This is a genomic window from Metabacillus niabensis, assembly GCF_020524345.1.
Classification (GTDB): Bacteria; Bacillota; Bacilli; order Bacillales; family Bacillaceae; genus Metabacillus; species Metabacillus niabensis_B.
The window spans coordinates 57,672-113,402 of the sequence record NZ_JAIVLH010000020.1 but is presented as its reverse complement, the minus strand read 5'-3'; the positions used below and the strand labels follow the sequence as shown (position 1 = coordinate 113,402).

At 36.0% G+C, this 55,731-nt stretch carries 44 protein-coding genes and 1 pseudogene; 10 read left to right on the top strand and 35 right to left on the bottom strand.

The window, feature by feature from the left end; genetic code table 11:
• Positions 1 to 162 precede the first annotated feature (162 nt).
• Positions 163 to 1,971, bottom strand: a complete 1,809-nt coding sequence (gene uidA, locus LC095_RS20305) for a beta-glucuronidase (protein WP_226529897.1) — start codon at positions 1,969 to 1,971, stop codon at positions 163 to 165.
• Positions 1,972 to 2,085: 114 nt separating this feature from the next.
• On the opposite strand from uidA, the gene LC095_RS20300 reads away from it, so the two are divergent.
• Positions 2,086 to 3,228, top strand: coding sequence for a helix-turn-helix domain-containing protein (locus tag LC095_RS20300; protein WP_226529896.1), 1,143 nt, complete (start codon positions 2,086 to 2,088; stop codon positions 3,226 to 3,228).
• Positions 3,229 to 3,266: 38 nt separating this feature from the next.
• On the opposite strand, the gene LC095_RS20295 is transcribed toward LC095_RS20300, so the two are convergent.
• The 4 genes from LC095_RS20295 to LC095_RS20280 all read right to left on the bottom strand — a co-directional run bounded on the left by LC095_RS20295 (position 3,267) and on the right by LC095_RS20280 (position 6,317).
• On the bottom strand, positions 3,267 to 4,679 hold the full coding sequence (locus LC095_RS20295) for an MFS transporter (protein WP_226529895.1): 1,413 nt from the start codon (positions 4,677 to 4,679) through the stop codon (positions 3,267 to 3,269).
• Positions 4,680 to 4,946: 267 nt separating this feature from the next.
• Positions 4,947 to 5,375, bottom strand: coding sequence for an organic hydroperoxide resistance protein (locus LC095_RS20290; RefSeq protein ID WP_226529894.1), 429 nt, complete (start codon positions 5,373 to 5,375; stop codon positions 4,947 to 4,949).
• A gap of 194 nt (positions 5,376 to 5,569) precedes the next feature.
• Positions 5,570 to 5,740 (bottom strand): hypothetical protein, encoded by a 171-nt coding sequence (locus tag LC095_RS20285; protein ID WP_169908070.1) that lies wholly within the window; start codon positions 5,738 to 5,740, stop codon positions 5,570 to 5,572.
• A 31-nt stretch (positions 5,741 to 5,771) separates the two neighbouring features.
• Entirely contained in the window at positions 5,772 to 6,317 is a 546-nt protein-coding gene (locus LC095_RS20280; protein ID WP_226529893.1) for a cupin domain-containing protein, read from the bottom strand.
• Between the two features lie 142 nt (positions 6,318 to 6,459).
• On the opposite strand from LC095_RS20280, the gene LC095_RS20275 reads away from it, so the two are divergent.
• Together LC095_RS20275 and LC095_RS20270 are read left to right on the top strand one after the other, a co-directional pair.
• Positions 6,460 to 7,080, top strand: a complete 621-nt coding sequence (locus LC095_RS20275) for a LysE family translocator (RefSeq protein WP_226529892.1) — start codon at positions 6,460 to 6,462, stop codon at positions 7,078 to 7,080.
• Between the two features lie 218 nt (positions 7,081 to 7,298).
• Complete coding sequence (locus tag LC095_RS20270; protein WP_226529891.1) at positions 7,299 to 8,441, top strand: NADH-dependent flavin oxidoreductase; 1,143 nt, start codon at positions 7,299 to 7,301, stop codon at positions 8,439 to 8,441.
• A 61-nt stretch (positions 8,442 to 8,502) separates the two neighbouring features.
• Here LC095_RS20270 and LC095_RS20265 read toward each other — a convergent pair whose 3' ends face one another.
• Together LC095_RS20265 and LC095_RS20260 are read right to left on the bottom strand one after the other, a co-directional pair.
• A complete protein-coding gene (locus LC095_RS20265; RefSeq protein ID WP_226529903.1) occupies positions 8,503 to 8,967 on the bottom strand; it encodes a DUF523 domain-containing protein in 465 nt (154 codons plus the stop codon).
• 53 nt (positions 8,968 to 9,020) lie between these two features.
• Positions 9,021 to 9,614 carry a GNAT family N-acetyltransferase gene (locus LC095_RS20260; RefSeq protein WP_226529890.1) on the bottom strand — a complete coding sequence of 198 codons (594 nt, stop codon included), beginning with the start codon at positions 9,612 to 9,614 and terminating at the stop codon, positions 9,021 to 9,023.
• Between the two features lie 222 nt (positions 9,615 to 9,836).
• Between LC095_RS20260 and LC095_RS20255 the strand changes: the two genes are divergently transcribed.
• The 4 genes from LC095_RS20255 (at position 9,837) to LC095_RS20240 (ending at position 14,583) form a co-directional block, all read left to right on the top strand.
• Positions 9,837 to 11,582 (top strand): LytS/YhcK type 5TM receptor domain-containing protein, encoded by a 1,746-nt coding sequence (locus LC095_RS20255; protein WP_226529889.1) that lies wholly within the window; start codon positions 9,837 to 9,839, stop codon positions 11,580 to 11,582.
• The gene (locus LC095_RS20250) at positions 11,579 to 12,310 is read left to right on the top strand and encodes a LytR/AlgR family response regulator transcription factor (RefSeq protein ID WP_226529888.1); all 732 of its coding nucleotides are present in this window, start codon (positions 11,579 to 11,581) and stop codon (positions 12,308 to 12,310) included. The genes LC095_RS20255 and LC095_RS20250 overlap by 4 nt, the downstream gene beginning before the upstream one ends.
• A gap of 136 nt (positions 12,311 to 12,446) precedes the next feature.
• The gene (locus LC095_RS20245) at positions 12,447 to 13,898 is read left to right on the top strand and encodes a carbon starvation protein A (RefSeq protein ID WP_226529887.1); all 1,452 of its coding nucleotides are present in this window, start codon (positions 12,447 to 12,449) and stop codon (positions 13,896 to 13,898) included.
• 169 nt (positions 13,899 to 14,067) lie between these two features.
• Positions 14,068 to 14,583 carry an AAA family ATPase gene (locus LC095_RS20240; protein WP_226529886.1) on the top strand — a complete coding sequence of 172 codons (516 nt, stop codon included), beginning with the start codon at positions 14,068 to 14,070 and terminating at the stop codon, positions 14,581 to 14,583.
• Positions 14,584 to 14,725: 142 nt separating this feature from the next.
• On the opposite strand, the gene LC095_RS20235 is transcribed toward LC095_RS20240, so the two are convergent.
• The 13 genes from LC095_RS20235 to LC095_RS20175 form a co-directional block, all read right to left on the bottom strand.
• On the bottom strand, positions 14,726 to 15,070 hold the full coding sequence (locus LC095_RS20235) for a hypothetical protein (protein ID WP_226529885.1): 345 nt from the start codon (positions 15,068 to 15,070) through the stop codon (positions 14,726 to 14,728).
• 104 nt (positions 15,071 to 15,174) lie between these two features.
• Complete coding sequence (pelA, locus tag LC095_RS20230; RefSeq protein ID WP_226529884.1) at positions 15,175 to 18,444, bottom strand: pectate lyase; 3,270 nt, start codon at positions 18,442 to 18,444, stop codon at positions 15,175 to 15,177.
• 346 nt (positions 18,445 to 18,790) lie between these two features.
• The gene (locus tag LC095_RS20225; protein WP_226529883.1) at positions 18,791 to 19,681 is read right to left on the bottom strand and encodes a GNAT family N-acetyltransferase; all 891 of its coding nucleotides are present in this window, start codon (positions 19,679 to 19,681) and stop codon (positions 18,791 to 18,793) included.
• A gap of 62 nt (positions 19,682 to 19,743) precedes the next feature.
• Positions 19,744 to 20,874: an N-methyl-L-tryptophan oxidase gene (gene solA, locus LC095_RS20220; protein ID WP_226529882.1), complete on the bottom strand. Its 1,131-nt coding sequence runs from the start codon at positions 20,872 to 20,874 to the stop codon at positions 19,744 to 19,746.
• Positions 20,875 to 21,089: 215 nt separating this feature from the next.
• Positions 21,090 to 22,577 carry a glycoside hydrolase family 32 protein gene (locus LC095_RS20215; RefSeq protein ID WP_226529881.1) on the bottom strand — a complete coding sequence of 496 codons (1,488 nt, stop codon included), beginning with the start codon at positions 22,575 to 22,577 and terminating at the stop codon, positions 21,090 to 21,092.
• An 88-nt stretch (positions 22,578 to 22,665) separates the two neighbouring features.
• Positions 22,666 to 24,861, bottom strand: a complete 2,196-nt coding sequence (locus LC095_RS20210) for an alpha-galactosidase (RefSeq protein ID WP_226529880.1) — start codon at positions 24,859 to 24,861, stop codon at positions 22,666 to 22,668.
• A gap of 101 nt (positions 24,862 to 24,962) precedes the next feature.
• The gene (locus LC095_RS20205; RefSeq protein WP_226529879.1) at positions 24,963 to 25,781 is read right to left on the bottom strand and encodes a carbohydrate ABC transporter permease; all 819 of its coding nucleotides are present in this window, start codon (positions 25,779 to 25,781) and stop codon (positions 24,963 to 24,965) included.
• Positions 25,781 to 26,620, bottom strand: a complete 840-nt coding sequence (locus tag LC095_RS20200; protein WP_226529902.1) for a carbohydrate ABC transporter permease — start codon at positions 26,618 to 26,620, stop codon at positions 25,781 to 25,783. The genes LC095_RS20205 and LC095_RS20200 overlap by 1 nt, the downstream gene beginning before the upstream one ends.
• 162 nt (positions 26,621 to 26,782) lie before the next feature.
• Complete coding sequence (locus LC095_RS20195) at positions 26,783 to 28,015, bottom strand: ABC transporter substrate-binding protein (RefSeq protein WP_226529878.1); 1,233 nt, start codon at positions 28,013 to 28,015, stop codon at positions 26,783 to 26,785.
• A gap of 108 nt (positions 28,016 to 28,123) precedes the next feature.
• On the bottom strand, positions 28,124 to 29,158 hold the full coding sequence (locus LC095_RS20190; protein WP_226529877.1) for a LacI family DNA-binding transcriptional regulator: 1,035 nt from the start codon (positions 29,156 to 29,158) through the stop codon (positions 28,124 to 28,126).
• A gap of 534 nt (positions 29,159 to 29,692) precedes the next feature.
• A complete protein-coding gene (locus tag LC095_RS20185; RefSeq protein ID WP_226529876.1) occupies positions 29,693 to 30,733 on the bottom strand; it encodes an NAD(P)-dependent alcohol dehydrogenase in 1,041 nt (346 codons plus the stop codon).
• Between the two features lie 227 nt (positions 30,734 to 30,960).
• A complete protein-coding gene (locus LC095_RS20180) occupies positions 30,961 to 31,302 on the bottom strand; it encodes a hypothetical protein (protein WP_226529875.1) in 342 nt (113 codons plus the stop codon).
• A 91-nt stretch (positions 31,303 to 31,393) separates the two neighbouring features.
• Positions 31,394 to 32,239 carry an MBL fold metallo-hydrolase gene (locus LC095_RS20175; protein ID WP_226529874.1) on the bottom strand — a complete coding sequence of 282 codons (846 nt, stop codon included), beginning with the start codon at positions 32,237 to 32,239 and terminating at the stop codon, positions 31,394 to 31,396.
• 569 nt (positions 32,240 to 32,808) lie between these two features.
• Here LC095_RS20175 and LC095_RS20170 point away from each other — a divergent pair.
• Positions 32,809 to 33,645 carry an AraC family transcriptional regulator gene (locus LC095_RS20170; protein ID WP_226529873.1) on the top strand — a complete coding sequence of 279 codons (837 nt, stop codon included), beginning with the start codon at positions 32,809 to 32,811 and terminating at the stop codon, positions 33,643 to 33,645.
• 470 nt (positions 33,646 to 34,115) lie between these two features.
• Here LC095_RS20170 and LC095_RS20165 read toward each other — a convergent pair whose 3' ends face one another.
• From LC095_RS20165 to LC095_RS20145, 5 genes and pseudogenes are all read right to left on the bottom strand, one after another.
• A complete protein-coding gene (locus LC095_RS20165) occupies positions 34,116 to 35,792 on the bottom strand; it encodes a glycoside hydrolase family 2 protein (RefSeq protein WP_226529872.1) in 1,677 nt (558 codons plus the stop codon).
• Positions 35,793 to 36,218: 426 nt separating this feature from the next.
• A complete protein-coding gene (locus LC095_RS20160; protein WP_226529871.1) occupies positions 36,219 to 37,067 on the bottom strand; it encodes an aldo/keto reductase in 849 nt (282 codons plus the stop codon).
• 29 nt (positions 37,068 to 37,096) lie between these two features.
• Positions 37,097 to 38,284 (bottom strand): MFS transporter, encoded by a 1,188-nt coding sequence (locus LC095_RS20155; protein WP_226529870.1) that lies wholly within the window; start codon positions 38,282 to 38,284, stop codon positions 37,097 to 37,099.
• A 390-nt stretch (positions 38,285 to 38,674) separates the two neighbouring features.
• Positions 38,675 to 39,667, bottom strand: coding sequence for a lipoate--protein ligase (locus LC095_RS20150; RefSeq protein WP_226529869.1), 993 nt, complete (start codon positions 39,665 to 39,667; stop codon positions 38,675 to 38,677).
• A gap of 357 nt (positions 39,668 to 40,024) precedes the next feature.
• Positions 40,025 to 40,655 (bottom strand): annotated as a pseudogene (locus LC095_RS20145) (NAD(P)-dependent oxidoreductase).
• Positions 40,656 to 40,742: 87 nt separating this feature from the next.
• On the opposite strand from LC095_RS20145, the gene LC095_RS20140 reads away from it, so the two are divergent.
• Positions 40,743 to 41,177, top strand: coding sequence for an Rrf2 family transcriptional regulator (locus LC095_RS20140; protein WP_226529868.1), 435 nt, complete (start codon positions 40,743 to 40,745; stop codon positions 41,175 to 41,177).
• Between the two features lie 363 nt (positions 41,178 to 41,540).
• On the opposite strand, the gene LC095_RS20135 is transcribed toward LC095_RS20140, so the two are convergent.
• From LC095_RS20135 to LC095_RS20120, 4 genes are all read right to left on the bottom strand, one after another.
• The gene (locus LC095_RS20135; protein WP_319005828.1) at positions 41,541 to 42,101 is read right to left on the bottom strand and encodes a response regulator transcription factor; all 561 of its coding nucleotides are present in this window, start codon (positions 42,099 to 42,101) and stop codon (positions 41,541 to 41,543) included.
• A gap of 28 nt (positions 42,102 to 42,129) precedes the next feature.
• A complete protein-coding gene (locus LC095_RS20130; RefSeq protein WP_226529867.1) occupies positions 42,130 to 43,719 on the bottom strand; it encodes an ATP-binding protein in 1,590 nt (529 codons plus the stop codon).
• A gap of 97 nt (positions 43,720 to 43,816) precedes the next feature.
• Complete coding sequence (locus LC095_RS20125; protein ID WP_226529866.1) at positions 43,817 to 45,781, bottom strand: FtsX-like permease family protein; 1,965 nt, start codon at positions 45,779 to 45,781, stop codon at positions 43,817 to 43,819.
• Between the two features lie 12 nt (positions 45,782 to 45,793).
• Entirely contained in the window at positions 45,794 to 46,546 is a 753-nt protein-coding gene (locus tag LC095_RS20120) for an ABC transporter ATP-binding protein (RefSeq protein ID WP_226529865.1), read from the bottom strand.
• Between the two features lie 732 nt (positions 46,547 to 47,278).
• On the opposite strand from LC095_RS20120, the gene LC095_RS20115 reads away from it, so the two are divergent.
• Complete coding sequence (locus LC095_RS20115) at positions 47,279 to 48,358, top strand: GGDEF domain-containing protein (RefSeq protein ID WP_226529864.1); 1,080 nt, start codon at positions 47,279 to 47,281, stop codon at positions 48,356 to 48,358.
• Between the two features lie 696 nt (positions 48,359 to 49,054).
• On the opposite strand, the gene LC095_RS20110 is transcribed toward LC095_RS20115, so the two are convergent.
• The 6 genes from LC095_RS20110 to LC095_RS27300 all read right to left on the bottom strand — a co-directional run bounded on the left by LC095_RS20110 (position 49,055) and on the right by LC095_RS27300 (position 55,413).
• Positions 49,055 to 50,374 (bottom strand): 2-hydroxycarboxylate transporter family protein, encoded by a 1,320-nt coding sequence (locus LC095_RS20110; protein ID WP_226529863.1) that lies wholly within the window; start codon positions 50,372 to 50,374, stop codon positions 49,055 to 49,057.
• Positions 50,375 to 50,936: 562 nt separating this feature from the next.
• The gene (locus LC095_RS20105; RefSeq protein ID WP_226529862.1) at positions 50,937 to 51,653 is read right to left on the bottom strand and encodes a response regulator; all 717 of its coding nucleotides are present in this window, start codon (positions 51,651 to 51,653) and stop codon (positions 50,937 to 50,939) included.
• A gap of 10 nt (positions 51,654 to 51,663) precedes the next feature.
• Positions 51,664 to 53,250 (bottom strand): DcuS/MalK family sensor histidine kinase, encoded by a 1,587-nt coding sequence (gene dcuS / locus LC095_RS20100; RefSeq protein WP_226529861.1) that lies wholly within the window; start codon positions 53,248 to 53,250, stop codon positions 51,664 to 51,666.
• Between the two features lie 91 nt (positions 53,251 to 53,341).
• The gene (locus tag LC095_RS20095; RefSeq protein ID WP_226529860.1) at positions 53,342 to 53,551 is read right to left on the bottom strand and encodes a hypothetical protein; all 210 of its coding nucleotides are present in this window, start codon (positions 53,549 to 53,551) and stop codon (positions 53,342 to 53,344) included.
• 161 nt (positions 53,552 to 53,712) lie between these two features.
• Entirely contained in the window at positions 53,713 to 54,936 is a 1,224-nt protein-coding gene (locus tag LC095_RS20090; protein ID WP_226529859.1) for an NADP-dependent malic enzyme, read from the bottom strand.
• Between the two features lie 369 nt (positions 54,937 to 55,305).
• On the bottom strand, positions 55,306 to 55,413 hold the full coding sequence (locus LC095_RS27300) for a hypothetical protein (protein ID WP_413467524.1): 108 nt from the start codon (positions 55,411 to 55,413) through the stop codon (positions 55,306 to 55,308).
• Between the last annotated feature and the right edge of the window lie 318 nt (positions 55,414 to 55,731).

Here is a 55,731-nt window from a genome sequence, read left to right as displayed (position 1 = left end):
CTAGGTGTGTGAGAAGCTTTTTCTTTGGTTATCTTAGGAAATTTATTAATCTTTATAAGAACATTTTAAGAAAATAAAAAAGCTTGTAGAGAAAAACACCCACTTTCTCTACAAGCTGACCACACATCTTTTTAAGATGTGTGGCCACTTCAATTTATTAAATTAGATTTGCTGTTCTTTAATTTTTTTATATCCAAATTCGGGTATACTTTTCCACCGCTTACGTAAATCATGTGCGACAGCCTTCGGTTTACGGTCACGGGTGAAGATGCCTTTTTTGTTCCCCTGTACACGCATAATTCCTTGGCTTGTTGCAAAGTCAGCAAAGTTCCACACTTGTTCACCGATGAATTCATCATACTCATCAAAAATTTCATGGTTTACACGATAGTACTCCACCTGGAACTCTTCTGTGAACATAACAGGATCTACGTCATGCATGCCGGCTACTGTGTCTGCCCCATATTCAGTGAACATGATCGGTTTGCCTGGACACCGTTTTTTCCAGCCGTCAAATTCCTTACGGATATTCTGACGAACCATCCCCCAATCCCCGCTATCAACATACCAGCCATAATAACGGTTCAGTGCGAGTACATCAATAAGTTCAGCGATTTTGTCTGTTTCCGGATTAGACCATTGATGTGTAACAATTGTTACCGGACGCTTTTGCGGATCAAGCTCTTTTGTCAGCTTCACTAATGGTTCAAAGTATTCGCGTGCACCTTCTTCTTCTGAAGCCGGTTCGTTCGCTACAGACCACATAACAACACATGGGTGATTTTTATCTCGTTCTACAAGCTCTCGAATCACTTGTTCATGTGCTTCTCTCGTGCCAATATGTTCCCATGTATTACGCTTTTCTCTTTCACCGAACAATGTAGCTGCGAAGTTTAAATGGACTCCGACCGCAGGGGTTTCATCAATGACGACAATTCCTTCTCTGTCTGCAAGGCGCATTATTTCTTCTGAATACGGATAATGAGCAGTACGGAACGAATTGGCGCCAATCCATTTTATTAAGTTAAAATCGAGCACATTTGCTGCTTCATTTAAGCCTCGTCCATGAATAGGTGTGTCTTCATGCTTACCAAATCCTTTAAAGTAAAATGGCTTTTCGTTTATTAAAAATTGACCGTCCCTTACTGCAACGGTTCGAACTCCAAATGACTGGTCATATATATCTACGGCTTCACCATCTTGTAAAAGTTCCACACGCAATGTATATAAGTAAGCATTTAACGGTTCCCAGTGTCTAACATCCGGAATTGTAACAGAGCCTTCCAAATCAGCTGCTTCAGCCACAATCTGACCGTCTTCGTCCAGGACCTTTACTCTTATTTCAGCTTCACCCTCTGCCTCAACTTTATACTGAATTGTACCATCAAGTTCAGTTATAACTGTAATATCTTTTACATAGATTTTGGATGTTGTATAAATTTTTACCGGGCGATGAATACCGGCGTAGTTGAAGAAATCAAAGTTTGGATTGTTTTTCGCCCTTTTTCCGATGCCGTCAACTTCTACTTCTGAGTAAAAACCAACTGGCAGGGTTGATTCATCGACAATATTATTCACTGCAACTGTCAGACGGTTTTGTCCTTTTTGCAAAAAACGGTTAATTTCTGCCTCAAACGGTGTAAAACCACCTTTATGCTCTACAGCAAGTTCTCCATTTACATAAACTTTTGCTTTATGTGTTGCAGATCCAAAGCGGAGTACAATGCGCTCAGAAGTTAAAATAGCCGGAACAGTAACCTCTCTCTCATACCAGACCCAGCCGACATGGTTTCGGATATCTGCTGTAAGTCCTGTATCATTGAAAGATGATGGAACTGACATGCTCATTGCATTTGTCAATGGTTTAGAATACCAATTTTCGTCAAAGCCATTTCCTTTATCAAGCTTAAAATTCCAGATTCCATTTAAGTCAATCACTGTACGTGTATCTGTTAAAATCGGATATAACATTTAAGTGCACCTCTCTTTTGTAAGTGTTTACAGATACTATTATAAGTCGTATAATGAAGTGAAAAAATAACTATTTTTGCACTTATTGAACTTTTTTAACCAGGAGATGATAAAATGGGAGATTCTTTTCAATTATCTTCGTCCATTATGTCCTTTTTTCAACTAACGCATATGAATGTATACGCTTTTGAAACTTCAGGTTCAATGATAACCCTTCATGCTCCCCATTCCATTCCTGATCATCTGAATAAAGCAGCATTCAATGCTCTTATTGGCGTTGTCCATCAGCAGCCTACTATTTGCCATTTCTGGCATCACGATCAGATGGTATATATGGGAGGTGCATACGATTCGGACACAGCAGTTATTGCCGGACCTTTCTTAACACAGCTTCCACATGAACAAACAGGCTCACTGAATGAACATACATTACGAAACCTGCCAATTTTAAACCAAGCTGCCCAACACAGTGCAGCAAGTCTGCTCATGCATCTAAAACAAATGGAAGCCGTTTCGATTTCGTCGATTGAAGCAACAGAGTCCCCTTCTTCCCATTCAAAAGCTCGTGATGAAGAAGCTGACCATTCGATTATTAATCTGCGATATAAGATTAACAATGATATGATCCATGCAATTGAAACAGGAGATGCTGATTCAATTGCAATGCTGAATAAAAAAACCGGAAATTTATTTGACTTTTCATCCCGTTTTCCCAATAAACCGCTGAGGGCCATTAAAAACAGCTTAATTATTTTAAATACAACCTTCAGGCTGGCAGCGGAACGTGGCGGAGTTCCACCTATACTGTTGCATTATCTATCTGAAAAATTTGCCATCTCTATTGAGAGAATAAACAGCGTTCATTCTCTGAACAAGCTACAGGAAACAATGGGGATTGAATATTGTCACCTTGTACGTCAAAATCAATTAAACGGCTACTCCATGCTGATTAAAGAAGCTGTTCGCTATTTTCATAGCCATTTTACGGAACCATTTGATGCCGTGGAACTTGCTGACGAACTGGGCGTTCATCCTTCACATCTTGCACGACAATTTAAAAAAGAAACCGGGTCTACAATGAGTCAATATGTCAATCAGCTCCGCATTCAAAAAGCAAAGCGGCTTTTGAAGAAAGACAATGCTCCTATTGAACACATCACCGGTAAATGCGGATTTGAAGACGCTGCCTATTTTATTCGTGTGTTTAAAAAATTCACCGGCATGCCTCCAGGCAAATGGCGTTCATATGGTCACTAAAAAACAGAGATGTCTCATTGAGGGACACCTCTGTTTGTTTAACCTTGTTCTTTTCGTTTTTCAGCCAAATCAACTGCCAGCTGATTTGTCTTTTGCTTATTCAGAGGATACAAGAAAACAAGAATAAGGAAAATCAACCCGTAAATGATAGATGGCACGAGCGTGGCGAGAGAGTGAATCCCATTTAACGCTTCCTGTGTCTGGGCAGCACTCGCTGCATCGTACCCGACTGCTGCAACAGCAAAGCCTCCTACACCGCCTGCGATTGCCTGACCAATTTTCCGTGCCATAGAATAGACGGAGTAAACGGTTGCATCTTCTCGTAAACCGGTTACATATTCATGATAATCAATGACGTCTGTCACAAACGCCCAAATTACAAGGTTGAAAAAGGCAAAACCAAACATTCCGACTGCTGAGAAAGCCACAAATTCAATCGCAGATAAATCTTTCAAGTAGTACAAAACAAAATATACAACTGCAGCAAGTCCCATACCGATAGCTGCTGTTTCTTTTTTACCTAGTTTCTTAACCATCGGTTTTACAAGTGGAATCGCAATGAAAACTGCTCCAGTCTGAACCAGTCCAATCATACTTAGAGCTGCGGCATTGCCGAAATAATCCTTAAATAAATACACATTTACTGCATTAATCAGCATTGTGTTTACCATAAAAATCAGGGAAGCTATTAAAATCCAGATTAGCGGCTTATTCTTAAGCATCCCTTTCATTGTTACTTTCATACTGCCCTTTTGCTGATTTGGTTCCTGTGCAACAAGGCGCTCTGTTGACAGCTTGTAACATCCAAAGTAGCAAGTAATGGCAAGTATGCCAAACAACACTGCGACCATCAACATACGGTCTGCGTTGATCTCGTTATCTACGAATACAACTAGTGGACCTAGTACATTAATAACCAAGGCAGCCAACATCGCCCCCATTGTTCTCCACGTTGAGAGAGTGGTCCGTTCAACCGGATTGTCTGTAATAACAGATGCCATCGATCCATACGGAATGTTCACAGTACTGTAAAGCGTACCCCACACAATATAAGTAACAAAAGCCCATGCCAAATAAAATCCGTCAGACATACCGGGAATTTGAACAAACATAAGCACGCCTGTTAATACAAGTGGAAATGACATTCGTAAAATCCATGGTCTGAATTTCCCCTGTGCAGTTGGTTTTCTTGTGTCAATAAAACGACCCCAGGCAAAATCAGCGGCTGCGTCCCATAAGCGAGCTACAAGAAATAACATTCCTACAAGTGCTGCACTAATATGAAAAATGTCTGTATAAAAAACCATTAAAAAAGCACTAACAAGCATAAAGAAGAAATCATTTCCAAGATCACCAAGCAAATAGCCAATCTTATCCCTCACACCAAAAGGAGTGTTTTCATTTTTTTCTCCGCTTGAAAGCCGGGTGTATTCCTGCTTTGCTTCTTCCATATCTTTAACCCCCATATTCTTGTAGTAACTCTTTCATCACGCGTATATGAAAGTGTTTTCATTCTTTAATTATAGGTTTTTAGCATGAGATAAAAAGGACGATTCTTGCATTTTTTGTATTAAACTAACTTTAGACAGAAAATTTGAGCACAAAAAAGGTTTTCCGGAAAGGAAAACCTCAGTTGACGCGAACTCCAGTTTATTTTAATGTAACGCTTTAGTGATTTGGATTTAGAATACTTATCTTCCAAAGAACCAAGGGTAAAGTTAAATTGCTTCACATTCTAAACGAACATCGATATTCCCTTTTGTTGCTTTTGAATATGGACAAAAGCCGTGAGCTTTATGAACTAGTTCTTCAAGAGTGGCTTGTTCAATCCCTGTTCCTTTTACATGTAGTGTCACACCCAGTTTAAAACCTTGGTCAATTTCATCTTTAAGTAAACTTACATGAGCAGTTACTTCAGACTCGAAGGTTATACGTTCTTTACGTGAAATCAGTTGTAATGCACTGTCAAAACAAGCAGCATAGCCTGCAGCAAATAATTGCTCAGGATTGGTTGCTTCCGGATTTGACTTCGCACGTGGAGTACCCGGCATAGCCACTTCTAAGTTTAGGTATCCACCTTTAGATTGAACACGTCCTTCCCTTCCGCCTACTGCAGAAACACTTGAAGTAAATAAAACATTTGACATATAAAACACTCCTCTACAAAAAATGTATTTCCCGAAATTAAATTTTGCACAACTAATTGAATTGTAAGTTCATCATAAACAATCCAAATTATAATGTCAACAATTAAATTGTGCACAATGTAAAAATACAGTGGAATCAAATGATGCCACTATACCCTAAGAAAGCTAAATATTGACTTGTAGAAAGTGAATGTTCATCTCTCTTTTTTATTTTTTTCCCTAACCGTTAAAATTTGTGCCTCTGCTCCATATTCAATTCGAATGGTTTTCCTTGCATCAACGGATGTTCTCGCAGTGACTGCTTCCGTTCGTACTTCTCCTCTTATCTCCATCTCAACTACAAAACATTTTGAACCACATCTCATGTGGACCTCCTGATTCGATCATCTTCAAAGTTTAAAAAGCTGGTGGGGTTACAGAAAATAAGATAGCTGCTTTTTTATCAAATGGATTCTCCCACTTGTGCTTCATATGTTTTGGTATTCTGACACTGTCTCCTGCTTCTAATAAGTAGTCATCATCATCTAAATAGATTTTAATTTTTCCCTCTAATATAAAGGCCACTTCCTCTCCTTTATGTTCTAATAGCTTCTCTGAAGAAGATGAATTTGGAGGAAGATTCATAATGGCCGTTGCAAGGGTCCCGGTAAACTCCGGAGAAACAAGCTCATACGAGATATTCTCTACACTCATGTTTTTTCTTTGATTAGACCTGACCACTAAATCTGATGTATTTGTCTCTTCAAGTAAAAAACTAAACGTTGGTACTTCAAGAACTTTAGCCAAGACCTTAAGAGTTTGTATGGAGGGATTAGCTAATCCTCTTTCAATCTGACTTAACATAGAAGGAGTAATTTCAGCTAATTTGGCTAATTCCCGACTACTAAGTCCCTTTTCCTTCCTAAATCGTTCAACTTTTTTTCCAATATCAATATTTTCCATGACGCCTCCAAAATTAAATTACATTTAATTTATTTAAACTATATTTAACACCATCCATTAAAAACGTGTTAAACTACACTTAACATTAATTAAATTATATTTTATCAACCATCTTGTAACAAGTAATTAAGGAGTGATAATAATGAATGATTTTCTCACTTTTTTAGTTCTAACACTTTTTGTCATTATGAGCCCTGGTGTTGATACAGCACTCATTACAAAAAGAACCATTGCAGACGGACGGAAAAACGGCTACAAAATGGCTCTAGGTATTACATCAGGATCATTGGTTCATACATTTGCGGCCGCATTTGGCCTATCAGCAATTCTCTTACAATCAGCCCTTGCTTTTGACATTGTAAAGTATGTTGGTGCCATATATTTACTATATCTTGGCATTTCATCTTTTTTTAAAAGAAAGAATGATCATGATCTCCAAGTAGCACCTGGTTCTACCCTTAAAAGGAAATCCGCTTTTCAACAAGGATTTTTCTCAAATGTTCTAAACCCTAAAGTGGCCATGTTCTTTATCACATTTCTCCCTCAATTCGTAAATGCAGGATCAAATGTTACCATTCAATTTATCACGATGGGTGTCGTTTACACATTGCTTTCAATCACATGGTTCTTTCTATATGTCTTTTTTATCAATTATCTACGTGAATGGCTTCTGACGGAAAAGGTGCAGAAGATCATGGATAAAGCAACTGGTCTTGTTTTAATAGGTTTTGGTTTAAAGCTGGCATTTGAAAAACAACTTTAATTCTCCATAAACAGGTGCTAATCCTTACTAAGATTAGTGCTTATTTTATAGAGATACGTAAGGTTTTTTAGGGTTAGCACTAAAGAAAAGTGCCTTATAATCAATAGTTCCCCCCTTATTTTTCATAAACTTTAAAAGTTAAGTGAAGCATATTGATGTACAAATCAAATCTGGTATTTTATCATAGCCGTATTCTCATAAAGGAGGGAACAAGTTTGATGAAAGAGCAAAATGAAGCTTTATTATCTTCCTATACATTACCTAATGGAATTCAATTAAAAAACCGAATTGTCATGGCACCGATGACAAATTTCTCTTCTAATTCAGATGGTACAGTTACGGATGCAGAGGTGAATTACTATGCTAGGCGTTCTAAAGGAGTCAGCATGGTGATTACAGCCTGTACATATGTCACTCCAAATGGAAAAGGATTTCACGGTGAATTCGGAGCTGATACTGATGAAATGATCCCAAGCTTAAAAAAGTTAGCAACAAGCATTAAAGATCAAGGTGCAAAAGCAGTACTGCAAATTTTCCACGGTGGAAGAATGTGCCCGCCGGAATTAGTCCCAACTGGTGAAATTGTCAGTGCAAGTGATATTCCTGCAGAAAAAGGCGGTGTTTCCACAGATGAGCCTGATGTAAAACCAAGACCATTAACAGAGGCTGAAGTTGAGGAAATTATCCATGCCTTTGGAGAAACAACCCGTCGTGCGATCGAAGCAGGATTTGATGGAGTTGAAATTCATGGAGCAAACGGATATTTAATTCAACAATTTTTCTCCCCTCATTCAAATAGACGTGATGATCGATTTGGTGGAAGTCTTGAAAAACGAATGACGTTTCCATTGGCAGTTGTGGATTCAGTGAAAAAAGCAGTTCAGGAGCATGCAAAAAACCCATTTATTGTTGGATATCGTTTTTCTCCCGAGGAACCTGAAACCCCTGGGATTACAATGGATGAGACTCTTGTCTTAGTTGATGCTTTATCAGAAAAAGGCCTTGATTATTTGCATGTATCATTAATGGAATTCTTTTCAACACCAAGAAGAGGTGTTGAGGATTTAACGAAAACTAGAATTGATTATCTTAAGGAAACAATAAACAACAGAGTTCCACTTATAGGGGTAGGTTCTATTTATACAGCTGAAGATGCGCGTAACGCATTTGCAAGTGGAATTCCTCTTCTGGCACTAGGTAGAGAATTAATTATTGATCCTGATTGGGTACAAAAAATTGCAGAAGGAAAAGAAGCTGAAATTGTTACAAAAATTGATAAAGATAAGCAGGAGGAATTGGTCATTCCCGACCCTCTGTGGAATGCTATTATCAACACACCTGGTTGGTTTCCAGGGGTTTAATTCTGTGATCTAATAGTAAACTTCCGATCATGACTGTTTTTTTGATCGGAAGTTTTTTTCTTTATAAAGAAATCGAGTGATCAGCAAGCTGTTTTTCTGAGATTACGTTTATTCCATTTCGTTTTAATAAGGCAGTTGTCACGCCATTTCCGTCCATTTTCTTCCCTATAAATTCACCATTATATATCATGGAACTTCCACAAGAGGGGCTATACTCTTTAAGGACAACTACAGTTGCCTTTACATCTTTAGCTTGTTGTAAGGTAGTGTATGCACCTTTTATGTATAATTCAGTTACATCTCTACCTGATTTCTCGATTACTTTAGCTTTCCCATCCAATACATCTTCTCCATTACCTCCTATGATTTCAGCAGGTTCTCTGGGAGTTGAAAAACCTCCAAGTAGTTCAGGACATACAGGGATTGCCTTTTTTTCTTCTATTAGTTTATTGATCTTATTATTTAAACAATGTGTACCATTATATCTTACCTCTAAACCGGCTAAACAAGAACTAACTAATATTATGGGGATCACCTCGTTTGTAATCATACTCTCTCTATATAAGCTTAGGTTCTCTATTATTTAATAGATATAGACCAATCTAAAAAGTTTTTTTCTTTTACTTCATACCACTCACGTTCTATTACACTATAGTATACAGAATTCCGGTATGTTCCATCTTTTCTAATCATGTGATTTCTTAAGATTCCTTCCTTCATTCCACCGATTCTCTCGATAGCTTTTTGAGATCTAAAGTTTCGTTCATCTGTTTTGAATTGGACGCGAATAGCTCCAAGCTCCTCAAAACAATAGCTTAATAAAAGATATTTGCATTCTTCATTTATTTGTGTCCCCCATACACATGGATGTAACCAGGTCCAGCCTATTTCTAGTGATTTGTTTAAGGGAGAGATATCTAGAAAACGTGTGCTTCCAATTATTTTGTTGGTTTCTTTTTGTATAATGACAAAGGGAAATTCCGTCCCCTTTTTCCTATTATAGAGAGCAGATTCCACAAAAGCCTTCATATCATCAAACCTTGCTATCTCTTTAGGTAAGTGAGTCCATATATTACGATCACACCCTGCTTCGTATAGCCCTTGTATGTGATGCTTTTGCATAGGCAAAAGTTTAACATGTTCACCTTCTAATATTTCGAGTTTAATATTCAAGGAAATCCCTCCTTTTCAAACACCTTACAAATACTTAAGATATCAGCTCGTTTTCTTAACTATATACGATATGTGGATTCCCTGACAGAGTTTTGGTAAATTTAAAGATGATATCAACTATTTTTTTACGTACGATTGTTGTTTTACAACCTTACTATGCAAAATCATCAACCAGGAAAGGTAACGTTAGGAACGTTTCCATTTTCAAAAGGGGTTTTTCACATGTTTGATTTATTACTCACAATGGTCGAACGCCTTGGTATCATTGTCATGATTGCCTTTATTTTAACGCGATTCAAATTCTTCCGTGAGATGATTTATCATGATCAGCTTAATCGTAAACAGAAAGTGACGGCAATCATCTTCTTTGGTTTTTTCGGCATTATAGGTACATATTCAGGCTTGAGCCTAAGTACAGAAACCCTCCAATTTAACCGTCTTCCTTCTGATCTTTCCACAGACGAAGCAATCGCCAATTCACGTGTAATTGGTGTTGTTTTAGGCGGGCTTCTCGGCGGTTACAAAGTCGGGATTGGTTCAGGTTTAATTGCAGGGCTTCATCGGATCACATTAGGCGGATTTACGGGGATTTCCTGTGGTCTTGCTACCATTCTAGCAGGAGTGATCGCCGGATTCTTTCATAAACCGAATAAACATGTAAAGTTACGTTCCGCTTTTTTGATTGGAGCATTAGCCGAGACATTGCAAATGGTTGTCATATTGCTTATTTCACGCCCAATTGAACAGGCTGTGGCATTAGTCGAAATGATCGGTATCCCCATGATTTTTGCAAACGGAGTCGGATCTGCGCTTTTTCTATTGATTATTAAAAGCGTATTTAATGAAGAAGAAAAGGCCGGTGCTATGCAGGCCCAGAAAACATTGCGGATTGCCGACCAGACGCTAGCTTATCTGCGCAATGGTCTCACCACTGATTCAGCTGGTGCGGTTTGTCACATTATCCATAATGAAATCAAGTCAAGTGCAGTGGCGATTACGAATACGACAGAAATTCTCGCACATGTTGGTCTTGGCTATGATCATCACCGTGCAGAAAGCCCAATACAGACAAAGATTACGATTGATGCGGTCAAGCAGGACAAGATTGTTGTCGCGAATCAACGCTCCATTCATTGTCGTGATGAAAGTTGCCCACTCGGTGCAGCTGTAATTGCTCCTTTAAAGTTACGAAATAAACCAATCGGCACGTTAAAATTTTATTTTCGTTCTGAAAAAGAGATAACGAATGTTGTGATGGAGTTAATTACCGGACTTAGTTCGATGATCAGTAATCAGCTTGAAATCTCTGAAGCAGGTAAGGCTTACCAGCTCGCAAAAGAAACAGAAATCCGGGCACTGCAAGCACAGATCAGCCCGCACTTTTTATTTAATACACTTAATACAATCGTTTCCCTTGTCCGTATTGATCCTGCAAAAGCACGTAAATTGCTTATTTCATTATCACACTTTTTACGTCAAAATCTGACTGTGACAACACATACTAAGATTATGTTGGAGCAGGAATTACGACATGTAAAAGCGTATCTTGCGATTGAGGAAGCACGTTTTGTTGATCGCTTGACCATTATCTATGATATTGATGATGGAGCCATTCATCAAAGCATACCTCCGCTTACACTGCAGCCACTTGTTGAAAATGCAATGAAACATGGCTTCAAGGATAAAGAGGAAAACTGTTTGTTAAATATTACAATTAAAAAGATAAAGAACATCACTTATATAAGTGTAAAAGACAATGGAAAAGGAATGAGTAAAGAACTGGCCAATCAACTTTCGCAAACTCCGATACACTCCGAGAAAGGGAGCGGTCTTGCCATTTATAATGTAAATCGAAGGCTGACAATGATGTTCGGAGAAGCTGCAGCGCTAAAAATTGCAAGCGAACCTGATAAAGGCACAGACATTTCCTTTTCAATTCCATATGAAGTGGAGGAAAAAAACAAATGAAATCAACTATAAAAACATTAATCGTTGATGATGAATTATATAGCCGTGATGAGCTAAAACATTTATTACAGGAGTTCCCATCGATTAACATTGTTGGAGAAGCAGAATCTGGCGAAGCGGCCATTATGAAATCTCTTCAGCTTCAGCCTGATGTTGTTTTTTTAGATGTAGAAATGCCAAAAATGAATGGAATGGAAGCAGCAAAAGCACTAATGGAATTGAAAAAAGTCCCGCTTCTTGTCTTCGCGACAGCGTATCCGCAATTTGCTGCAGAGGCGTTCCGCTATGATGCAATTGATTATTTATTAAAACCTTATGATGAAGATCAGTTACAGGAAACCATTAAGCGGATTGAAAAAAAATTAGTAACGAACGATGAAAGTGAGGCTGGTAAACGTTCCGGAAAACTTCCAGTTGAAGCAGAGGGTGAGATTTTTTATCTTGAGCCTGCAGACATCCTTTATATATACAGGGACGAAAAAGTAACGAAACTGATTACAAAAACTGGAGAATTCGAAACTAAAACACCTCTTAAGGATCTGGAAAGCAGACTTGTTGCTTTCGATTTTTTTCGAATACATAAGAGCTATCTTGTAAACTTATCCTATGTTTCAAAACTAACCCCTTGGTTCAATGGTGCGTATCAGCTGCAAATCGAAGGGAGAGACGAATTGTTGGCCGTTAGCAGAAATTATGTGAAGTCATTAAGAATACACTTGGAAATTTAGCACCCTTTCTTGCATCTTAATTATGATTTTCAACATGATAACCTCTGTTTTTGACCTTTTGGTCTCAAACTCCCCCTTTTAAACTGGTATTCTATTATACTTTATGTAAACGCATTCATAAAAAGGGGGAGACATAATGTTTACGTTTTTAGGAGGTATCGCTCTTTTAATAATAGGCTATTTTACGTACGGTAAATTTATTGAAAAAATGTTTGGGGTGAAAGAAAGTCGTGCAACTCCTGCATATGTGAACAGCGATGGCGTTGACTATGTTCCAATGAGCACACCGAAGAATTCACTCATTCAATTGTTAAATATCGCAGGAACAGGACCTATTTTTGGTCCGATTATGGGAGCGCTTTACGGACCGGCTGCCTTTATCTGGATCGTTGTCGGTTGTATTTTTGCCGGGGCTGTCCATGACTATTTAACAGGGATGATCTCAATCCGTAACCGCGGCGCCCATTTACCTGAGCTTGCTAGTAAATTTCTTGGTAAAGTTATGAGACATGTTGTAAACGCATTCGCAGTCCTGCTTCTTCTTTTAGTAGGAACCGTATTTGTTTCAACACCTGCAAGTCTTTTACATGTATTAATGGATGGCAAGATCGCATTAGGCTTAATTATTGGATTTATTTTCCTTTATTATATTTTAGCAACGCTTTTGCCAGTTGATAAGATTATCGGCCGTTTATATCCGTACTTTGGTGCATTGCTTGTAATCAGTGCACTTGGTGTGGGCATTGGGTTAATGGTAACAGGAGCACCAATTCCTGAGCTTTCATTCCAAAATTTCCACCCTGATAACGCGCCTATTTTTCCATTGATCTTTTTCACGATCACTTGTGGTGCTCTTTCAGGCTTCCATGCTACACAAACACCTATCATTTCGCGTACAACGCAAAATGAAAAACAAGGACGTAAAATTTTCTACGGCATGATGATTGCTGAAGGGATCATTGCCATGATTTGGGCAGCAGCATCTATGAGCCTATTTGACGGCTATAACGGTTTAAATGAAGTGCTTGCAGCAGGGGGTCCTGGTGCGGTTGTAAGTGAAGTTTCAACCATGATGCTCGGCGCAATCGGCGGTACACTTGCCGTGCTTGGTGTTGTCGTTTTACCAATTACATCCGGTGATACTGCGTTCCGTAGTGCACGTATGATTATTGCTGAATACCTGAACATCGCACAAAAGAAATTTTCGAGCCGTTTATGGATTGCGGTACCGTTATTTGTTATCTCATTGATCCTGACACAGATTGACTTTAACATCTTATGGAGATACTTCAGCTGGGCCAACCAAGCAACAGCGGTCATTGCATTATTTGTTGGAGCCATGTATTTATATATTGCAAAGAAAAACTACTGGGTATCACTTATCCCGGGATCATTTATGCTCGTTATGGTGATTACCTATATCCTTAATGCCCAAATCGGCTTCCGCTTATCAATGAATGTTTCATGGTATGGGGGTGTGATAGGAACGGCAATCCTGCTTGTCCTATTCTTCCGTGCTGCTAAAAAGGCTCGAGCAAATAATCTTCAGCTTGATGAGGATATTTCAGGCTGGGATAAGGTGGCTTAATTCATTCAATTAAAAGTTTTGTAGGGACCGTTCTTAGCACTTATATAAAGTGTTGGACTGTCCCTTGTTTGTTATCTTACAAATTATCAGCCATTTAGCTTAGGGCATCCGGATCTTATGATAAGATGAGAGTAAAATATATACTGTTTAGCCTAGGAGGGATGTTACAATGTTAGACCAAACCATCATTTATCTCGTATCTGGTCCAATCGGAGTTGGAAAATCAACAACTTCAAAAGAGCTTGCTCGGAATGTTCCCAATTGTGTACTTATTCATGGTGACTCTATTCTACAAATGTTTGATTATGGTTTAGACACTGCATGGGAACAAAGATTAAGACTAACGTGGGAGAATATTCTTGCCATAACGAAGAACTTTACTCAACATGGCTTTAGCATCGTCATTGACTTTGTGGTGGAAGATGAGCTCGAGTGGTTTTGTCAGCAGATAAACGACCTGCCAGTAACATTGAAGTATATTGTCTTAAGGGCGGATAAAGAAAAGCTCATTGAACGTATCCATTCGCGTGGAGATCACGAGTCAATCGATCGTTCTTTATTCTTATTGAAGAAACTGGAATCACTTCCCTCTAACAAACCATATCTATATGATACAACTCTAAAACATACAGCAGAAATCGTAGATACCATCCTAAACAACAATCGTTTTTCCGTTAAAAAATAACAATTTGAAAAACTTGGCTTATCTCCAAGTCCTAATGGCGAAAGCCTTAGTTTTTCTTATACTATCATCAATAAAATCTTATACTTTCTGTATAGTATAAAAAATGGGCTTCCTTCTGTGAGAAAAAGCCCATTTTTCATGATTAAATCAGTTTTATAGGTGTATCCAAATGATCATTGCGATAGGAACGATATGAGACGAATTCTTTTCCGTTTGAATCACCATCCATTTGTAAGATACGTTCATTGATGGTTTCTAAATAGAAATGTTTGTCATTCATTTTCAGCATGAAAATTTTATAAGTATTGCCTAGCAAATTTTTCGTGCTTATCTTTGTATCAGGGTGCATCTGAATGAACTCAGCCAGCTGCTGTACGGAAGAATAAGGAATTTCAGCCATATCATAAAAGGTTCCCTTCATATTATCTTTCAACCTACTAAATGCTGTTATGGCCTTTTCTTTTATTTTGTTCCCATCAAACTCCATAAAATCTCTCCTTGTAAGTAAGACTATTAAGAATAATCCCCAATAACAAATAAAATAAACAGAGATTTTATACAACTTCATCTAAGCAACTTGATTTTTCCTGCCTATTCCTTCGGATTCCACCCATTTAACACATTCTCAACAGTATAAAGCTCAGCCTCTTCATCCGTTAATTGAGGACGTGAAAGATTTACACCAGGTCCCTCGTTTTGATACTCAAAAAATCTTGCATCTTTTGCACTGAAGCCTGACATATCTGTCCACCCATTTTGATGAATATGCGGTCCAAGCTCACTATTTTTAAAGACCACACTTGCAATCGCATTCGGATCACCTCCAGGGTGCCAAGGTCTTCCTAAATAAACCGTTCCATCTGCGGCTTCACTTACTAATTTGCTATTGATAAACAGAAAACCAAATGGTTTGTTGATGTCCGTACTTGCAGCTGTGATATAGCCATTATTTGTTTTTGAGCCTCTATCAACTGAAACAATCTCACACTCTTCAAAAACAGCTCTTGCTCCACCAAAAATAAAATCAACATCACCTTCTATATAGCATTCATTAAAGTACTGAGTTCCATCATTCACATAAAGTGTATCCTGGTTCCCTATGAAGCGTACATTGTGAAACTTCATTCGTTCACCACGTGTATAAACAGCAACCGCTTGTGAACCACCCTCTACTAAACGTTCATCAAAGGAATTTTCCATTGTCATATTTTTGGCAGTGAAGTCATTTCCGTACAGATATACACTTGCACTGCCACTTGTGCCATATGTTCCACCTTCAGGCCTTTCCTTTTTTGCGTAGTTATCATACGTTAAAACTGTGTTCTCTGCACTTTCTCCTACTAATGTAATAAATGGTTTATTTGCCGGTACTTTTATTACCTCTTTATAGATACCGTTTTTCACCAAGATCTCAACCGGGTCTGTATTATTGGCAGGTACAGCATCAATAGCTGCTTGGACTGTTTGATAATCTCCGCTCTCATCCTTTGAAACTGTCAATTTGACATGTAGTTTCTTTAATTCCTCTGTCACATCTTCCACTCTATTTACCTCCCCTTCAACAAGTTTTCTACCATAGGTATCCTCTACTTCATTAGGTAGAACCTCCACATAAACACGGTTTTCAAAGTAGCCTGTTGTTTTTGCTATTTCTAATAGCCGCTTTGCATAGCTTCCGCCCCACGAATAGCCATCACGACGTTCTTTTTCAATTTCATGAATGGATCGTTTAATGACACCATCTCTTCCGGAGAAAATTGGTTCATTCGTTCCAATTTCGTAGAATCGGTACCATGTCACAGCTTCCGGATCTTCAACAAAATAAACTCCATTTGGGTCCCCGCTTACGTAGCGAATTCCTTCAAGTTTTACTTCATCAAACCATTGAAGCGCACTTAAAATCGCCTGTTGTATTTCTGGAGTTTGATTAGGACGTGACATTAAGAATTTCACAATCCCTACCGATTCACTTCCAGATATCGATGGATGTTCATAAACTCTGGCATGCTGCGCTTCATACGTTGCCGGATCATGCTGCGCACACCAGGCCGTCAGTTTTCCGTCTACTTTAATTTGAGATTTTAAAATATAGTCAATCCCTTTATTCATAGATCCTTCAAGCTTACTTTTTAAAGAATCATCTACTATGTTTTGATCAAAAGGATATTTTTCATTTACTAAATCATCCATCAGTTGTAAAACATTAATCATCGCATTATCGTTAAATGTAACATAATTAGAATAGTACACTGAGCTCTCTGGAGAATCACCTCGCTGTGGATAAACTTGCGGCCAGCCGCCTGTTTCATATTGCATCGTAAGTAAGAAATCTATGCCTTTTAACACACTTTCTTTCAACTTTTCATCTTCTGTTTCCCTGTAAACCTCAGCAATATATCGAATTTCCTTTATCGTTGCATTATTGTCAATGGAACCTAATTCTTCACCAGTAGGTCCAAATTGCGTTGAACGCTTTTCCTGTCCATCCCACAGCCTGCTATATTCTTCATCCATGCTTTTGGTCCATCCGCCATGATCCATCTGCCATGACACAAGGTTTTCTGCACGTTTCTTTGCTTCTTCAAGATCACCAGTAAACTCATTATTTTCTTCTTTCGCAACCTTTCCATCTTTTAATGGCTGCTGAAGTTCATATAAAACAACAGTATCACCAACATTATTTTCTCCAACTGCCGCACGTGTCGGGTATACATTTTCCAAGGCAGGATTTAATCCGTTAAAAGATCCAGTTGCGGCTTTTAGTGCGAATGCTTTCACATCAAAATTCTCTACTTGTCCATTCAACATCACAACAACCAATTGAGGTGTAACAGACAATGAATTCACAACGTGAATCTCGTTTGACTGTGGATTCGTTACTTTTTCTATCTTTTCTAAAATTCTCGATGCCTCACCAATTGTGACATAATCTTTTTTACCGAAGCCCGGCTTTCCTGACATAATTCCTTTGGAAACAACTGCCCCTACTGCATTGTTATTGTTTCCTTTTCCAGGTTTTAAGTCCAAAATTTCACTTATAATACCTGCCGCTTCTCGTCTTGTTATCTTCTCTTCTGCCTTTATGTTTTCAACTTGGTCTTGTGCGACATACCCCTCCTGTGTTGCACCTTCTAGTACGTAGCTCCACCAAGTGTTTGTTGAGAAATCTCCCTCAATGTTTTTATATGTTTCTTCCTTATAGAAACTCATAACACGATTGATGGCTGCGAAAAATGCCAGTTTTGACATCTGATCGCCTTCCTTATGTGTAGAGGTATCAACCATACCTGCTGCATTTAATTTCTTCAGGGTTACTCCATTCACTAACTCCTGTAATTCTACCTGTTCTACTTCAATAGGTTTGGGGCTATCATCATCTGGATCTTCAGTTGAATTGTGTATACGCAGATGATCGATATTTGCCCCGCCGCTTGGACCTACCCCTTTTGCTACAATGGTATTATCACTAGCATTTAGGTCCACTTTAATTGAAACAGTTTGCCAATTTGTCCACTCTCCAGTTGAATGAAAAGCCAGTTCCTCACGAACAATTTGGTCATTAACGGTGATTTCAACAGGTCTATTTTCTGCTGATCCATTTGCATAGCGGAATACGAAAGAATATTCTCCATCTGCCGGAATATCTGGAATGGTCCATGTAATCGTCCCTCCTGGAGCATTCGGTTTATAATCAACAAAACCTGTTCCAGTATAGCCCGGATGTTGGTTGTCAATAATTGCTTCTTTGATCGTAGCTTCTTCTGCTTCATAGATCGAATCAAATACACTCCCCTCACTCGCGAAAGCCCTTTCATTTCGTGGAATGCCTACTAAAGATAAGACAACTAAGGCACATGTCAATAAAATAAAAAATACCCGTCGATAACTCCCTCTCCCCTTCTTCAAAAGCTTCCTTCCTTTCTAAAGTAGATTTTTTTGTTGCCCCCTGATTATAGTCCAAGTATATTATCGATCGATATAATCAGTTTCTCAGAGCAGGGTATTTAGCCCCTGAAAATAAGTAGAAGTAGAGAAAGTGAGCATAAAAACAAAAATGATTATAACTTTTCAGCTATTCTTCTTGTCCTATTCGAAGGTCTTAAAGGTTGTTATGAAATGAAAATAAGCGATCCTTCTGAATGAAGAATCGCGCTCATATTAAACATTACTGTTGAGATTCCTCCAACACTTTGTCGTCATCCTTTTATCATGCATGTGATGTGAACGGAAATAACAAATGCGTTGGCATATCTTTCATGAACGGTCTGACGAACAGGGTATCATCATTCCCTGTCAAAATTTCAGTATGGATGTTTTCACTGTTAGAATCTGGTATGAAATAAAAATCAATGATCTCAGTATTAGCAGAAACAAGATGATTTAAAATCCTCTCTAAATCCACACTTTTTTTGCTGATAATATCAAAAATATGAAGCTTATTTTCTTCCTTTTTCACGATTACAATCGTATCTTCTTCTTCGATATAATATGTCGCATCTTTGAAAAATAAGATAAAGTAAAACAGTAATAGATGTTCATTATTTTTTACCCCAAAAGTGGAGGATACAGGTATTCTTTCAGCTGCAAACTCCTTCATCAATTCGAAATCAGCCTGATTATTGCTATCCAGCTTACGTATAGTAGATTTATATAAAACTTGCTTTTTCAAATCAGAAGTTTTCAAGCTGAACCTGCTTTCTTTAACCTTTTCAAAACCAAATTTAGGGTAAAAATCCCGCACTGTATGATTTGCGAATAAGTAAATAAAGTCATATCCCTTTTCATATTTTTCAACGATTGTATTCATTAGCCTGGCTGCCAATCCCTTATGGCGGTAATCCGGGTGTGTCATAACCGTCCCCACTTGAAGTGCCTTATATTCTTTCCCATTACAAATGATAACCATTTTATTGACGGAAGCATTTGCGATGACTTTATCTCCAGCTATATATGAGTAACAGATATAATTGTCATTCCAACAGCCTTTGTCATACCATCCCTTAAAATCCAGGTTAAATACCAGCTTTGCAAGTTCATTAAAGCTTTCTTTATATTTTTTTATCTGCTTGTAGTCACTGATGAATTGATATTCACTCATCATAAATCCTCCATATTTTGCTGGTTCCTATCTGGCATTTTAAAAAGACCACAAGCAGCTCCTCAATTATAAAACCGATCTATCGAAAACTGAGAAATATCTATTACATTCTTACCTGAAACAATCAAGTTGCTTAAAGCTTCTCCAACTGCACTGCTAAATTTGAATCCATGTCCTGAGAATCCCGCTGCAATGGCAACGTTGGAATACTTAGGATGTACATCAATTACAAATTTATCATCCGGAGTAAGTGTATACATACAGGTTTTCCCATATTTCAACTGACCAATTTCAGGGAGATATTGATTTAAAAATTGAATCAAATCCTCTTTATCTTCTACTATTTCACCAAACTGCTTCATCACTTCATCTGGATTGATACGTTCTCCTCCATCATGACGGCCTACCTTCAAACCTGCGCCATCAACACTTGGAAAACCATAATAAAGTCCTTGCGAAGTTTCAAATGCAAAGGCCGGGAAATCGTTAGCGTTGTAGATTTTTTCATTAGCATCAAACCAGGCAAATGTCTTTCTTACCGGTGTAAGAGGAAGATCCAAATCCAGCATCGAAAGGAGATGGCCGGACCATGCTCCTGCAGCAACAACCAATGAATCCGAGTAAAAGGTTTTATCGCTAGTTCTAATCGTTACCCTCTCTTCTTGAATTTGAATCTCTTTCACTCTGCTATTTGCAAGAATCGTAGCACCATTCATTTCAGCAAGCATTTGATACGCTTTTATACTTTCTTCACATTTTAGAACACCTGAAGTTGGTTCAAAACAGCCAATAAAATCATCTCTCATTGTGATACCGGACCACCGATTTTGCACTTCAGCTGGATTCAACACTTCTAGTGGTAACGAATATGTAGTAGAGCTTGAGATCGTATTTTGAATAAAATTGGACTCTTTAACCCCAACACTGAGCACTCCTGTCGGGATAAATAATGTCTTTCCTGTATCTCTTTCTAATTCGTTCCATAATTCCTGTGCTTTAAGGATAAAAGGTACATATTCTTCACCCTCGGCATACGCATATCGAATAATCCGCGTTTCTCCATGATGACTACCTTTGTTGTGAGGTGGATGAAAAGAGTCGAGCAATAACGTTTTCTTTCCACTTTTTGATAAGTAATAACCTGCTGACATCCCCATAGAACCCGCACCAATTATAATTACATCATAGTTCATATCCTTTAACCTCCATGTATCATGATGTCATAGTTTATTAAAGTATAATGGATATTCAACCCTTGTGAAATGCATTTGTTGATAACTATGACTGGAACGTAAGCAAAAAATGCCTTGCTTCATTATAAAAAAGCAAGGCATCGTTAACATAATTATTGGTAGCTTCAGTTTTATAGGTGAACTTATATATATAAATCTACACCATACTTTTCACCTTATCCCCAAATATCCGCCAACTCCCAAGCATCAAGGTTCAACAATTGAACCTCCCCATCTTCTGAAAATAATTCTACAAAAACACTTAATGGATCTGGATAGATTCGGGCAGTCATCACGGTATCACCGTCATTCATAAATACTTCTACTGAAGAACGATCAATAAACAAATGAAATTTAATCGTGTCCCGATTTGTTAGATCTAGTTCACTTCTTCTAATACCGCCTTCTCCTGTTCCAGAGTGGTTTCGGTCTATTGTTACTTTTTGTGAATCTTGATCATAGTAAATGGTTGTTTTTTCTTGACGATCTTCTGACGTGCGAATATTCATTCCAAACCTTTTAGCGGAACAACCTTTTAAGGAGAATTCAGCGATGACCTCCAAACATTGCCCTTTAATAGTTGCTAGTCGATGAATTTCAGAAATCATCATACCAGTTAATGCTTGGTGTTCAACTCTCAGTTTTTTCAATTCTTCTACAGGAATCATCACAAGTTTGTTGTGTTCATTTAGCTTGATTTCACGAGGAATCGTCATAGCACCAGCCCAGCCATGATCCTGCTCAGGCATTTGAGATTCCCACATGCTCATCCAGCCTAGAACAATTCGTCTTCCTTTTTCATCGAGAAAAGATTGACCTGCATAAAAATCAAAGCCTTTGTCTAACTCAATAAAATCGCCATAGTCGAATTTTTTTGTATCATAACTAAATTCACCAACATAATATCCGTTTTGATAGAGATTTTGATAGAGATCTCCCTCAGGCTCAATTCCTTGAGGTGAAAATAAAAGAATATGGTTTCCATCCAACTCAAAGAAATCAGGGCATTCAAACATATAACCCATTTTTCCGGTACTTCTAGCAAGATCCCCTTTATATTCCCAGTCAACTAGATTGGTAGATTCATATAAAATAACATTTCCTAATTGATCGACCTGATTACCTAACACCATATACCATTTTTCACCATGCTTCCATACCTTTGGATCGCGAAAATGCGGAGATCCATTTTCAGGAGGCTCTGTTATGACCGGATTGTTCGGGTGTTTTTCAAAGTGAATACCATCGGTGCTTTCTGCAATACATTGGTACTCAATAAACACATCTTTTTCACTATCTGTATGAACATGACCAGTATAAATAAGCGTCAGCTTTCCATTATGATCTACTGCACTTCCTGAGAAACAGCCGCTTTTGTCATAATCCTCTCCAGGTGCAAGGGCGATAGGGAGATGTTCCCAATACACTAAATCCTTACTTTTCATATGTCCCCAGTGAATCGGACCACCTTTTGGACTGTATGGATGGTGCTGATAAAATACATGATACTCACCATTCCACTGAATTAAGCCATTTGGATCATTAATCCAATGTGCAGGAGCCATGATATGGTATCCTAAACGGTAAGGAGTGCCTTGTACCTTTTGACTAGCCTCCAGCACTGCCTTTTGTGCTAGATCAAGGCGAGTTTGATGACTTGCCATACAAATTCTCCTTTCATTTGTTATAAAAACAAGAGAAAACGATGTATCATTTGTGAAATTACATCGTTTCTTTTCAGCTAAACTTATTTTAGACTTCCTTCAAATGCCAAACATAACTTTGGAAATCACCGCGTATTTCCGCCGGGATACTTAAGCCGACATAGCTTAGCTCATCGCCGCCATACACCTGATCAGTTCCTGCTACCTGATATGTTTTGTCTGGATCAATACCTGTAACTTTCACATACTTTAACGGTGCTGCCGGCTCAGCTAAAACGGAAAAATAAACCATATAGGCTTCTGTTTTTTCTTTATTTGTAAATAGCCATGACGTTTCATTACCTTCAAAAGGACTTTGCAGACGATAAAAATCACCAAATTGAATTAACTTTCTAATTTCCTTATATTTCTCTACTTGTGTTTTTACAGCTTCTTTTTCTTCATCTTCTAATTTTGTTAAATCTAACTCATATCCTAAGTTCCCGGACATTGCGACATCGCCGCGCATTTTCATTGAAGTCATCCGGTTAACTTGATGATTTGGTACAGCCGATACATGTGAACCCATTGAAATAATTGGATAAACCAGACTTGTTCCATATTGAATTTTCAATCGGGACACCGCGTCTGTATTATCACTTGTCCATGTCTGCGGCATATAATAAAGCATACCTGGGTCGAATCTTCCACCGCCGCCTGAGCAGCTCTCAAATAAAATATCCGGGAATGATGATGTAATGTCTTCCATTACCTTATACAGTCCAAGCATATAACGGTGTGCAGTTTCTCTTTGTCGATCGGCCGGAAGAATAGCAGAGCCAATCTCTGTCATATGACGGTTCATATCCCACTTTACATAAGAGATTGGTACACTCGATAAAATATCGCTTACTCTTTTCGTCATCTCTTTACATACATCTTCTCTCGAAAAATCAAGTACCAACTGTCTTCTGCTTTCTGATCGATCTCGCCCAGGAACATGTAGGCACCAATCTGGATGCTCACGATAAAGATCACTTTCAACAGAAATCATCTCCGGTTCAAACCACAAACCGAATTGCATATCCATTTCGTTAATTTGCTTCGCCAGTTGATCCAGTCCATCAGGAAGTTTCTCTTTGTCTACAAACCAGTCACCTAAGGAGGAGGTATCATCATTTCTTTTCCCAAACCAGCCATCATCCAGAACAAATAGTTCGATTCCTACTTCTTTTCCTGCTCTAGCAATATCCTTGATTTTCTCTGCATGAAAATTAAAGTACGTTGCTTCCCAGTTATTTACTAAGATTGGACGTACTTTATCCCGATAAGTTCCCCTGACAAGTCGTGTTCTATATAAATCATGGTAGGTTCTTGACATTTCACCAAGTCCTGAAGAAGAATAAACCATCACTGCCTCTGGTGTTTGAAATGCTTCACCTTCTTCCAGTTTCCAGCTAAAATCAAATGGATTAATTCCCATTGTCACCCTTGTTGTTTTAAATTGATCAACTTCAGCCTGAGCAAGGAAGTTTCCGCTATAGACAAAGTTAAAGGCATATACTTCGCCTGTATCCTCAGTAGTCCCTTTTCTTAACAAAGCAATAAACGGATTGTGCTGGTGAGAACTTGCTCCGCGTGTGCTTTCAATGGACTGAATTCCATGGCGAAGCGGTTGCTTTTCAATAAATCGTTCTTTTACATGTGCTCCATGCAAATGTAAAAAATCGAAATCTGCGTCTCTAAAATCAACCGAAAGGCTATGTGCAGACAGTATTTTTAATGATTCTGAACCTTGATTGATTAAGCGCGCAGACCTTGTTATAACATTGAAACTCTCATATGCTGTATAACTTAATACAACCATCAATCCTGTTACCGAATCCTTCATCGTTATTTCAAGTGTCTCTGCTTCATGATCGTTTTCAACATATGTCGACGGCAACCCTACAAGATTACGTTTACCTTTATAAATTGTGTGTGAATCATATCGTAGATCCGTCACTGTTGAACCATTTTCCAACTGTACTTGATACGCCGGCTTTCGGAAATCAGTATTCCCATATTGAGGATACTCCTGAGGCAATGTGTCTAAAGAAAAGGTCCGGTCATGTCTCTGTTCGTATGGATTACCGGAAAATCCACGATCGAGTTGTTGGATATGATTTGAATGGCGATATTCGTTTACCTTTTTCCCCCAATAGAGATGGAGTAAGTAACCATCCCGAACAATTTGCATAACATAACTTGTATCTTTGGCTTTTATATGAAAGATTTTATTTTCCTCTTGATAATGAATTCCCATTTTTAAAACAACTCCTCAAACCATAATGTTGATTGAAGTTTTACAGACAGTTCATTCTCACTGATTATTGAGGAATAAACTGCCCTTAATTCTGCCTCTCTTTATTTAATTGCTCCTTTCACCACTCCGCCAATAATCCATCTTTGTGCAAACAGATATACAATAACCATTGGGGCAAGGGCTAATAAATATGAAGCAAATGCAAGGTTATAATCTGTTCCAAATTCCGTCTGGAACACATATTGTACTAGCGGTAAGGTTGCATGTTCTGAATCACTTAAAATGACTAACGGCAGTAAGAAATCATTCCATGCCCATAGACAAGTTAAGATACCGACTGTTGCATTAATAGGTGTTAATAACGGGAAAATGACCTTCCAGAACACTCCCCATGTACTACATCCGTCTACAATTGCCGCTTCTTCAAGCTCTTTCGGTATGGAACGAATGTATCCAACATAGATAAAGATATTCATAGCCATCCCATAAACGACATACAGCAAGATTAAACCAGCAGGGTTATTTAACCCTAGTGCGGAAGTCTGTTTTACGATAGGAAGCATAATGATCGGAAACGGAATAAACAACGCACTGACGAAATAGAAGTACAAGCCTTTAAAAAACTTCCGATGCATATTTCTTGCGATCGCATAAGCAACCATAGAGTTTGATAGAATCGTAAACAGTAGCGTGAAAATTGTAATAATCGTGCTGTTTTTGAGTGCATTAAAGAAATCCGTTGCTTCAATGGCTCTCGTAAAGTTTTCCCAATGAAATCCAAGCGGGAAAGAAAGTGCAGATTGAGCAAGCTCCTGCGGTGTTTTTAAAGCGATAGAAACAGCCATATACAAAGGGATGATGATAAGAAGTGCTCCCAAGGATATGACGATCGTGACAGGCCAGTTTGTTCCTTGTTTCATTACATATCCATCTCCCTTTTTTGAAGTATTTTTAACTGGAATACAGAAATAACAAAGATTAGGATAAAGTAGATCACGGCATTAGCAGATTGATAAGCAAATTCTCCTCCGCTAAATCCTCCATTATAAATTAATAGAGAGATAGAAGTTGTCTCATATCCCGGACCTCCACCTGTCATCGCTACAATGTGATCAAATACCATTAACGAGTTTTTCATTGATAACACCATGTTAATGGTAAAGAACGGTGCAATGATCGGAAAGGTAATTTTCCAAAATTGTTGCCATGTATTCGCCCCATCAAGGCTAGATGCTTCATATAATTCCGTTGGCACAGTTTGAAGACCTGATAAATATAAAATGATATTGAACGCACACGCTTGCCAAATAAAAACCAGCAAGATTCCAATCCAGGCAAGATCAGCATTTCCAAGAATGTTTGTAGTTAGAAATTCAATATTGTATTTTTCACCGATATCAGGGAGGATATTTGTGAAAAAGAAATTAAAAATAAACCCTACGATTAAAACACTTAATACATTCGGCAGAAAGTAAATCGCCCGAAAAAAGTTTCTTCCTTTAATTTTTGCATTTAATCCAACTGCAATCAAAAGACTAAAGATATTAACGAGAATCGAAGCAACTACTGCGAATTTAAATGTAAAAATATAAGAATCTTTTACAACTGTATCTTTAAAAAGATTGATATAGTTTTTAAATCCTACAAAGTCATAATCTAAACTAATTCCATTCCAATTGGTAAAAGAATAGTAGATTCCTTGAAGAGCTGGAAACGTGTGAAAAGTAGCAAAAAGTAGAAAAGCCGGAAGAACCATCATATAGAAGGCAATTGTTCTTGAACTTATTTTCCTTTTTGTTTTTACTTCTGATTTAGTAGAAGAAATATGCGGATTATTAACAGCAATATTATCTTTTTTCATATTTTCACGTCCTTATTCAGGTAGAGAAATTGGGCTCATCCCAATTTCTCCCTTAATAGGTTATTTTCTATCTTGTACTTTTTCCCAATCAGCTTGTAATTTTGTTAGGAACTCATCAACGTCTTTATTAATCACCAATGATTGTAACGTTTTCTCCGGCATAACCCCTGTTGGAATATAGTGATCCGGGAAATCTGTCAATGAACCACTTTCAAAACTTGCTTTTAGGTCATCAACCGTTGGATCATCTTGTGTAATTCCTTGAATAGCAGAGAATGCATTTTGTTCATCTATATATTGTTTTGCATTTTCCTCTTCCATAAGGAACTCCACAAATTTCTTCGCCTCTTCCGGATGTTTTGAAGACGCTGCCACACCAAGAATTAAATCAACACCGGATATGACTTTGGTTTCATCCGGATTGTTAGTAGCCGGGAATGGAAATACCCCTAACTCGATATCTGGATTTGCTTTCTTAATTTCCGGAAGGGCCCAAATTCCTTGAAGATACATAGCTGATTCTCCATTGGCAAATGCAGTATTTCCGTCATTGTAACCTACACCTTGTTGATTTTTATGACCATATTCAGATAATTGCAATAACTTTTCTGCAGCTTCTTTGTAACGTTCCTCAGCAAGAATATTTCCTTTGTTTAATTCACTGTAGAAATCATCTCCTTGCGTATTAGCTGCAAGGGCATTAAAGGCCGGAAGTGTAGTCCAAGCATCCTTATACGTATGGAAGAAAGGTGTCTTACCCGCTTCTTTTACTTTTTCAGCAACTGAAATAAATTCATCCCATGTTTTCGGAACTTCCAGTCCTAGTTCTGCAAAAATGGCTTTGTTGTATATAACACCAACAGCGTTTGCCACATAAGGAATAGCGAAAACTTCTTCAAGTCCTGATACATCTTTCAGCATTTGTACATATGCAGGCTGAATGTTCTCAAGACTTTTATCTTCCGTAACATCTGTAAAGACTCCAGCGTTTGCTAAATCACTATACGTTACATCGCCACCAACACCGATGATATCCGGTATATCACTTTTGGATACTCTTGTACGCAATACAGTTGATGGTTCAGGTGGACTTGATTGTTCAACATCAATGTTTGGATTTTCTTCTTCAAATTTCGCAATTAACTTATCAATTGTTTCCATTCCTTCACGCTTATGATGGAAAAACTCAATTTTCACTTGGTCTCCACCTGAACTTTCCTCTCCGCCGCCGCAACCTGCAAGGAGTGAAATGGATAAAGCACCTACCGCTAGTAATGACATTGTTTTCTTCATTTGAATTCCCCCGCTTCGTTTATATAAAATACAAAATAAGTTACTATTCAATAAATGGTATCGATTCCATATCCCTGTAAAACGATCCGCCTCCTTAAACTTCAAGTACTACTCCTTTTTACTAGTAACACTCTCCCTATGTACAAGCTCGGTAGGTAGAACAATTTTCAAAGGAAGTTCTCTACCTTTCAACCGATCATACATAAGTTTCACAGCTGTTTTTCCCATTTCAAATGAATGGATTTTTACGGATGATAGAGCCGGATTTAGATAACCAGCTGAGTCAATATCATCGAAGCTAAACACTGATATATCTTCCGGAACTTTTATACCAGCTTGATGCAATGCTCGAAATGCACCTAATGCCATCGGATCACTTGCAACAACAATAGCACTCGGCAACTGTCTTCTTCTGATTAATTCCTGCATTAGTTTATAACCGCCATTTGGACCCCACTCACCAACTAACACACAGTCCTTTTTGTAAAGATTTTTTTCTTTCATCACGTTTTCAAAAACTGTTTTTCTGACATCTTCTTTCTCTTTCTGCTCTTGGTTATGGATTCCTTTTACAACAGTTCTTCCACCTAAATAAACGATTTGTCGATGTCCAAGTTCAAAGAGATGGTTCAAAATTTGTTGTGTTGCTTTTTCTAAATCTGAAATCACTACATCTACGCTGCTATCATCCGGCTCATAATCCACAAAAACGATATTGTTAGTTTCAAAGTAGATTCTTTTAAGCTCTTTCACATCCACTGTACCAACTATGATTAGACCATCTAAAGATCTTATTTCACTTCCTGAAAAATCACTGTTTCCAATTGTTTGAATAGACCTGATTTTCATTCTGTATTGCTCACAAACTCTTTCAATTCCCATTCTCAATGACATAAAATAAGGATCGTTTACTTCGTCTTCTTCTGTGTTAGTTAGGATCAGTCCAATATGATGAAACTCTTTTTTACTATTAGATTTATCACGATTTCTTTTAGTTGATTTATAGTTTAATTCACTAACAATCCCCATCACTTTTTTACGCGTCTCATCAGAAACTGACAGTGTTGGATCACTATTTACCAGTCTAGAAACTGTAGCTGTAGAAACTTTAGCTATTTGAGCAATATCTTTAAGTGTTGCCATCACATCACTTACCTTTTCTTATTTAGTAAAATTCACTAAAGTTAGTAATATAAATATACCAAGATAAACGCTTACAATCAAGAATAAATTTATTTTTTTAATAAATTTTACTAATAACCTTAACTCAGATCCGCTTATATTAATGGATTATTTTATCAAATAGTTCAATGAAGGTTAATACCATTACTATCCTCTAGATAAAAAAACTTCAGTAATGAATGTTTTTCTTTTACTAAATAGCTCTTGCACCTTTTACATCATTTAATAGTTAAACATAATTTATCGGTTAAATTTACTAAATTAAGATTTCTTGCTTTTTCTAAGGCTTTATCACATTTTTTAACAAATCATTCACTTCTTGAATAAAAAGAAAAAGACAGCGACTTCCCATTAACATTGCGGAAGTTGCTGTCTCTCTTTTCTATTTTAAATTTGTTACTCACATCTCATGCAATACCTACTTTAAGGGTATCAATTAAATATAAAAGGATGCCCCAACAACTCACGCTGGGACATCCTAAATACAGTCATTTCTTATATTGTGCTTGTGTCGATTACAAAACGATATTTAACATCTGAAGCTAATACGCGTTTGTAGGCTTCGTCAATTTCATCAGCTGAAATCACTTCAATCTGAGGTACAATATTATGTTTTCCACAGAAATCCAACATTTCCTGAGTCTCACGAATACCTCCAATCATTGAACCTGCAAATGAACGGCGATGACCGATAAGAGAGAATACATTCACTGCTAACGGTTCTGCAGGAGCACCAACATTTACCAACGTACCATCTAATGTTAATAGTGAGAGGTACGCACTAATATCAATACTTGCACTTACTGTATTAATGATTAAGTCAAAAGAACCGGCAAGTTTCGTAAATGTCTCGGGATCACTTGTTGCAAAGTAGTCACTGGCACCGAATTGCAGGCCATCTTCTTTTTTCTTCAATGATTGAGACAGAACTGTAACCTCAGCACCCATGGCATGTGCAATTTTGACAGCCATATGACCAAGACCGCCCAAACCGACAACTGCTACTTTTTTACCTGGCCCGGCTCCCCAATGGTTTAATGGCGAATATGTTGTAATACCTGCACAAAGTAATGGTGCTGCTGCATCAAGTTCAATGTTGTCAGGAATTTTCACAACGAAACCTTCTGTTACAACAATGTGAGTTGAATAGCCGCCTTGAGTTGGTTCACCATATTTGTCAACACCAGCGTATGTAGGGATATTCCCTTTTAAACAGTATTGTTCTTCACCTTTACGACAGTTCTCACAGTCTCCGCAAGAGTCAACCATACATCCGACTCCTACTCTGTCACCAACCTTGTACTTTGTAACCTCTGGACCTACATCCGTCACTATACCCGCAATCTCATGTCCGGGAACAAGCGGATAATTCACAGGTCCCCATTCCCCGTGGGCTGTATGAATATCAGAATGGCATATGCCTGCAAATTTAATTTCAATTAAAATATCATGTGAATCAAGGTCGCGCCGTTCAATTTCAGCTGCTCTGAATGGTTTGTCAGGACCATCAACAGCTCTTGCTTTTGCAGTTATCATAAAAATGCCTCCTATAAAGTGAATTTCCAAGAGAATGAACGTTTATTTTTTCTCTTGCAAAACAATAGTAATCCTTATAGTTAACTCTAGGTCAAGTGATATATGTTATTCTTTTTGAAAATTTTAATTTACTTACTTAAAAACACGTCTTTCCTCAGTCCAGGAATGAGTTTGGTTGTTGAAGTCATTATTTAAAACTAACCGTTATATCAAGAAGAAAGAACAATTTATTTTCCAATGAATCCTTTCCCAACAACTGTTTTTTTATCTAAATCAACTAGCACGACAAGATTTCCAGAAGAACCAGTTTGGGAATGGTTAAATGAAACAGAATAAACATTGTCCTTTTGATAGTTATCGTCAACTAAAGATTCTATATCTCCAGTTACAGTTTCTTTTTTTACAATTGAATCTTTAGGGCTAACCGAAATTAAATCTTGTTCTTCATCCGTAAGACTATTGAAGGCAACCATTTCAATCGGTAATTGATCTTCAGACTTAACTGAATTACAACCAATCAACATGATTGATAATGAAATGAGCAGCGGAATAAAAACGGCCTTGTACACGATAGACCTCCCCCTTTATTAATTTGTCGTTGATACTTTGTTGTAAGTTTCGTTTCTTCAAGATCCGATAATAAAATAGGATGAAGATACTTTATGTATGATAAATAAACCTTTCACCCGGAACCATCATATGGAATTTTTTGTTAGGGTAATGATGAAATAGGTAATCGACAAAATAAGCAGGATTCTCTCGGTTATTCGGGAACATATCATAATGAATCGGTACAATGAGGTCGATTCCAACCGTTACAGAAAAGTCTACTGCTTCTCTGGAACTCATGTTTCCAATAATTCCCCTTGATGTGCGGAAATAGTCTGACCCATTTATTGGTAAGAATGCAACATGAGGTCTTACATTCTTTACTTTTTCGATCAGTTCTGATGTAACCATTGTATCCCCACTGTGGTAAATGCGAATTCCATTTACTTCTATTAAGTAACCTAGAAAAACATGATTTTTCAAAGAATCGGTTTCATAATCTGGATGCGCAGCAGCAATAGGTGTGATTTTAAATCCTTTGATCATAAACGATTTTCCATCTTTGGTTGGATGTATAGATATATTTTCCACTTGTTCTTGTACTAAAGAGACTAGCGGTGCTGGGATTCCAAAACTAGATTCAGAAACTCTTGCAATCTCTTTAACACTAGGTAAATCCAAATGATCGTCGTGTCCGTGTGTAATTAATACACCGTCTAAGTCTTGGAGCATTGCCGGGTCAATAACCGGCGGAAAAGCTCTCTTAAATTCAGTCTCAGGATCTTTTTCTTCAATACTACAAGTTAAATAAGGATCAATGCAGAGCAATCCATCCTGTTCTTTTCCTTTTATGAGAATTCCCGCCTGTCCTAAATTCCAAAAGGCGATAGACTCTCCAAAAATATTTGTCTGCTTTATCTCAAAAGCTAATTCTTCACCGCTTTTATAAACCGTCACTACAAGTCCCACCTTTTCACTACTGTTTCAAAGTTAAATATAGCATTACTACTTTTGTCCATCCTTTATCGAAATAGTTATATAAACTCTATAGTTCTAAATCAAAATTATTCGACATATCGTCCCCAATATCCTGTTGGATTCTTTTTATAAAGTAGAATCCAACAAAATATTCTACCGCTTTAATTTTGTTCAAATAAAGAGAAAAGGACCCTTATTTAGATTAAGAGATTAATAAAGACAGATTCACGCATGTCATCTACACTAAAGCGTTACCATTCCACCAATACGTTCACCCCGCAACATAAGTAATTACATATTTTTCAAACTATCTTTTAGTTGTATTTTCAACAAGTATCTTTAATTCAGGATTTGTAATGGAAAAAGCACTCAATTTGGTATCTACAATTATAGTGAACGAAAACAAAATTAGAAATATAAGAGAGTAATCACTTCATGTCAAATAGTCCTTTTTGATAACCCTTACAAATTCATATGCTATAATCAAACCATAAGAAAATGCATAAAAGTATCAGTAATTCTCTAACAGTATGGAGATGGTCTTACCGATGGACAGTTTAGATATTTTCAACGAACTTTCAGAGCTCATTAAACTCCGAATAAATTCTTGTAGTGAAGTTGTACATCCCAATAGTTGGATTGAGAGAAGACAACATAAGGATTATGACTTATGGTGCATTCAAGAAGGACAGATTGAAATTCGCATGAAAGAAAAGGCGTATCTCGCTTCTGAAGGAGATTTAATTCTTTTCACTCCAAAAATTGCCTATACAGCCACAACCCTAAGTACCAGCTGCAAATTTATCTTCACGCACTTCGATCTTAGTCTCGGGGATCACCATCGGATACTAGACAATTTTCAACTGTCTGGCATTATTAATAGCACGCTTGTCGAAGAGGAAATTCGCCTTTTTTTAGATACGTATGACCAATATAAACGTTATGCTCCGATGTCAGGGATTCGTTTGAAAGGATGTTTGACGATTTTAATTGCTAAGATATTGGAACAGTATGGGCACAAACAATATCGAGGGGAATTCACGCATAATCCAACCAATCAGAAGCCAACCATGGATTTTGTTAAGCTTGAGCCAGTATTTGATTTTATTCATGAAAACCTTCATCAAACCATTCGAGTTGAAGAGATTGCTGCAGTAGCGGGTATGTCAGAGAAATATTTTATTTCTTATTTTAAGCAATCTCTTGGTCTGACACCAGGCCGCTATATTTATCAATTGAAAATGAACCGTGCTCGAGAATTATTGTACCTTAAACGATATTCGATCCAGCAAATTGCTAGTATGCTCGGCTATCCTGATCCTTACAGTTTTTCTAAAGCGTTTAAGAAATATTATAAAGTCCCCCCTTCTAAATTTGTTTGGTAAGGTAAATGTTCTATTGATTGTTAAATTCCCTACTTTCCCTACCACCTCGTGATTACGGTCTTTACGCAAGTTACATATTTTTATATCAAATTTCTAGCTGGAAACCCTTTATGTGGAACTCCATTTTTTTCTTCATAAAAAGAATTGACCCCTAATAAATATCATTAGGTCAATTCTTAACAAGTTCATTTCTTTATGTTTAGAAGTGTTATATGATTCGTAGAGTTCAGTAAACAGAGCATTGACTTATTGTATCTAATTCCCATTCAATTGAATTGTCAACAAGTTTTTTTAATTCTTTCAATGTCACATTTGCTATTCTTTCCCCTACATTTTTCTCCTTGATTAGCTCCGACAAGCATAAGGCGCAAAGGAATAAGAAAGACGACCACTGAATGTGATCGTCTATAAAGGTTAATCTGTTCCTAGTATCATTGTTCTGCACTACATGATTATATTAATCATAATAACTACTTCTGAAAGGAATGGAATATTTCCTTCACCTTATGATAAGCAAGCTTTTCTCTTCGATAAATATCTACTAAACCCTTATTATTTTGGGATTTTGGCCTTCCATGAAACCAGCCTTTATCTACCCTGCAATCTGCATACTGCCAGATGATCACACCACTTAAGTCCTCGTCGGATAAAATAGGAGTTATTTGTTCAGTTAAAGCATACACCTGGTATTCTTCAGTCCATTTTTCCTGATTATTACTCCTATGACCATAGATTGCGCCCGCTCCTATTTCACTAATCAGTAATGGTTTATCCGCTCCACCCATACTATTAACGAAATTTTTAAGATTGGCCAAAGAGTCTTTTACTGGTGTATCATGGTACCAAAACGGATAGATATTAAAAGAGACAATATCAACCAGATCCAGGCAAGAATCTGAGCCTATATGAGCTTCAAGACTGGCGAAGGATACCGGACGACTTGAATCCAGACTCTTAATAAGTTCAAACTGCCTGGCATAGCACGATCTTCCAAACTCCGTATTGCTCACACATTCATTTAAAATCCCCCATACATAGATAGACGGATGGTTTATATGGTTTTCAATCATTTCTTGAATACAATCTAAACTTTGTTTTTCAAAGTTTTTATGTCTCATCTGCTTTTCACTTAACCCTCTTGCATGAGACTCTTCCCACACTAGTATCCCATTTTCATCACATAAATCCAGGAAACGCTCATCATTAGGATAATGGCTAGTACGAACACAATTTGCACCTAATGATTTAATCATTTCGATATCACGATACATTGCTTCAATGGGAATCGCACATCCAAATTCCGCATAATCTTCATGGCGGTTTACACCTTTGATTATCACTTTTTCTCCATTTAACAATATATCCTTTCCGTCGACTTTTATATCACGAAAGCCTACTCTATCTATGATATCGTCCACTACTTTATCATTATGCAAAAGCTTGGCATCCATCATATACAATTTAGGATTTTCCAATGTATAGGTAGTTGCAGAAGGAAATTCAAAGGAATTCTCCAAATTTGTTTCAGCATGAGGAGAAAGTACTTTGTCAGAAAAGGAAACCTCCTCATCTCCGATCTTAATTTTCAGCGTTATATTATTTTGCTCATTGGAAAGATTTCTTACCGAGGAACGGATTGATGCATACCATTTTCCATTTTTTCGATATGGAATAAAGTGTACGTTTTTTATAAACATATCACCTATTTCCTCCATTACTACTGGACGGGTAATTCCACCATATGAATAATAATCATTGCTCACATGCAGAGCAGACTCCTCGTGAAAAGAATTATCCACCTTAACCTCTAACAAATGCTCACCATAAGGTATATCCTGTAATAATAAGCTAAATTCCGTATAGGCATTATAATGATAGCCAACAGGTTTCTTGTCTAAATAGACATGTGCCGTGTGGCTGACTCCTTTGAATACCAAACGGACATTCCCACCAAAAGATACTTTTTTAGAATAAACCGCTTTTCCTTTATACGACGCAAGCTTTGGATTGCTCTCCCAGCAACCTGGAACAAGCATCTTGAATTCCTCTTGTTTTCTCTCCTCTGAATTCAGAGTATGGAAATCCCAGATTGGGTTAAGAGGGATTTCTTTACGTACAATGTGATTTTGAAATAATCTTGTATTCATACATTTCCTCCATAAGGTTAGTTATCTACAATTATAGAAAACTAATCCAGATATGGAATGCAAGAGAGTAAGCACTTCATGTCAAAAAGTAATATTAGATAGTCCATATAAATTCAATTGGTATAATAGACTCTAATATAATTATGTCTAAAAGTTTGGGATTTGATCATTTCCAATGAACTCTCAGATCTCGTCATGCTTGGCATAAATTTTGTAGTGAGGTTGTGTTGATTAAGAGAAAGCAAGCACCATAAGATGATGACTTATGGTGCTTTCAAGGAGGAAGGGAGAAATTCGTAATTGACGAGGTGTTTCGGGAGTTGACGACGCAAACAAATAAGGTTATTATATGTTTCATTTCCCTAATATCCCCAAAAGAAAGTTAGCGTCCAACAATGGAATTTATTAAGCTAATCCCCCCATTTCTTACCATAAAGCAAGTGGCTGTTTCATGCTAGGTTTTGGATAGACTGAATCTATTTGCTTCAAATCCTGCTGTGTTAATTGAATCTCAGCTGCTTTCACATTGTCTATTACATGAGCAGTTTTACTAGATTGTGGGATAGCAATTGTTTGACCATTTCGAATACACCAAGCCAATAAAATTTGAAAAATAGTTGCATGATGTTTTTCAGCAATTTCCTTTAAAACTTTTTGTTTCGTTAGATTAGTACCCAAACGATCACCACGAGCAACTGGGGCATAGGCGATTAATGGCATTTCAAGTTTGTTCATCATAGGTACTAAATCGAATTCAATTCCTCGATCTCCCAAATTATAACGTACTTGATTTGAATCACATTTTATTCCATCAGGTAATTTCATTATTTTTTCTAAGTCATCAACATCTAAATTAGAAACACCCCATGACTTGATTTTCCCCTGACTTTTTACTTTCTCCAAGGCTTCAATCGTTTCTTCAATAGGTATAGGTCCTTTCCAATGGAGTAAGTATTGATCTACATAATCTGTATTTAATCTTTTTAAACTATTTTCTACACTAACAGGTATTTGCTTTTTTGAGGCATTTGAAGGAAGAACTTTTGAAATGAGAAATAATTCTTCACGGTTATAAGGCTTAATAGCATGTGCAACTAATCTCTCCGCATTTCCATCTCCATACATTTCAGCAGTATCAATAACTTGAACACCATGATCAAGACCAGCTCTTATTGCTTCTACTTCATGTTCAAATGTATCTGCTTTGTCTCCCATATTATAAGTTCCTATTCCTATGGGAAAAACTTTTCTTCCTGAAATTTTTACTTTATTCATTTTTTCACTCCTCCTTATCTGAAAATTTTCTAATCTCGGACCAGTGCAGAATTAGAAACTTGTTTTGAAGGACTAAAGCTGTAGTTTCTAAGGAAAATCATGGCCAAACTTAGAATCAATGATAAGATTCCCACTAATACAACGTATTGTGTACCCATTTCTGATATAAGTAACCCACCTGCCGCTGCGCCAACTGTTGTTCCTACGTTACAGGCTGATATAAATAAACCATTTGCAAAATCAGGAGCTTCCGGAGCCGAAGAAGAGATTAAATATTGATTAATATTGGCCATGATTCCCCCAGCCAATATACCCCACATGAACGTGATGATTACCATAGGCACGGCAAACTCTCCAGTGAAGAATAAAAGGATGTAAACGATACTCAATAATAATGGAAAAGATACGATAGACTTAATTGGATGATTAGTAAGTACCTTCCCTGCAACGATGTTTCCAATAATATTTGCTCCACCGAATATGAATAACGTTAAACTGATCATTTTTGGAGACATTTGGGTAACCGTTTCCAAGTACTCGGCAATATAACTATATACCCCGAATACAGAGGCATTTAATAAAATGACTGCGACTATTGAGATCCATATGATCGATTTTTTTAAAACAGCAAGTTGTTCACCGTAAGATTGCCTTTCCTCAACAGGCATAGAAGGCACGAAAATCAATGTAGCAACCAATACAAATACATTTACTATCGCAAAGAAGGCCATCGCCATTTCATACGAAACAGCACTATCGATAAAACTTGCAATTGGGACGCCTGCTACCATACCGGCAGATATGCCTATGAATACTTTTGAAACAGCTTTTGGAGCTTCTTCAGGTTTTACTGAGGAAGCAGCTACTGTAAATGCCATGGAACAGTAAACCGGATGAAAAAGAGCTAGTGCGATCCGGATGATTAATAGAAAGGTAAAGTTGGTTACAAAAACAGATATGATGTTTCCAACAACGAAAACACTTAGTACAAGTAACATGACCTTCTTCCGATTGATCCCGGATAACAATAACGGCATCGTTGGTCCAGATATAGCAATTGCTAAAGCAAAAAGACTCACCGTTAATCCTGCTGTTGCTATGCTGACATTGAAGTTATCAGCAATGGAAGGCAATAATCCAATAACCCCCATCTCCGTATTTAAGATACCAAAAACACCGATGGTTAATATGAAAATCAACAATTTATTACCTTTCATTAAAAACAACTCCTAAAATAGATGCCCCCTTTAAGCATAGGAGGCATTTTATTAAAATTTCTTCTCGAGGAAATACATATATATTGTTTGCATGTGAGATAACATTTTCTCTTCCTGTTATCTTTATCCTTTGTTATTTATTTTAACTACGCCTTTTCCATATAGCCAATACCTATATCTCATATCATGATATAGATAATAAGCATACACGAACTGTTAGAAGGAGTTTAGAGCTTGAGGTCGATGTGATGGGACGGCTTGGCGGGGGCTGATAAACTTTGATAGATTAATTGAGCCAACTAATTTATTTATCCAAATACAATTTATATAAATAAAAAACGCCTCATTCCATTATTACAAAAGGAATTAAGGCGTCAATATCACGGTTTATTAATAGAATAAATGAATCAAATCTGCTTTTTCAATATTTCCGAAATATTTTTTAACATCAATGTTATCAAATACTGTCTTAATCGCTTCTTTTTCATATCTTGCACCAATTAATGCATTTTCCACTTCTTCAACATCAACGGCACCGAAAAAATCACCATATATTTTACAATTTTCTATGATGCCCTTTTGTACTTCAAGTCGAATATCAATTTGACCAACTGGAAAACGGTGTGAGTGCTGATAGTTAAATTTCGGTGATTTCCCATAATTCCAATCCCAATTTTGATAACGTTCTTCTGAGATTTGATTAATTTTTTTCCAATCATCCTCTGTAAGGTCATAAGTTGGAATCGAATCAGTTCCGTCGAATATATAGCGAAGCAAAAGCTCTCTAAATTGTTCAATTGTAATGCGTTCGTTTAAATATTCGCTAATATTTGCTACTCGACTCCGAATGGATTTAATCCCTTTTGACTCAATTTTATCTTTTCTAACTTTTAACGCAGCAACGACACTATCAATTTCTGAATCAAATAATAATGTACCATGAGAAAACATTCTCCCTTTTGTCGAAAATTGAGCATTTCCGGAAATCTTTCGTCCATCACCAGCAATAATATCATTTCTTCCACTCAACTCTGCTTTCACACCAAGTTTTTCAAGTGCTTGTACAACAGGTTCGGTAAACTTTTTGAAGTTATGAAAACTTTCTCCATCATCCTTGGTAATAAAACTAAAATTCAAATTCCCTTCATCATGGTAAACAGCTCCGCCGCCTGACAACCTTCTCACAACATGAATATGATTTTCTTCTACATAAGAAGTATTAATTTCTTCAATGGTGTTTTGGTTTTTCCCGATTATAATCGATGGTTCATTTATGTAAAATAATAAATAGGTTTGATTGGGATTTAAATGTTTAACCGCATACTCCTCGATGGCTAAATTTATTCTCGGATCTGTGATTCCTTTATTATCAATAAAAAGCATTATATTTTTCCTCCAATTAACGTTAATTGAACTACTAATTAGGGCTTCTGTCTTAAGCAAAATAGCGGCCCATCATTTTTTTAGGTCTTGGGAAATTGATTCTAAAGTAACATTAAGGACCTCTTTTTAAGATACTGCATAATTTTATTTGGAGCAAGATTTTGGGCTGGGATGGTGATAAATGGAGGTGGGATTTACCTGTTATAAATATATTCTTTTCTTTCCTATGGATTCGATTCGTTTAATTCATTCATTCCACTTTTTATCTTGAACAAAGTTTCATCTATCCTATATCTAGATAGCAAAATGTCATTAGCGTAAACACTAATGACATTTAAACTTTTTCTATTCAAATACTTATTCTGCTTCACCCACAACAGTAAACCGTTCATTTATATGTTGTGGATTTTCAACTTCATCCAATACGGCAATAGCATAGTCAGCATAGCTAATATAACTTTCACCTTTTGAATTAACCAAAAGGTTATCTTTTCCAGACTGATATGAACCAGTTCTTTTTCCTTCAGCATCAAACAACGCAGAAGGACTAATAAAAGTCCAGCTAATAGTAGAAGCTTCCTGTAATTCTAGTAAGTTACGTCCTTGCCCTTTGGCGGTCGGGGTAAATAGATCTGGAAAGTAAGGTGTTTCCATTACCTTAACTGTTTTGTGTTCGTCGAAATAAAGGCTTCCAGCTCCACCTACAATAATCGCCCTTGTACTTGTACCTTTTAATGCCTCAATTAATGCATGTCCAGCATCCACATGAGCTTGCTCTTCACCAAGAGGAGCACCAAATGCGTTAACAACTACTTCAAACTTCTGCACATCATCAGAAGTGAGATCATATATATTTTTTTCAATAACTGCAACGTTTAAGTTTTGAAGCATCTCTTACAATAGCTGTCACTTCATGCCCACGGCTAACTGCTTCTTTTAAAATAAGACTTCCCGCTTTACCACTTGCCCCAATAATTGCAATTTTCATTTTATAATCCTCCTAATAATCTAACTTGTAATAAAATAAATTACAGGTGTATTATTATGATACATCTATTTTCGGAAGGTGAGAAAAATGTCAATTAGTAGTCGGTTTTCTGTAGGAATTCATATACTAGCTCTTATTGAGATAAATAAAAGCGGAATAAGCACTTCAGAGTTTTTAGCAGGAAGCGTAAACACAAATCCTGCTGTTATCAGAAAGATTATGGGTATGCTTAAAAATGCAGGGTTGGTAAAAGTCCGTCCTGGCGTTGCAGGAGCTGCACTTACAAAAGAATTATCTGATATAACACTATTTGATGTTTATAAGGCAGTGAATGTTGTACAGGAAAAAGAGTTATTCACCGTACATGATAATCCAAACCCTGAATGTCCTGTAGGTAGGAATATCCAGGAAACAATTGAACCGTTATTTACAGCTGCTCAATTGGCAATGGAAAAGGTTTTAGGAAGCCTTACTCTAGAAGATGTTGTGAAGTCTATTTCTACTAAAGAAAATAGATGTTAAGAAAGATTCCAGGAGTATGTCTTTTCTATTTGGACTTGTACTGCGTTAAATACAACCATTTAAATCTTTAAGTTGTAATGATACAATCGGCCTGTTTGTGAAAGAAAAAGATAGGGCTATACTCGGGTATTCATCCTTCAAGACGTGTTAATAACACTTATTGTTCGTTCCTGATACAATAAAAAAACGCCTCATTTCCAGTATTACCAAGGATTTAAGGCGTTTTAATTACTCAATTTTAGTTGTATTAATAGATATTTTACACGAAGTTCAGCATTCAAGAATAATAGGGAGTTTCCTCGCGCCCGATTGTTGAATACCAGAAAGTTTTTATTTGCTTGTTTAATAAAAGAAAGTTAATTACTATTCATTATAACTAGGTTGAATATAGCCAAAATTAATTCCTTTAGTTACAGCTTCTAATGAAGATGATACATTCAACTTGTCAAATATATGCTGAATATGATTTGAAACTGTACGTTCGCTTGCAAAAACAATAGAAGCAATATCTTTACGCTTATACCCATTGGCTAGTAATTGTAAAATTTGTTTTTCACTATCAGTCAATTCTTCTACAATTTCCGAGGACTTTGGAAAATAGTAAGTACCATTATTAATATCAATTAATATTTCCAATAATTTATCTGGCATAATATTTTTATTAATAAAACCACTTACACCAATCTTTTTTGCTTCATGTCGATAAACGGGGAGATCATAACCTGTCAACATTACTATTTTAGTTTTACATCCTCTATTAATAATGTTTTTAGCTAGCTCTAAACCATCTTCATTGCTTATATTGCTTAAATTGATATCGATTAAAGTAATGTCCGGCTTGACGTTTTCTATTACTGACATAACATGATCGATATCTTGTATTATAGAAAATTGATTAATTTGAACATAATCCTCAAAGGCAATCTTTAAACTCTTTGCAAATAAAACATGATCATCGATTAATAAAATATTGATAGGAATCCTCTCCTTTCATAAAAATTTGAATACAGACAGATAAACCATTAGGTTCGTTATTCAAAATAGTCATTTTACCATTTAATAAGAATAATTGTTCATTGATAGAGTTAAGTCCTTTATGATGAGTAGATCCAACTTTTCCATATACCTTTTCCTTTAATCCTGTTCCATCATCCGATACTATTAGTTCAACTTTTTCCTTGTCCTGTTTCAATGTTACCGTTATCTTTGAGCATTGAGAATGCTTTATTGCGTTTGTAACCAGTTCTTTTAAAATCCGATAAACAACAAGATGATAGGGATCAACTAAAAATAGACCATTCATGCAGTTGAAAATTATTTCTATTTCTCCTTTTCCATAATTCTGCTCTAATGTTTTCAATAGATAACTATAATTTTCTTTTAAGGTGAGTGATTTTAATAAGGTTGGATGGAATTCTTGCATCTGATCTCGTATTGACAGATTTAGGTTATCTAACGTTTCAAAAATGATTGTTTGAACTTCTTCTTTGTCCGATTTATTAATCATGTTTTTTATGGATAATATATCTTGTAAAATTTCATCGTGTAAATAATTGGATACATTGCCTTTTAGTTCTTCCTCTTTCCTCACTTGCATCAAATTATGAGCATAAAAATTATCACGGGCTACTTTGTAATTATCTTTTTCCAAAATAGTGCCTTGCAGTTCTTTATACAATAATGTAAAACGAAGTAATACAAACAAAAGAATCATGTGAATGACGATAAAATGACTTATTATATTAAATCGAAATAACAATCCAAGTAAAAAAATACTGATAAGTGCTAAAAAGCACATCACATAAACATTTGTTTTCTTAAATGGAATATATGCCTCCACACTACCAGTGTTTTTAAAAGCAATTGAATGAACACTAAATAAAGGGAAAATAATCATCACATACCACCCAAAATTACTTAGGTATTCTGGTTTGTCAGCAAATATCATTACGTATCCAACAAATGAGACAAAAATAATGAGACCTGTTTTAAGAAAATGCTTTTTCTCACTAATTAAGACAAAGGAAATTCGTTTGCGATGCTTTAGAAATAGAAAAGTAATACAGCCAATGCTTAAAACCCACTGAAGGAAAAATAGTACCGCAAACAACCTTTCGTTTATAAATAAGGATATTAGCGTCAACAGGCATATGAACGTTAAAGTCCAGCCTATTCTCTGTTTATATGTATAGGTAGTATCCTGAAAAAAGAAGATGAACAAAAATTGAACCGATTTATACAGGATTACAACGCTTAGTAATGTACTTAATGTATAAAAAGTACTACTTCCATCTAAAGAAAATAAAAATTGCCATGCTACTAAAATTAATAAGTTTGTAAATCTAGATAGTGTGATATTCCCTTTAATATTTTTATAACTTATATAGGACGCATCTATAATAATTAAGGATATAATAATCAATGGTATTAAATTTTCCATTCCAGCAAAGTTGTTCAATGTATACTGATAACATAAATACAAGATAACCAGAATTTGATTCAGTAAAATAAAAAGTTGCTTTCTCTCATAGGATTTTTTCATAATCTTATTACCTCTGTTCACTTTCTAAAATCATTATACAATCTATTTTTAAGAAAAACTGATAGACATCCACTGTCCATCAGCTTTTTTGATAAATCTAATTTGTATAAATAATTTTATAACAAGCTCTTTTTGTTACTAAAAAATAAATAATATAAACAATTGTAAAAATAACTACAGCTAGCAATATAGGAAGTATAAAGGCGCTATTTCTTCCTAGCAAATCATCCATTAGAGCCGACTTGTAGGCTATTATAGCAAAGGTACTATGTGTTACACCTAAAACATATGGGATGCCAAACAAAGCCAAAATTTGTTTGTTAATTATTTTCTTCATCATTTTATTGTTATAACCCATTCGATTTAATATCATAAAGTCGTCTTTATCCGCCATTATACTAGAAATATTATGGAAGTAGAGTATACTCCCCGTTGCAACAAAAAAGATAATGGTAACAAAGGAAATAAGTAAAAATGTAGAACTATTCGCTTGGGTAATGACTTCATTTCTTTGATAACTACTTGAAAAATAAGGGTCATCTTTAAACAGTGGTTCTAGATTTTCATAAACTTCTTTGTTATCTCTCATATTTTGTCCATCAATACTCATTATCGTTTTTTCAGGAAGATCATATGTCTTTATTTTTTGATAAAGGGTATCTGAAATGATTAATGTTCCAATGCTATTCGCAAACCCAATTGGATTTATTAAGGTGGTCTCTTTGACCATTACTTTTACGTTATCACTAGCTGACAAATTTAAATTATAGACATTCCCTTTATCGGGATCACCTTCCTCTGGCCGATACTTTACTAAAATTGCCTCATCATCATTCAACTTTTCAATTTTTGCAGCTTTGTTTTGAAGCTCTATAAGCTCCCTATAATCTGATTCGGAAATCAAATCAAAGCCCGATGCTTCCTTAACGTTATATTCAAAAGGTAAGTTGGCTGAAGAGGATATTACTTGTATAATCGTTGTTTCACTATATCTCATATCTTTAACATTATTCGTCCCCTTCACTATCTCAAGTGCTTTACTCGCCAGCCCTTTATCTTCTACCGGAAATTCTATAGCTGATGGGATAATCCGTTCCGTGGCTGCTACCGGATAATAAACAGAAAGTACAGTTGAAGCAAAAAGAGAGAGTGTACCGGCAGCTAATAATGTTAATAAGATTAAAGTCTTTGCCTTTGACCGGATTTTATATTTGAAATTTGGCAGGACAATAATATTCATTTCCTTGTAAAGCCAGTTTTTTCTTTGCTCTAATTTATGGATCGAGAAAGGTAAAAACGAATGGATAAAAAAGATGGTTCCTATTACTACTGTTAACATAGTCAGAAGTGCCATTGGTGAAAATCCAATCGTTTTCCATAATGATTCTACACCTCTAGTAATGTCAAACGCTAATATGTACCCAAGAACCATGAATAACAATCCTACAATGGATAGGCTCAACCTGACTTTAATTTTCTTTTCTTCACGCTTTTCCATGCGAACCAAATTTAAGACAGAGCTATTTCGAAGAACAATCCAATTTGAAAAAAACAATACAATCAAAACAGCAAATACAAAGGTTAAAGTAAAAAGAATCGCGCCATAGTTAAATAACGGAATCGCTGATGTTTCAATTTGCAATTTTAATACCCTAATAATGACCTCAATAATACCTTTGTGAAGAATGGCCCCCAATATTACCCCTGTAAGCAACGATAATAAACAAATTACAACATTTTCAATGGTTAACAACTTTAACATACTTGCTTTTCTATATCCTAAAAGAGAATAGATTCCAAGTTCCTTCGTTCGTCGTTTCAAAAAGAAAGAGTTTGAATAGGACATGTAAAATAATACGAAGGCCATAACAAAAACGGCAACTGTTTTTGACATGGTTTCCACCCTACCATCGGATGATATTTTCTCCATAATAATATCGTTCATGGCAAAAGAGATGAAGGAGAAAAATACCATTAATACAAAGGCAACCGAAATAAAGTAAAGAGAATAAAAAGAAAAGTTCTTTTTTAAATTCTTATATGCTATTTTTAATAAACCCAAGGATATCAACTCCTATTCGTTGGAAACTTCAATGCTTGTGACTTCTGTTAAAATATCTTCAAGGAATTCTTTTCTAGTACGATTATTTCTTCTTATTTCCTTAATAATATTTCCATCCCTAAACATGAGAATTCTACTTGAAAAACTAGCGGTATAGGCATCGTGAGTCACCATTAAGATAGTAGTTTGAAGTTCCTCATTCACCTCTCTTAACTTGTGTAACAAGGCTGTTGCAGATTTTGAATCTAATGCACCCGTTGGTTCATCTGCAAATAGAAGTGAAGGTTTTTTTATAATAGCCCTTGCTGCAGCTACTCTTTGTTTTTGTCCACCAGAGAGTTGATTAGGGTACTTAGATAGCTGTTCTTTTATTCCGAAACGCTCTGCTAGACTATTTATAGACACTTCAATTTCTTGTGGAGATTTTTTTAACAATGTAAGTGGAACTGAGATATTTTCCTTTACAGTTAAACTATCTAATAAATAATACTCTTGAAAAATAAAACCTAAATTACTTTTCCTAAAATCAGCAGCCTTTTTTTCATTTAGTTTATTGATGTTTACCCCATTGATTACAATATCTCCACTAGTAGGCCTATCAATAGTCGATAAAATGTTTAGTAATGTTGTTTTGCCCGAACCTGAAACTCCCATAATTCCAATAAATTCACCTGATTCAATATCAAGGGATACTTTATTAAGTCCTGCTACCTGATTTTTGTTATAAACCTTTACTACATCTCTTGCCGTTAATATCGCTTTCACTTTCATTGCCCCTTTCAAGTTATTTACACGATTAGTTTAAAACTTATACTTGAAGGGAGCATGAGTAAAAAACGCAATGTTTCACCTAAAGCCTTATTCCTTAGTAACAATCGGATATATTATTTAACAGATGCTTCCTAATTAATCGATATCACTTTAATGTTATTTTCACATTAAACTGTATAAACCCAGCTATCTTCATATGTTGAGAAGATAAACTGGGTTTCTTATTTACATGCAAGCATTTTTAATCTATTTCAAATCAGCCAGCTTAAAAATTGTTTTTATTCAACAAATCTGGCCTGATTGATGAAGATGAAGATAGAAATATGAATAGAATCCGGTACTTCTCTTCTTCTAGATGTGTTAATAACACTTATGCATAGTTCCTGATCTAATAAAAAACGCCTCAACTCCAGTACTTTCAAGGAATTAAGACGTTTTAACAAATCATTTTCAGTTGTGTTAATAGATATTTTACACGAAGTTAGAGATTTTAAGAATAATAGGGAGTTTCCTCCCCTCTTATCAAAACTGTTCATTATTATATCCAACTGGAAAAGCATTTAACTTAGTTTAGTTAGATAAAATATGAAATTAGATCTTCAACACTCTTGCTCGTTTGTTGAAGGTCACCTTGCTAATGCACAGTATATTTGAAGTGCGAAATAATGACAGATATTTTTAGTTACTTTTGTAAATATTTGTGATATCTTATCAACGGTGATATTTATGTTTATAAAAGAATTAATTATTAACTTAGCAATTCTTTGTTCTTTAATCTTTCTATATACACAATTTACAAAATCTTCTCCATTGAAGAAAACATCTTCACTCCAAAAAAAACTGTTAATAGGCATATTGGGTGGTCTGTTTAGCAATGTGTTAATGCACTTTAGTATTAATATTGAAAATGCAATTGTAGATCTCCGTCATATACCTGTAATTTTACTTGCATTTTATGGTGGATCTGTGCCTGCTTTAACTTCAATGTTACTTATCATAGTTGGCCGTTTTCTAATTGGAATAAATACTTCTTCCTATGCTGCGTTGATTCTTATTGTTCTAATTACATTTACTTCTATTTATTTTTCGAACAGTAAATTATCAGAAAAAGTAAAAATATTTTTGACTATGACCATTTCGAATATTATTTTTACTTTAGTTATTTCTTACCTAATAAGAGATATTAAAATTTTAATGGTACTAGTGCCTTTATATTGGGGTATTTCATATTTATCAGGTTATTTTAGTTACTACATACTGACATATCTACGAAACTCCCAAGAGCTTTTTGATAAATATAAATCTGAATCATCTACAGATGGTCTAACTGGACTATATAACGTAAGGAAGTTTGACGAACTTTTCAACACAATTCTTAAAAACATAGAATCAAAGGACGAAATGTTATCCTTACTTTATATTGATATTGACTACTTTAAGAAAGTAAATGATATTTACGGTCATACTGAAGGCGATATTGTACTAAAAGAACTTGGATCTTTATTAAAAAAATCCACAAGATCTTTCGATATTGTTAGTCGTAATGGTGGAGAAGAGTTTACTGTAATCTTATTAGACTGTCCATTAGATCGAGCAAAAGAAATAAGTGAACGAATTAGAGGAAATGTTGAGAAACATTCTTTCTTTTTAGGATCAGGTGAACAGATTTCAGTAACTGTCTCTATTGGCGTAGCATGCTTTAAAGATACAACTAAAGATTCAAACTTACTAATTGAAGATGCTGATAGAGCTCTTTATGTAGCTAAAAGGTCAGGTCGTAATCGAGTTTGCGTTGCAAAAAATTAAATAAATTAGGGCAAGGGGTTTCTCCTTGCTTTTTTTGTGTCGTATTTATTGTCTACTACGAAATACATAAGTTACTCAACAATCTGGCCTGTTTGCTGAAGAAAGAGATATGGATAGAGACTGGTGTTTATCCCCCAAGACGTGTTAATTACACTTATCTTTTAGTTCCTGATCTAATAAAAAAACGTCTCAACTCCAGTATTTTCAGGGAGTTAAGACGTTTTAACTACTCATTTTCAGTTTTTTTAATAGATATTTTACACGAAGTTAAGACTTTAAGAATAATAGGGAGTAAACAATTACTCACATTCTCCACAGGCTGAATAAAGCCAAAGAACACGCCTTTCCTCTTCTTTAAATTCATGCGCACTATTACGGAATAAAACACATAAATTAGATTCAATCTGGGCATTAATTAAAAAGAGGATTAAGAATAATAGCAACTTGTAGATATACCAAGATTAACATATATAGTCCGTTATCCAATTGGTCCTTGCAAATAAGCTCCGCTTCGCTTTTTCTAAAAAAGCATTAATACTAGCAATTAAATACTTGTAAAAGAATTTTTCATGTCTAATTCAAATTAGCCCTATTAAGGACAACACTTCTGTCATTCAAAAATTCCTCAATCGATCTAACATGCCTGACACATAAAAGAAGCATTGAGGATATCCCCCAATGCTTTTCTTGTATTTATTAAACTAGCAGTGGTATGATCAGACCGGAAAGTAGTAAAATCAACGCTCCTCCTAATCTCGATGAAATTTGCGCAAATGGCATTAATTCCATTCTTTTTGCTGCAGATAACACCGCAACATCACCGGTTCCACCCATGTTAGCCATACATAAACCTGCTGTAATCGCTGCTTCAATTGGATAGAAACCTACTAATTTCCCTAAAAGACCTGCTCCAATAATTGCTCCTAATACCACACCAAATACTGTTAGAATATATTCAAGTGTAAGTGCTTCAATTACAGTATTTAAATCTGTGTATGCAACACCAATTCCAAATAATAGTGCAAATGTCCAGTTACTAGCTACAAACTGATACCACTGACTAGCACCATCAAGTACAATAGGTGGGATTATATTTGCAACCTTCATAAACGCAATTAAAATGATCATAATTGCATATGGATGTAATGGTATAAACGCTCCCAAAAGATTTCCAAGTGTAAAGAAAGCTAATGCAGCCAATAACCCTACACCCATTTTTTTAATGTCATATTTTTGTTGAGGTTTCTCATACTTAAATCCTTTAACCAATTGTCCATCACCTGATAGTGATGGGAATTTTTTGCCTACCATATCTAACACACTAGCAAGAACAATCGCGAATACATTTCCTAGAGCTAGTGCCGGTACGAGCATTGAAATATAATAGCTTGGTTCATTTCCTAACATTTCAGAATAGATTTGACTCATCGGCACAGCACCAGCACCCATTCCGCCGCCCATAATCGGCAGTGTAATAACTAATATCGCGTCCTGAAGTGTAAAACCTACTAAGGAACCGATAATACTTGCTAGTAAAATGGCACCAATAACAGCACCAAAGATGGGAAGGAAATAACGTAAACCTACTTTTACTAAGATTTTTGAATTCATTCCCAAAATACTACCTGTAATTAATGCCGCAATATAAAAGTCTAGAAAACCGCCTGTTTGCATGAAATCTGTAACAGATGTTGTGATTGATTCTGGAAGCAACCCGCTGTATACCATGTAAGCAGATCCAAAGATCGCTAAAATGGCTCCCCCACCTAAAAATGTTTTCATAATTGGTGTGCGATCGCCAATCCAGCCAAATACTTCACCTAATACAATCATCACTAGTAAACTACCGATCATTCCACCTGGTAAGTTTCCAGTAAACATACTAACTAATGTAATCGCTGCGAATAGTCCAAACCACAAAACAGGTGTATTAAACACAGCTATTTTCGTTTTTGACTCTAACTGATTTATCTTTGTGTTTGTTTCATAGGAGACTTTTTTTGCTGTTTGTTCCATAAATAAACCCCTCACTTCCATAGATTTAATTCTATACTCAATCTGAAGCTGAGCACTTTTTCAAAGAGAAGCTTGCCACTGCCTTTCTTATTACACATGATTTCAACATTTAATTTTTCTTTAAGGCACTTTTCATAAAGAGTATTGTTTTTACAATTAGAAATTTGAACAGCTGTTGATTAGAGCAGATATGCGAGACTCCATCTTAGAGAAGCGTATTAAGAGAGACCCTGCAAGTGCAAAGCACTTAGGAGGGCTCCTGAGACCTCCCGCTGAAGGCGAGTAACTACACTAGAAATCAACCCCAAGTTATTAGCATGAAAATCATTTAAATCAACAAAGAATGCGAAAACAGCTTTTATTAATAATAAAAATGCTTCTCTTCCAAACTTAAGTTCCTGTATGTTGTTCTGTCTTAAACAATGGCTTGTAATAGATCTCCTTTTGGTAATCGCTTTCATTTACCAATCAAATAATACTTGAAAATTCAAACAACTTATACCTTTTGTAATTATTGAAGTCTTTTGTAATTAAAAAAAGCAGCCCCCGCTGCTTTTTTTAATTACTCATATTGCACAAGAATCGATTCGTTTTCTTCATTAAACATATAAGAATAAAGAGGTCTACCTATACCATAGGTTAATGTTTCATCAATAACATGAATCTCATTTAAGAATTTTAAATACTTTCGGATTGAAACTCTAGAAATATCAGTGATTTCTGCAACTTCATCTGTCGTAAACGGATGATTCCCTTGTTCTTTAATAGCATTAAAAACGATAGTTAAAGTCTTTTTAGATAATCCTTTCGGCAGAGGCTTTAATGGTTCAGTCGCAGTTAATTCATCCTGTTTTACTAGGAAGAGCTCGTCTAAGTCCTTTTGCTTCATCTTACTTTGCTGACTTAGTATGAAGAACTTTTCTTTATAAGAGATAAGTGCTTGATGGAACCTCTCAAATTCAAATGGTTTAATTAAATAATCTACAGCTCCATATCTTAAAGCTGTTTGAATTTTATCTACATCAGATGCAGCAGTAATTAAAATGACATCTAATTCTTTTTTTTCTTTTCTAATTTTACTTAATAAAGTTAACCCATTTTCGCCTGGCATGTAGATATCTAAAAGGACTAGATCAACTTTTTGATTGTTAATGATTTTTGTCGCTTCATTTACCGAATGTGCCACACCAACTAAAAAGAACCCATTAATTTCTTTTAAGTATCGCTTATTAAACTCTGCTACCATTGGGTCATCATCTACAATTAAAACATTAATCATTTGTCTCCTCCTATCGGTTGTAAGGAATTTGAATGATAAACTCTGTGCCTTTTTCAACACTTAAATTTAGTTGAATGGATCCTCCTAACGTTTTGACACTTTTGCTCACTAAATATAAACCGTAGCCGCGATTTTGTCCCTTTGTCGAATACCCTTTATTAAAAATGTGAGTAAACTGTTCTTCTTTAATCCCCGGACCTGAATCTCTGATTTTAATTAAAAGTTGATTTTTATTATAGTTTAACTTTACCTGCAGCTTCTTTTCCTTCATTTCACTCATAGCTTCTATCGCATTATCTATGACATTTCCGATAATGGTAATTAATTCATGAGTCACATGATCTTCGCTAGGTTTTGGTATGATTGTCTCATTATCTATTTTCATGTCTACCTTATTTTCCCTTGCAGTACTAAGCTTGCCCATAATAAATCCAGCGAGGACAGGATCTTTAATATCTTTAGTCACATAACTAACTTCGTTTACACGATGATCAACAATTTCATTTATAAAATCCATTAACTCATCATAAAATTCCATCCTAACCATTCCAAGAATAACATGGAGCCGATTCATAAACTCATGTGACTGCGCACGCAATGCTTCAGCATATATCCGAACACCTGTTAATTGTTCTGCCAATTGATGAACTTCCGTTTTATCCCTAAAAGTTGAGATAGCTCCGACAATTTCTTTGTTGACAATCAATGGAGCTCGATTAGTTAAAAGTGTCACACCATTGACCGCTATCTCTTCATCTTTTTCAGACGTTCCCGTTTTTAACACCCGATCCAACTTTGAGAATGGTAGATATTCGGTTAGTTTCATACCTACAGGATTATCCGATAGGCCGATATTCGTAAATATTTTCAAAGCTGATTTATTGACTAGTGTTATTGTCGAATTTTTGTCTACTGCAATTATCCCTTCATGTACAGAATGAAGCATCGTATTTCGTTCTTCATGAATTTTTGCAATCATAAACGGCTCTAATCCAAATAAAATCTTTTTTATATATCTCGCTAGGAAAACTGCGCCTACGATACCGACTAAAATACCTACAATAGATCCAATAAAAATATTTTTATGACCTTTTTTAAGTGCTTTTTCAACATTATTAAGTAATATTCCGACAGAAACTGCTCCTATCTGTTCATTTTGCTCATTATAGATAGGAGTGAATGAACGTAATGACTCCCCTAGTGTACCTTTCGATATAGAAATATGTTCTTCTCCAGTTAATACCACCTTCTCATCACCGCCAACAAAACGTTTCCCAATCTTTTCTGAATCAGGATGAGATTTTCTAATTCCGTTCATATCCAACACTACAACAAAAAGAACATCAGCTGCTTGTTGAATATCAACTGTATACTCTTGGATTGCCCCACCATCATCTTCTTTCTCGAGCCCACTTATAACGATTTCAGATTTGGCAACTGTTCTTGATATAATCTTTGCTTTTTCTTCCTGGTTGTTACGAATAGATTCACTAACTGTATGACTAATTAATAAATCAGTTAAAAGCAATGATATAAGAACAACTAAGCATACAAAGAAAATAATTATAGTACTTAGCTTATATTTTTGTTTTGACAATGAATCCACTCCTAAAAAATTTCCTGGATTTAATATAAAAAACCTTACCTAAACAGATTATTAGGAAGGCTAAAAAAGCAAAATATCTCTCTTAATAATACATAATCCAGGATTCATGTTGAAGCAATTTCCTTAAACCAGAAATACGAATCGAATTCACCTTTTCATGTATATCTTTTAAAATGAGTGCTTGTTTATTTAAATCAAGATTAAAAATATGACCTTTACAAATTTGCAAAGATTCATTTTGATAATGAGTAATTGTTAGCAAACGATTTTTTGTTAATTCTTTTAAGAACATCTCTTTGGTTCCTCTTTTGCTAGCGATCTATCTATTAAAAGGCTCTAGTTAACGTTTACATTACTAATGTTTTTAAAGCCTTGAACACCTTTTCTCTCCTTATAGAATCAAAGTATGTTCAAGGCTTTAAAAGCTTATAGCTTTATTGATAAATCGTAAACTTATTTTACTACTAGTAGATCCTCATGAGGTTCTTTTGAATTCAATTCTTTTCTTGCAACTCCTGAATTTATGGCTGCATCTGCAACAGCTTCTGCAACATGTTTTGCTACTCTTGAATCAAATGGATCCGGAATAACATAATCAGCGTGAAGTTCTTCACTGTTAATTAGTCCAGAAATTGCATAAACTGCAGCAACTTTCATTTCTTCGTTAATTTCCTTCGCACGAACATCTAAAGCTCCGCGGAAAATTCCAGGGAATGCAAGGACATTATTCACCTGATTTGGGAAATCAGAGCGTCCAGTTCCAACAACAAGTGCTCCCGCTTCTTTTGCCTCTTCAGGCATAATTTCTGGTACCGGGTTAGCCATAGCAAAAATAATTGGATTCTTATTCATCGAACGAACCATCTCTTTTGTAACTGCTCCTGCCGCAGAAACCCCAACAAACACATCAGCACCTTCCAATGCATCTGCTAATGAGCCTTGTTTTTGCTCTTTATTTGTAAGATCTGCCATTTCTTCTTTGAATTTATTCATACCAACTGGACGATCTTTATAAATAATTCCTTTTGTATCGCATAAAATGACATCTTTTACACCCATATTTAGCAACAACTTAACAATCGCTACGCCTGCAGCTCCAGCCCCATTTGCTACAACACGAATATCCCCAATTTTTTTGTTTGCGAGTATAAGAGCATTAATAAGTCCTGCAGCTGTCACAATAGCTGTTCCATGTTGATCATCATGAAAAATAGGGATATCGCACTCTTTGCGTAAACGATCTTCAATTTCAAAGCATTGCGGTGCAGCAATATCTTCTAAGTTTACTCCGCCAAAAGTAGGTTCTAACATTTTGACGTGCTCAACAATTTTATCCGTATCAGTCGAATTTATACATAGAGGAAAGGCATCGACATTTGCAAATTCTTTAAATAACAATGCCTTTCCTTCCATAACTGGCATAGCTGCTTTCGGTCCGATATCTCCAAGCCCAAGGACAGCAGTTCCATTTGAAACAACCGCAACAAGATTTCCCTTCATTGTGTAATCATATACTCTGCTTTCCATCTCATGAATTGCCAAGCAAGGCTCAGCTACACCAGGTGAATAAGCAAGACTTAAATCTTTTGCATCCCGTACTTGGACTTTAGAGTATACACTAAGTTTTCCTTGATTTTCTTTATGCATCTTCAATGCTTCTTCGCGTAATGTTGACATAACTGAATCTCCCTGCCTTTGTTGAAATTTACCACTAATTGAAAATAATAGATTAGCATATTAGTTTCTATATAAATCACTGATCATATTAGAAGGTAACAAATATACTTTTTAGATATACAAATCAGGAGAAAAAAAGCGCTTTCTATTTACTGTGATATGATTGGCTCTCCTTCTTTAACAAAAATTATAGTATTTTTTAGAAGACTTCATAGTTTTTGTAACTTTTTAAACTATTTTTTAATTTAAATAAGTTTTGCTCAAAAAAGCACACTTTTATTGTTTTATATAATACTTGTGAGAAAAGAGCCTAGTTTATATTCTGCTGAATCTCATGCAAGGAGTAACTTTCTAGTTCCTTGGCATCTTTTATAAGTTCTTGGCGATATAATCCGACGTATAAACTCGATAACCATTCGCTGATCTATTAGGTTTGAGTATAATGTTATGGTCTTCATAGTAACAAATAGTAGCCATACTCACACCTGTTCTCTCTGCAAAATTGCCTTTCTTCATTCCTTTCACCTCTTATACTCCTCTCTGTCCTACCCCTGGTAGGACAGACATTTTTTTGTAAAAATTGAAAATAGTTTTTCTTACTCCAAGACGTGTTAATTACACTTATCTTTTAGTTCCTGATCTAATAAAAAAACGTCTAAACTCCAGTATTTTCAGAAGTTAAAACGTTTTAACTACTCATTTTTAGTTTTTTTAATAGATATTTTACACAAAGTTAAGACTTTAAGAATACTAGGGAGCTTCTTCCCTCTCTCTAAAACTGTTCATGATTATATC

Excerpts from the sequence above, each read along its gene's own strand:
- LC095_RS20195 (WP_226529878.1), bottom strand. The coding sequence starts at position 28,015 with ATGAAGAAAACAATGTCATTACTAGCGGTAGGTGCTTTATCCATTTCA.
- LC095_RS20285 (WP_169908070.1), bottom strand. The coding sequence starts at position 5,740 with ATGAGATGTGGTTCAAAATGTTTTGTAGTTGAGATGGAGATAAGAGGA.
- LC095_RS20225 (WP_226529883.1), bottom strand. The coding sequence starts at position 19,681 with ATGAGTGAATATCAATTCATCAGTGACTACAAGCAGATAAAAAAATAT.
- LC095_RS20250 (WP_226529888.1), top strand. The coding sequence starts at position 11,579 with ATGAAATCAACTATAAAAACATTAATCGTTGATGATGAATTATATAGC.
- LC095_RS20090 (WP_226529859.1), bottom strand. The coding sequence starts at position 54,936 with ATGTCAACATTACGCGAAGAAGCATTGAAGATGCATAAAGAAAATCAA.
- LC095_RS20105 (WP_226529862.1), bottom strand. The coding sequence starts at position 51,653 with ATGATTAATGTTTTAATTGTAGATGATGACCCAATGGTAGCAGAGTTT.
- LC095_RS20095 (WP_226529860.1), bottom strand. The coding sequence starts at position 53,551 with ATGTTCTTAAAAGAATTAACAAAAAATCGTTTGCTAACAATTACTCAT.
- LC095_RS20130 (WP_226529867.1), bottom strand. The coding sequence starts at position 43,719 with ATGAAAAAATCCTATGAGAGAAAGCAACTTTTTATTTTACTGAATCAA.
- LC095_RS20205 (WP_226529879.1), bottom strand. The coding sequence starts at position 25,781 with ATGAAACAAGGAACAAACTGGCCTGTCACGATCGTCATATCCTTGGGA.
- LC095_RS20155 (WP_226529870.1), bottom strand. The coding sequence starts at position 38,284 with ATGAAAGGTAATAAATTGTTGATTTTCATATTAACCATCGGTGTTTTT.
- LC095_RS20150 (WP_226529869.1), bottom strand. The coding sequence starts at position 39,667 with ATGCTTTTTATTGATAATAAAGGAATCACAGATCCGAGAATAAATTTA.
- LC095_RS20165 (WP_226529872.1), bottom strand. The coding sequence starts at position 35,792 with ATGAATACAAGATTATTTCAAAATCACATTGTACGTAAAGAAATCCCT.
- LC095_RS20240 (WP_226529886.1), top strand. The coding sequence starts at position 14,068 with ATGTTAGACCAAACCATCATTTATCTCGTATCTGGTCCAATCGGAGTT.
- LC095_RS20110 (WP_226529863.1), bottom strand. The coding sequence starts at position 50,374 with ATGGAACAAACAGCAAAAAAAGTCTCCTATGAAACAAACACAAAGATA.
- LC095_RS20210 (WP_226529880.1), bottom strand. The coding sequence starts at position 24,861 with ATGGGAATTCATTATCAAGAGGAAAATAAAATCTTTCATATAAAAGCC.
- LC095_RS20200 (WP_226529902.1), bottom strand. The coding sequence starts at position 26,620 with ATGATGGTTCTTCCGGCTTTTCTACTTTTTGCTACTTTTCACACGTTT.
- LC095_RS20235 (WP_226529885.1), bottom strand. The coding sequence starts at position 15,070 with ATGGAGTTTGATGGGAACAAAATAAAAGAAAAGGCCATAACAGCATTT.
- LC095_RS20245 (WP_226529887.1), top strand. The coding sequence starts at position 12,447 with ATGTTTACGTTTTTAGGAGGTATCGCTCTTTTAATAATAGGCTATTTT.
- uidA (WP_226529897.1), bottom strand. The coding sequence starts at position 1,971 with ATGTTATATCCGATTTTAACAGATACACGTACAGTGATTGACTTAAAT.
- LC095_RS20215 (WP_226529881.1), bottom strand. The coding sequence starts at position 22,577 with ATGGCAAGTCATCAAACTCGCCTTGATCTAGCACAAAAGGCAGTGCTG.
- LC095_RS20300 (WP_226529896.1), top strand. The coding sequence starts at position 2,086 with ATGGGAGATTCTTTTCAATTATCTTCGTCCATTATGTCCTTTTTTCAA.
- LC095_RS20190 (WP_226529877.1), bottom strand. The coding sequence starts at position 29,158 with ATGGCAACACTTAAAGATATTGCTCAAATAGCTAAAGTTTCTACAGCT.
- LC095_RS20170 (WP_226529873.1), top strand. The coding sequence starts at position 32,809 with ATGGACAGTTTAGATATTTTCAACGAACTTTCAGAGCTCATTAAACTC.
- LC095_RS20270 (WP_226529891.1), top strand. The coding sequence starts at position 7,299 with ATGAAAGAGCAAAATGAAGCTTTATTATCTTCCTATACATTACCTAAT.
- LC095_RS20275 (WP_226529892.1), top strand. The coding sequence starts at position 6,460 with ATGAATGATTTTCTCACTTTTTTAGTTCTAACACTTTTTGTCATTATG.
- LC095_RS20295 (WP_226529895.1), bottom strand. The coding sequence starts at position 4,679 with ATGGAAGAAGCAAAGCAGGAATACACCCGGCTTTCAAGCGGAGAAAAA.
- solA (WP_226529882.1), bottom strand. The coding sequence starts at position 20,874 with ATGAACTATGATGTAATTATAATTGGTGCGGGTTCTATGGGGATGTCA.
- LC095_RS20185 (WP_226529876.1), bottom strand. The coding sequence starts at position 30,733 with ATGATAACTGCAAAAGCAAGAGCTGTTGATGGTCCTGACAAACCATTC.
- LC095_RS20290 (WP_226529894.1), bottom strand. The coding sequence starts at position 5,375 with ATGTCAAATGTTTTATTTACTTCAAGTGTTTCTGCAGTAGGCGGAAGG.
- LC095_RS20255 (WP_226529889.1), top strand. The coding sequence starts at position 9,837 with ATGTTTGATTTATTACTCACAATGGTCGAACGCCTTGGTATCATTGTC.
- LC095_RS20140 (WP_226529868.1), top strand. The coding sequence starts at position 40,743 with ATGTCAATTAGTAGTCGGTTTTCTGTAGGAATTCATATACTAGCTCTT.
- LC095_RS20280 (WP_226529893.1), bottom strand. The coding sequence starts at position 6,317 with ATGGAAAATATTGATATTGGAAAAAAAGTTGAACGATTTAGGAAGGAA.
- LC095_RS27300 (WP_413467524.1), bottom strand. The coding sequence starts at position 55,413 with ATGGCTACTATTTGTTACTATGAAGACCATAACATTATACTCAAACCT.
- LC095_RS20115 (WP_226529864.1), top strand. The coding sequence starts at position 47,279 with ATGTTTATAAAAGAATTAATTATTAACTTAGCAATTCTTTGTTCTTTA.
- LC095_RS20160 (WP_226529871.1), bottom strand. The coding sequence starts at position 37,067 with ATGAATAAAGTAAAAATTTCAGGAAGAAAAGTTTTTCCCATAGGAATA.